We start from the raw sequence: 48,521 nt of genomic DNA on the forward strand, positions 1-48,521 counted from the left end.
AGCGGCCGGGCGCTTGGCGGCCGTCGCCTGGCGCGGCGCGGCGGGGGCGGGGGCCTTGATGGCGGCGACGGCCTGCGCGACCTCGGGCGTGGCGGCGGATGCGCAGCCGGTTTCCGTCTTGCCCGACACGGTCAGGCGCGCGGTGAAGGGGAAGGTCTGGTCCGCCATCGTGTCCTGGCATTCCGCCGCGCGGACGTTCAGCACGAAGGGACGGCCCGCATGGACGCCCACGTATTCCACACCCTGCGCGAAGGCCAGGCGGTTCACGCGGATCGGGCGGCCCTTCTGGTTGTCGGGCGTCTTCCAGATCGCGGTGCTGCCCGCCACATCGACGGCCCAGAAGGGCTCGTTCCCGCGCGCGCTGAAGGCGGCGGTGTTGTAGGTCGCGGGTTCGGCGGTGGACACGGGGCGAATCTCGGCCCCCGTCTCGATCGGCTGTTCCAGGGGCGAGACGCCCGGCGGGCCCTTGTGGCCCTGGACCTGCGGTTCGGCATCGCCAAGCTGGGGAAGGTTCACGCCTTCGCAGGCAGCCAGGGGCAAGGTCATCAGCGCGATGAGAGCAAGACGCGGTGTCATCGGTCAGCCTTCTATGGGGATCACTGTCGCGCCAGCGTTAGCAACCGCCGCGCGGCGGCACAAGCGCGTGAGGGCGGCGATGGCAACAGCCCGCCGCATCGCCCATCAACAATTCGGCACGTTGACCGCCAGCCCGCCCAGCGAGGTTTCCTTGTATTTGTCGCTCATGTCGCGGCCGGTCTGGCGCATGGTCTCGATGGCGGCGTCCAGCGGCACGAAATGCGTGCCGTCGCCGCGCAGCGACAGGCTGGCCGCGCTGACCGCCTTGATCGCGCCAAGGCCGTTCCTTTCGATGCAGGGCACCTGCACCAGGCCGCGCACGGGGTCGCAGGTCATGCCCAGGTGATGTTCCAGCGCGATTTCCGCCGCGTTTTCCACCTGTTCCGGCGTGCCGCCCAGGACCGCCGCCAGACCCGCCGCAGCCATGGCGGACGCGCTGCCCACCTCGGCCTGGCACCCGGCCTCGGCCCCCGAGATCGAGGCGTTGTGCTTGACCAGCCCGCCGATGGCCGAGGCCGTCAGCAGGAACTCGGGGATGTCGCGTTCGGACGCGCCGGGGACGTGGTCCAGCCAGTATCGGATCACGGCGGGCACGGTGCCCGCCGCGCCGTTGGTGGGGGCGGTGACGACCTGGCCGCCTGCCGCGTTCTCCTCGTTCACGGCCATGGCATAGGTGGACATCCAGTCGTTGATGACATGGGGCGCGGTCAGGTTCATGCCGCGTTCGGCCAGCAGCTTTTCGTGGATCGCCTTGGCGCGGCGCTTGACCGACAGCCCGCCGGGCAGGATGCCGTCGGTCGTCAGCCCCCGGTCCATGCAGTCGCGCATCACCTGCCAGATCCGCATCAGCCCGTCGCGGATCTCGGCATCGCTGCGGAACACGCGTTCGTTGTCGTGCTTCATCCGGGCGATGCTTTTGCCCGAGGCCCTGGCCATCGCCAGCATCTCGGCCGCGCTGGAGAACGGATAGGGGACGGCGGGCGCATCGTCGCTGCGTTTTTCGTCGCCCTTGCGGGCCAGTTCCTCGTCGGTCAGCACGAAGCCGCCGCCGATGGAGTAATAGATGCGGTGGAAGATCACGTCGCCCTGTGCGTCCGTGGCCGACAGGGTCATGCCGTTGGCGTGCCCCGGCAGCGCATGGTCGAAATCGAAGCGCAGGTCGCGGTCGGGGTCGAAGACCAGATCGCCCAAACCATCCGGCGACAGGAGGCGCGTCTGGCGGTTCGCAGCCAGCGCGGCCTCGGCGGCATCCGCGTCCAGCGTGGCGGGGACAAACCCTGCAAGGCCCAGGATCGTGGCGCGGTCGGTCGCGTGGCCCTTGCCGGTAAAGGCAAGGCTGCCGTGCAGGCTGGCGCGCAGCCCGTGCGCGCGGAACGGCTGCTGGCGCAATTCGTCCAGGAACCGCGCACCGGCCACCATCGGACCCATGGTATGCGAGGATGACGGGCCGACGCCCACCTTGAACAGGTCGAAAACCGACAGGAACATCTGTCCCCCTTGTATTTTGGCATTCATCTAAGCATCTGCCTGGCCAAAGACCATTCCGATTGCGACAGTCGGACGGGATCTTAGCGACATGCGCCCGACCAGGAACTGCTTTGAAATTGGGCTATGTGCATCAAATATAGGCAGTTGGCCGGATGGTTAAACAGGCGGCAGGATGGCCGCGGCGGGCAATCTTGCGGCTGCCGCAGGCAGGGTGAAGGAACAGGTTATGCAATTCGGCGATCCGATCATTCTTGGCGACACGCGGCTTGGGCCGCCGGTGTTCCTGGCGCCCATGGCGGGAATCACCGACCTGCCGTTCCGCCGTGCGGTTGCGCGATACGGCGCGGGGCTGATGGTCAGCGAAATGGTCGCCTCGACCGAGATGGTGACGCCGCGCCCGTCCACCCGCGCCGCTGTCCGGGCCAAGGCGCTGACCGAAGGCGCGCTGCCCGTCAGCGTGCAGATCGCCGGGCGAGAAGCCGGTGCCATGGCCGAAACCGCCCGCATCGTCGAAGGCATGGGTGCGCGGATCATCGACATCAACATGGGCTGCCCGGCCAAGAAGGTCACGGGCGGGCTGTCGGGCGCGGCCTTGATGCGCGACCTCGACCACGCGCTGACGCTGATCGACGCGGTGGTGGGCGCGGTATCCGTGCCCGTCACGCTGAAGATGCGGCTTGGCTGGGATGATGACTGCCTGAACGCCGCCGACCTGGCGCGGCGCGCCACGGATGCGGGCGTGCGGATGCTGACCGTGCATGGCCGGACGCGGGCGCAGTTCTACAAGGGGCAGGCCGACTGGGGGCGCATCCGCGCGGTGGCGGACCTGTCGGGCCGCCCGCCTCTGGTCGCCAATGGCGACGTGGTGGACGCGGCATCCGCCCGCGCGGCGCTGGCGGCATCCGGGGCGGAGGCGGTGATGGTCGGGCGCGGCGCGCAGGGCGCGCCCTGGCGGCTGGCGCAAATCGCGCATGACCTGGTGGGCGCGTCCGCCCCCGACGTGCCGCAGGGGGACGCCCTGGCCGACGCGGTGGCCGAACATTACGAGGATATCCTGGATTTCTACGGCATCGACCTGGGCCTGCGCGTCGCGCGCAAGCACCTCGGCTGGTATGCGGATGCGCATGGCGCCCCTCTGCGCGACCGGATGCTGCGCGCCGACAGCCCCGCCGAAACGCTGGCCCTGATCGCCCGGGCTTTCGGCGACGTACGGGTGGCCGCATGACGCGCCGCAGCAGCCCCGCCGGTTTCCAGGAGGTCCATCCCGGTCCCGGCTGGGATGCCCTGCCGCTGCCTGCCCTGGTGCTGGACGACCAGGGCCGCGTCACCGCGATGAACGACGCGGCCGAGGTCTGGCTGAACCTGTCCCGCAACTCGACCCTGGGCCGCACGCTTGACGGGGACGAGATGGGCGCGCGGCTGCGCATCCATCCGTCCTTGTCGCCGCTGGTCTTCCGCGTCGTCCAGGGGGACGAACCCCTGTATCAGCCCAATGTCCGGTTCGAGATCGGCGACCGCGCGGGCGGCCATCAGGAACGCCGCGCCCTGGTCCATGCCGGGCCGGGGGGCCAGTTGGGAAGCGGCGTCACGCTGTTGCTGGTGCCCCAGGACGAGGCCGGGTTGCAATCGCAGAACCGCGCCGTGCGCACCGCCGCCCGCAGCGCCATCGGCATGGCCGAGATGCTGGCGCACGAGATCAAGAACCCCCTGGCCGGCATCCGCGGCGCGGCGCAGCTGATCGGCATGAACGCATCCCCCGAGGACCGCGAGATGGCCGAGATGATCGTCAGCGAATCCAGGCGCATCGTGTCGCTGCTGGAACAGGTGGAACGCTTCGGCGACACCTCGGCCCCGAACCTGCGGGCGGTCAATGTCCATGACGTGCTGGAAAAGGTCCGCCGGTCCGCCGCCGTGGGCTTTGCCAGGAAGATCGGCATCGTCGCGGAATACGACCCGTCCTTGCCCGATGCCCTGGCCGATGCGGACCAGTTGACCCAGGTCTGCCTGAACCTGGTCAAGAACGCGGCCGAGGCGCTGAAGGACACCGACCGCCCCGCGATCCGGCTGCGCAGCTTTTATGACCACGCCCTGCGCCTGCCGCCCGACGAATCCGACCCGACCGGCCGCCCCTTGCCCCTGCAGATCGAGATCGAGGACAACGGCCCCGGCCTGCCCCCCGCCATCGCCGACCAGGTCTTCGAGCCCTTCGTGTCGGGCCGGGAAAACGGCACCGGCCTGGGGCTGGCGCTTGTCAGCAAGATCATCACCGACCACGGCGCGCTGATCCGCGTGGACAGTCGCCCCGGCCGCACCGTTTTCCGCATCTCATTGCCCAAGGCATAAGGACCGACGCCATGGACGGAACCGTTCTGATCGCCGACGACGACCGCACCATCCGCACGGTGCTGACACAGGCGCTGACCCGCGCGGGCTGCCGCGTCCACGCCACGGGCAGCCTGGCGCAACTGTCGAAATGGGTCGAGGAAGGGCGCGGCGATCTGGTCATCACCGACGTGATGATGCCCGACGGCAACGGCATCGACCGCATCCCCGCCATCCGCGAGGCCCGGCCCGACCTGCCCGTCATCGTGATTTCCGCCCAGAACACCATCGTCACCGCCATCCGCGCGACCGAGGCCGAGGCCTTCGAATACCTGCCCAAGCCCTTCGACCTGCCCGACCTGATGACCAAGGCCAACCAGGCCCTGTCGCGCCGCCCGCGCAAGTCCGACCCGGTTCCCGACGCCGTGGCCCCGCGTCCCGCCGCCGATCCGGCCATGCCGTTGATCGGCCACGCGCCCGCCATGCAGGCGCTGTTCCGCATGGTGGCGCGTGTCCTGAACGCCGACCTGCCGGTCCTGATCGCGGGCGAACCGGGCGTCGGCAAGACCACCATCGCCCGGTCCTTCCACGACCTGTCCGACCGGCGCGACAACGGCCTGGCGATCCTGACCTCGGCCGATGCGACCGAGGAGGCGATCATCCGCGCCGCCGACAAGGCGCGCGGCGGCACGGTCGTGATCGAGAACCCGGCGGGCTTCGATCCCGCCGCGCAGGCCCGGCTGATCGGGCTGATCGAATCGCTGGAAAGCGGCCCCGACCGCGCGATGGCCCCCCGCATCGTGGCGACCACCGGGCCGGACCCCCAGGCCGACGTGGCGGCGGGGCGGCTGCGGTCGGATCTGTATTACCGGCTGGCAGGCGTCACTGTGACGGTGCCGCCCTTGCGGGCGCGGGTCGATGACATCCTGCCCCTGGCCAGCCACCTGCTGGCCCGCGCGGCAACGCAGGGCCTGCCCGACCGCACGCTGGGCGACGACGCGGCTAGCCTTTTGCGCGCCCATGCCTTTCCCGGAAACGTGCGCGAGCTGGAAAACATGATGCGCCGCCTGGCCCTGACCGCCAGCGGCGCCACCATCACCGCCCCCGAGATGCGCGAGGCGCTGAGCCAGGGGGGCGGCACCCGCGCCGCCCCCATCGCCGCGATGCCCATGCCGGTGACGGCGCCCGCCAGCGACAGCACGCTCTCCGCCCCCTATCAGCTGGGTGGCGGCAACGGCCCCCTGTCGGATTCGGTCGAGGCGCATCTGCAGCGATACTTCGACCTGCATGGCGACAGCCTGCCGCCTCCGGGCCTTTACGACCGCATCCTGCGGGAAATCGAGCGGCCTCTGCTTCAGGTTGCGCTGGACGCCACGGGCGGCAACCAGCTGAGATGCGCCGACCTGTTGGGAATAAACCGCAATACCCTGCGCAAGAAGCTGACCGAGCTGAATATCGAGGTGACACGGCGCCGCAAACTGATGTAAAACCGCCACAGGGGCAGCGCCAGCCGTATCGGCGCTGCAACAGAAAGCCGCGTCAGACGGCAGGCGGGGGCAATGGCAGGTGCCGCATCAGGGTTGAGCTGGGACAGGCTCGCAGGGATCAAGCTGCCGCGTCACTGGCGCGGCGCCATGGCCGTGGCCGTTATCGCGGTCGGCATCCTTCTGGCGATCGCCACGATGACCGTGCTTGGCCCGCTGGCCCAGGGCGCCGAAAGCCGGATGCTGCGGCTGATCCTGCTGCTGGATCTGGTTTACCTGATCCTTCTGATCGGCATCATCGTGCTGCGCATGGCCCGGCTGATCACCGCGCGCCGCAAGACCGCCGCCGGATCGCGGCTGCACGCGCGCCTTGTGCTGATCTTTGCGGGCCTGGCCCTGGTGCCCACGGTGCTGGTCGCGCTGTTCGCGGGATTCCTGGTCAATATCGGGCTTGAAGGCTGGTTCTCGGGCCGGGTGCAGCAGGTGGTCACGACCTCTCAGGCGGCGGCGGAGGCGTATCAAGAGGAACACCGCCGCGACCTGACCGCCGATGCGACCGCGCTTGCGGGCGTGCTGACCCAGGCCGGCCGCGCCAATCCCATGATCGACGACGGCGAACTGCGGCTGCTGCTGGGGCAGGGGCAGGCGATGATCCAGCGCGGCTTGCGCGAGGCCTATGTCATCAACGGCAATGCCGAGATCCGCGCGCGGGGCGAACGGTCCTATCTGTTCTGGTACGAGGCACCCTCCAGCAGCGACCTGGACCGTGCGCAAACCGAAGGCGTGGTGCTGATCGAGGATTGGCAGAACAACGAGTTCCGCGCCCTTGTCGCCCTGCCGCCCCTGGCCGACCGCTACCTGTATGTGACGCGCGACGTGGACGGCAGCCTGCTGGGCCTGGTGGACGATACGCGCGCGACCGTGGGCAGCTATCGCCAGCTGGAACAGACGCGCAGCCAGGTGCTGTTCGAGTTTTCCCTGGTCTATCTGGCCTTTGCGCTGCTGCTGGTGGCCGCCGCCGTGCTGCTGGGCCTGTGGTTCGCGTCCCGCCTGTCGCGGCCCATCGGCCTTCTGGCGCAGGCCAGCGAACAGGTCGGGCGCGGCAACCTGGACGTGCAGGTGCCCGAACCCGACACGGGCGACGAAATCCAGACCCTGGGCCAGTCCTTCAACCGCATGACCCGGCAGCTCAAGGCGCAGCGGGCGGAACTGATCGACAGCTATCGCATCAGCGACGAACAGCGGCGGCTGTTCGACAATGTGCTGTCGTCCGTCACCTCGGGGGTGATCGGCTTGGATGCAGCGGGGGAAATAGACTTCGTGAACCGATCGGCCAGCCGGTTGCTGGGGTTGGACGCCAAGCGCGACATCGACGCCCTGCTGTCCGAGGCGGTGCCCGAGTTCGCGCCGCTGTTCGACCGCCTGTCGGCATCCGTCGCGGAAACCGTGCAGGACGAGGTGCGCCTGATGCGCGAGGGCCGCGTCGAAAGCCTGCTGGTGCGCATGGCCGTCCGGCGCGGCACCGACGGCGACCTGGAGGGCTATGTCGTGGCCTTCGACGACGTGACCGAGCTTGTCACCGCGCAGCGCATGGCCGCCTGGGGCGATGTGGCCCGCCGCGTCGCGCACGAGATCAAGAACCCCCTGACGCCCATCCAGTTGTCCGCCGAACGCCTGCGCCGCAAGTTCGGCAAGCTGGCCAGTCCCGAGGACAAGGCGTCCCTTGACCAATACACCGACGTGATCATCCGCCAGACCGGAGACCTGCGCCGGATCGTGGACGAATTCAGCCGCTTTGCCCGGATGCCCGAGCCCGACCGGGCCGAGATCGACCTGGCCGCCCTGCTGCGCGAGGTCGCGCTGTTGCAGCACGACGCGCTGAAGGGGGCCTTGCAGGCGCAGATCCCGGACCAGCCGGTGATCGTCGATTGCGACGGGGGAATGCTGCGGCAGGCCTTCACGAACCTGATCAAGAACGCAGGCGAAGCCATTGAGGAAAAGCGCGAAAGCCCGCCGGACGGCTGGGTGCCGCAGATCACGGTCGCCATGCAGGCCGATCACGATGCCGTCACCATCCGCATAACCGACAACGGCCCCGGCCTGCCCGCCGACAGGTCGCGCCTGTTCGAGCCCTATGTGACGATGAAATCCGGCGGCACCGGCCTGGGCCTGCCCATCGTCAAGAAGATCGTCGAGGAACATGGCGGCAGCCTGTCGCTGTCCGACCGGCCCGACGGCCCCGGCGCCATCGCCGAAATCCGCCTGCCGCGGGAACGGCACCCCGTGCGCGGCGCGCAACGCAAGACAAAAACAAAAGAAGATGAGGCAGCACCGATATGAGCGATATCCTGATCGTTGACGACGAACGCGATATCCGCGAACTGGTCGCGGACATCCTGAAGGACGAGGGGTTCGAGACGCGCCTTGCCGCGAACTCGGACGAGGCGCTGGCGGCGCTGAACGACCGCCAGCCCGCGCTGATGGTCTTGGACATCTGGCTGAAGGACAGCCGGATGGACGGGATCGACATCCTGAAACAGGTCAAGCGCAACAACCCCGACGTGCCCGTGATCATCATCTCGGGGCACGGCAACATCGAGATCGCGGTGGCGGCGATCAAGCAGGGCGCCTATGACTTCATCGAAAAGCCCTTCAACATCGACCAGCTGATGGTGGTGGTGAACCGCGCGATGGAGGCCAGCCGGTTGCGGCGGGAAAACAGCACCCTGCGCCGCGGCGGCGACCGCGCGGCCGAGATGCTGGGCCATTCCGTCGCCTTCAAGCGGCTGCGCGACGCGCTGGACAAGGTGGCGAAATCCAACGGCCGCGTGATGCTGTCGGGCGAGCCGGGCACCGGCAAGGAAATGGCCGCCCGCTATATCCACGCCCACAGCCCGCGCAGCAATGCCCCCTTCATCACCGTCCCCTGCGCCACCATCGAGCCCGAGCGGATGGAGGAGGTTCTGTTCGGCCGCGAAACCCCCGAACGCGGCGTCGAGCCCGGCCTTCTGGAACAGGCCCATGGCGGCGTCATCTATTTCGACGAAGTGGGCGACATGCCGCTGGGCACGCAGCCGAAGATCCTGCGCGTGCTGACCGAACAGCAGTTCGTGCGGGCAGGGGGCGCGGACCGGGTGCGGGTGGATCTGCGGGTGATTTCCTCGACCAACCGCGACCTGCCTGCGGAAATCGCGGCGGGCCGGTTCCGACAGGAACTCTATGACCGGCTGAACGTGGTGCCGGTGGCGGTCCCCTCGCTGGCGGAACGGCGCGACGACATCGCCCTTCTGGCGCGGCATTTCATCGACGGATTCCACAAGACGCAAGGCCTGACGCCCCGCGAATTGCCCGAGGAAACCGTGGCCGCGCTGCAATCCATGCGCTGGCCCGGCAACATCCGCCAGTTGCGCAACGTGATCGAACGCGTGCTGATCCTGGCCGAGGAAAGCGGCCCGATCCAGCCCACTGAACTGGAACCCCAGGGCGCCACGCCCGACAACAGCGATGCCCTGTCGCTTGGGCCCCAGATCACCGCCATGGCCCTGCGCGAGGCGCGCGAGATGTTCGAACGCGAATACCTGGTGGCCCAGATCAACCGTTTCGGCGGCAACATCAGCCGCACCGCGCAATTCGTCGGCATGGAGCGCAGCGCCCTGCACCGCAAGCTGAAATCGCTGGGCGTCGTCGGCGGGATGCGCCCCGAGGACGAATTGCTGATGGGCAAGTAGCCAGGCGTGGCCGGCAGCGCGCCTTGGCGATGCCGCCGGCCCCGTTCCGGATCCCGGACCCGGGGCATCAACCCCTTTTTTCAGCACGTTCGTTTCAGATGCAGCCTTGGGTTGAGGCCGGGTTTCCCCGTGGCGGATACCTGCCCTTGCAGGACAGTTGCGCCATGCGGCCGGGCGGCATAGGCAAGGATGACGGACAAGACCTGCGGGAAAAGGGGCGGCCATGAAGATCATCATCTGCGGCGCGGGTCAGGTGGGCTGGCAGATCGCCCGGCACCTGGCGGGCGAACGCAACGATGTCACGGTCATCGACAACAACGCCGAACTGATCCGCCGCGCCACGGATGCGCTGGATGTCCAAGGCGTGACCGGGTTCGCCAGCCATCCCGACGTGCTGGACCAAGCGGGCGCGCGCGATGCCGACCTGATCATCGCCGCCACCCATTCGGACGAGGTGAACATGGTCACCTGCCAGGTCGCCCATACCGTCTTCCAGGTGCCCCGCAAGATCGCGCGCCTGCGCTCCAGCGCCTATCTGGAAGCGATCTATTCGGACCTTTACACCACCTCGAACCTGCCCATCGACGTGGTGATCAGCCCGGAACGCGAGGTCGCGAACGCCGCCCTGCAACGCCTGTCCGCGCCGTCCACATTCGACGTGGAAACCTTCATGAACGGCAGGGTCCAGCTTCTGGGCATCCTGCTGGAGGACGACTGTCCCGCGCTGAACACGCCCCTGCGGCAATTGAGCGACCTGTTTTCCACCCTGCGCGCCATTGTCGTGGGCGTGCGCCGCCAGGGGCGGCTGTTTGCGCCGGAACCGGGCGACCAGCTTTTCGCCCGCGACCAGATCTATGTCTTCAGCCACCGCGAGGATGTGGGCCGCACGCTGGAAATCTTCGGCAAGCCGCCCTTGAAGCAGGAACGCATCGCCATCATCGGGGCGGGCAATGTGGGCCTTGCCGTGGCGCAGGCACTGGAAACACGTCCCGACCGCATCCGCGCCAAGCTGATCGAACGCGACCGGGGCCGGGCCGAATATGCCGCCGACCGGCTGGAACGGACCATCGTGCTGAACGGCGACGGCCTTTCCGCCGAACTGCTGGAGGAAGCCGCCGTGCCCACCGCCGACGCCGTTCTGGCCGTGACCGACGACGACAAGACCAACATCCTGGCGTCCGTCCGGGCCAAGCAGGCGGGGGCCAAGCTGGCGATCGCGCTGATCAACGATCCCACGCTGGTGTCGCTGATGGATGTGCTGGACATCGACGCCTATATCAGCCCGCGCTCGACGACCGTGTCCACCATCCTGCGCCATGTCCGCCACGGCCGGGTGCGCGACATCTATTCCATCGGCGATGCCGAGGCCGAGGTGATCGAGGCGCAGGCGCTGTCCACATCGCCCATATCCGGCCGGGCGATCCGGGACATCGAATTTCCCGAAGGCGTGCTGATCGGCGCCGTGCAAAAGGGCGACCGCATCGTCAAGCCCGCGCCGGATACGCGGATCGAGGAAGGCGACATCATCCTGATCTTCGCCCTGACCAAGGACGTGCCAGAGGTCGAGCGCCTGTTGCAGGTCTCGATCGACTTCTTCTGAACCGCCATGACCATGCTGCTGCGCCTGCCCCTGTTCGTCATCCTGGCCGCCATGACCGGGCTGGCGATGATGGTGCCCGCGGGCTACGCCTCGGTCAGCGACCACGAGGATCTGGCGCGCAACTTCTTCTATTCCGGGCTTCTGGTGCTGGTCGGGGCGGGGCTGGTGGGTCTTGCGACGGCGGCCAATCCCCATCAGGTGCGGGCGCGCGACACGCTGCTGGCGATGCTGGCGGTCTTCGGGGGGATGCCGCTGGTCATGGCGCTGCCCTTTGCCGAGTCGATGCCCGACACGGGCCTGTTCAACGCCTGGTGGGAAATGACATCGGCGCTGACGACCACCGGGGCCTCGCTTTATTCCGCCGACCTTCTGCCCCTGCCGCTGCACCTGTGGCGGGCCATGGCGGGCTGGATGGGCGGCTTCTTCATCCTGGCGGCCGCCACCGCCATCCTGGCCCCCCTGCATATCGGCGGGTTCGAGATCATGGCCCGCCCCCATGGCCGCCCCGAATACATCGACCGGCTTCCCCGGTCCGCCGATCCCCTGGACCGCAACCCGCATCTGTCCTCGCCGGTGTTCCACACCCGGCTGGCCCATCCGCATTTCCGGCTGATGCGGTCGGCGGCGCAGGTCTTTCCGGTCTATGCCGGGCTGACGCTGGCCTTGTGGCTGGTTTTGCTGCTGCTGGGCGACCCGGCGCTGATCGGGCTGTGCCGGGCCATGGGCACGCTGTCCACCAGCGGGATTTCCCCGGTGCTGGGGCCGCCCGGCGCCGCCTCGGGCCTAGCCGGAGAGGTGGCGGTCTTCCTGTTCCTGATCCCCGCCCTGTCGCGCCGCTTCTGGCCTGGCGGCGGGCAGTTGCGCGCCAGCGACAAGCTGCGGGACGACCCGGAACTGCAGATGGCGGGCGGGCTGGTCGCGCTGGTGGCGCTGTCGCTGTTCGCGCGCCATTTCCTGGGCGCGATCGAGGCCGAGCAGGCCCCCGAAGGATCGCTGGAACTGCTGCACGACCTGCGCAACGGGCTTGCCGCCTTCTGGGGCGGGCTGTTCAACGCGCTCAGCTATCTGACGACGACCGGCTGGACCTCGATCGACTGGCAGGGGGCGCGGGCCTGGTCGGGCCTGGCCTCTCCGGGCCTGATCCTGGCGGGGCTGGCGATGATGGGCGGCGGGGTGGCGACCACGGCGGGGGGCGTCAAGCTGTTGCGCGTCTATGCCCTGGCCCGCCACGGGCAACGGGAGATGGAACGGATCGTGCATCCGAACTCCATCGCGGGCGGGGGGCAGATCGCCCGCCGCCTGCGGCGCGAGGGGGCATACCTGGCCTTCATCTTCTTCATGCTGTTTGCCACATCCATCGCCGTGGTGGTGGCCCTTGTCTCGATCCAGCGCATCGAGATCGAGACGGCCACGATCCTGTCCGTCGCCGCGCTGACGAATACCGGCCCCCTGGCCGCCGCCATCCCCCTGACCCCGGCCTTCCAGGCCAGCGCCGGCATCGCCTCGGCCCCGTGGGAGGGGTGGTCGGGCCTGCCCGTCTTCACCAAGACGGTCCTGGCGGGGGCGATGATCGTCGGCCGGATCGAGACGCTGGCCGTTCTTGCGCTGTTTTCGCCACAGTTCTGGCGCCGCTGAGACCTGCGTTCCTTCAGGGCGCGACATGCTTGCAAGGGCTTCATCAAGCGCATAAACGTGAAGTCCGACCGGGACAGTAAAAACGGAAAAACAATGGCTGGCGACAAGCAGAACCTGCAGGACGCGTTCCTCAATCACGTCCGCAAGGCGAAGGTGCCTGTCACGATCTTCCTGATCAACGGCGTCAAGTTGCAGGGCGTCATCACCTGGTTCGACAATTTCTGCGTGCTGTTGCGCCGCGATGGTCAGTCGCAACTGGTCTACAAGCACGCCATCAGCACCATCATGCCGGGCCAGCCCATTTCGCTTTACGAAGGCGAGGACTGATTGGCAGAACCCACCGCGACCGAGGCGAAACCGACCCGCGCCTATGTGATCCACCCGGATCTGGCCAGCCGGACCCAACGGCGCGAACCCGAACACGCCCTGGCCGAGGCCGTGGCCCTGGCCCATGCCCTGCCGGGCATCGAGATCGTGGGCGAGGAGGTCGCGCGCCTGCGCAAGCCCGATCCCGGCCGTCTGTTCGGCAAGGGCAAGCTGGCCGAGATCGGCGAACGGCTGAGCGCGGCCGAGGTCGATCTGGTTCTGGTCGATGGCCCGGTGTCCCCGGTGCAGCAGCGCAACCTGGAAAAGGACTGGGGCGTCAAGCTGCTGGACCGGACCGGGCTGATCCTGGAAATCTTCGCCGACCGCGCCCGCACCCGCGAGGGCGTGTTGCAGGTGGAACTGGCGGCGCTGTCCTATCAGCGCACGCGGCTGGTCCGCGCCTGGACCCACCTGGAACGCCAGCGCGGGGGCCTTGGCTTCGTGGGCGGTCCCGGCGAAACCCAGATCGAGGCCGACCGCCGCGCCATCGACGAACAGATGACCCGGCTGCGCCGCCAGCTGGACCGCGTGGTCAAGACCCGCACCCTGCACCGCGCCGCCCGCGCCAAAGTGCCCTATCCCATCGTGGCGCTTGTCGGCTATACCAACGCCGGCAAATCCACGCTGTTCAACCGCCTGACCGGGGCCGAGGTTCTGGCCAAGGACATGCTGTTCGCCACGCTGGACCCGACCATGCGCGGCGTCCGCCTGCCGGGTGCCAATGGCGGGCAGGGGCGCAAGATCATCCTGTCCGACACCGTGGGCTTCATCAGCGACCTGCCCACCGAACTGGTCGCCGCCTTCCGCGCCACGCTGGAGGAGGTGCTGGAGGCCGACCTGATCCTGCATGTCCGCGACATCAGCCACCCCGAAACCGAGGAACAAGCCGCCGACGTGGCCGAGATCCTGGAATCGCTGGGCGTGGATGAGAACGTGGCCCTGATCGAAGTCTGGAACAAGATCGACGCCCTGTCCGCCGACACCCGCGCCGCCCTGCGCCGCACGGATGCGCGGACCCAGGGCATCCAGGCCGTCAGCGCCCTGACGGGCGAGGGTCTGGACGACCTGATCGCCGCCATCGACGCCCATCTGACCGAGGCGCTGGACGAGCCGAAGGTTGAGGCGACCGTGACGCTGCCCTTCTCGGACGGCCGACGCCGGGCCTGGCTGCACGAGGCGGGGGTGGTGCAGCGCGAGGAAAGCGGTGAAGCGGGCCTGACGCTGCATCTTCTATGGACGGCCCGGCAGAAGGCAGGCTTCGAGGCCCAGTAGGGTGCGTGCTTGCACGCACCGGATTGCGCCCGGCCATGGTGCGTGTGAACACGCACCCTACGCCCGATCCGAAGCGACCCGTAAGGGTGGGGTTTCACCCCACCATCACGCTGCCCAATCCACCGGTTGCCGCCCCTGCGCCTCCAGCCAGGCATTGATCCGCGAGAACGGCTTGCTGCCGAAGAACCCCCGCCGCGCCGACAGGGGCGAGGGATGCGCCGTCGCGATCACCAGATCCTGCGGTCGCGGCAGCCCCGCCATGGCCTTCTGCGCGTGCGCGCCCCACAGCAGGAAGGCCAGCGGCCCGTGCTTCTGCGCCTCTGCCACCGCATCCCGGGCCAGCCGGTCCCATCCCCAGGACGCGTGACGCCCGGCATCGCCCGGCGGCACCGACAGCGAGGTGTTGAGCAGCAGCACCCCCTGATGCGCCCAGCCTGACAGGTCGCCCGTGGCGGGGGCCGCGCCCACATCGTCGCGCAGTTCCGTGAAGATGTTCTTCAGCGACCGGGGCAGGGCCACCTCGGGCGCGACGGAAAAGGCCAGCCCGTTCGCGTGTCCCGGCGTGGGGTAGGGATCCTGGCCCAGGATGACGACGCGCACCTGTCCGGGCGGGGTGGCCTCCAGCGCGGCGAAGACCAGGGCGGGGCCGGGCAGCCAGTCGTCCAGGCCCTCCAGCCGGTCGCGGATCGCGGGCCAGTCCTGCCGGAAGAAGGGCAGGTGGTCCCAGGCCGCAGGGGGCTTCATGCCTCGGGCGCCCCGGTGACCTGCGACAGGCGGGTCAGGCGGTCCAGGGCCGCGCCGCTGTCGATGGATTCGGCGGCCATGACAGCGCCTTCCCGCAGGTCGCCCACCTTGCCCGCGATCATCAGCGCGGCGGCGGCGTTCAGCAGAACGGCATCGCGATAGGCCCCCCGCTCGCCGGTCAGAAGGGCGCGGAAGGCGGCGGCGTTTTCGTGCGGCTCGCCGCCGATGATCGCCTCGAAGGGGTGGCGGGGCAGGCCCGCATCCTCGGGCGTCACCACAAATTCGCTGATCTCGCCGTCCTTCAGCGCGGCGACATGGGTTTCGCCCGCGATGCTGATCTCGTCCGTGCCGTCCGCGCCATGGACCAGCCAGGCGGCGTCGCTGCCGAGATCCCGCAGGACCTCGGCCATGGGGCGGATCCATTGGGTGCTGAAGGCGCCGGTCAACTGGCACCGGACCGAGGCCGGATTTGTCAAAGGCCCCAGCAGGTTGAAGACGGTTCTTGTTCCCAGTTCCGCGCGCGGGGGCCCCACATGGCGCATGGCGGGGTGGTGCATCGTGGCCATCATGAAGCAGATGCCCGCCTCGCGCACCGCCTGCTGCGCGACCGCAGGACCGCCCATCACGTTGATGCCCATGGCCGTCAGCGCATCCGCCGCGCCCGATTTCGACGACAGGTTGCGGTTGCCGTGCTTGGCGACCGGCACCCCCGCGCCCGCCACCACAAAGGCCGTCGCGGTCGAGATGTTCAGCGTCCCCTTGCCATCCCCGCCGGTGCCCACGATGTCGATGGCGCCTTCAGGTGCGGTGATGCGGTTCATCCGCTTGCGCATGGCGCGGGCGGCGGCGGCGATCTCGTCCACCGTCTCGCCCCGCACGCGCAGCGCCATCAGCAGCCCGCCGATCTGGGCGGGGGTGGCCGCGCCGTCGAACAGGGCGGAAAAGGCGGCCTCGGCCTCGGTCCCCGTCAGGGGGCGGGTGGCGGCGATGCCGATCAGCGGGCGGATGTCGGTCCCGCTCATGCGGCGGCCTTGCGGGGCGCGCAGCGGGACAGGAAGGTGCGGATCATCTCGTGCCCGTGTTCGGAGGCGATGGATTCGGGGTGGAACTGCACGCCCTCGATGGGCAGGGCCTCGTGGATCAGGCCCATGATGGTGCCGTCGTCCGATGTCGCGGTGACGCGCAGGCAGTTGGGCAGGTCATCCGGGCGCACCGTCAGCGAATGATACCGCGTCGCCGTCACGGGCGAAGGCAGGCCGGCAAAGACCCCCGTGCCGTCATGGCTGATGGCGTCGGTCTTGCCGTGCATGATGCGGTTGGCGCGCACGACGGTGCCGCCGAAAGCCTCTCCGATCGCCTGATGACCCAGGCAGACGCCGAACAGCGGGATGGCCCGGTCGGCGGCGGCGCGGATCAGGTCCAGGCAGATGCCCGCCTGGGCCGGATCGCAGGGACCGGGAGAGATCACGATTCCGTCAGGCTGCATCGCCAGCGCCTCCTCCACGGTCAGGGCGTCGTTGCGGCGCACGACGACCTCGGCCCCCGCCTCGGCCAGGTAATGCACGAGGTTCCAGGTGAAGCTGTCGTAGTTGTCGATCAAAAGGATCATGCTGGTGCGCCCTGATATGGTGGCGGTTTCCCCGCCTGAACGGGTCCGCTATAGATGGGCCAAAGCGCGCCGGGGGGTCAAGACCGGCACGGGCATGAAGGGGCACATGGCACGCGGTTTCTGGACAGGTTTCTTGCACGGCGGCGCCGTCAGCATCGCCGCCGTGGCCGCTTTGTCGCTGGCCGCGCCGGTGCCGCAGGGGGAAACGGACCCCGTGGCCGAGGCCGTGGACCTGCCCGTCGGATCCGAGTTCGGCCGGGGCGGCGACGTGGTTCCCTCGGCCCCCGCGCCGCTTGCGCCCGGACGCCCCGATCAGCCCGAGGCGCCTGCGGTCATGGCGCCCACCTCGGAGCCCGTGCCGGTCGCCATCACCGCCGCCGAGCCGCGCCCCCAGCCTGCGGGCCAGGGGGACGGCCCGGTCCAGGGCATCCCGGCTGCGGGCGAGGATGCGCCGGACCTCGACCGCCCCGCCGCCCTGCCGCAGCCTGCAATCCTTGCCGCGCCGGGCAGGACCGTCGCCGATGCGCCCGATGCCGCGCCCGCCATCCCCGGGGACCAGCCGGCATCGCCCGCGGCACCTGGCCTGCCCGCGCCCGCGCTGGATCTGTCGCTGCCGCCCGACCTCTCTGACCTGCAAGGCCTGTCCCGTGATTGACCTCTTGCCGCTGAACCCCGCCCTTGCCGCCACCTTCGCGCCCCCGGTGATGGAGGCGCGGCGCTGGCTGGCGGGCGTGACCTTCCCGCCGGACCGCCCGCTGATCAATGTCAGCCAGGCCGCCCCGGTGGATCCCCCGCCCTTGGCGCTGCGTCAGGCGATGGCGGATGCGGCGCTGCACCGCCCCGAGGCGCATCTTTACGGCCCCGTGCTGGGCAACCCCGACCTGCGCGCCGCCGTGGCGGCGGAATTTTCCCGCAGCTATGGCGGCGCGGTCGTGCCTGGGCAGGTGGCGATCACGCAGGGCTGCAACCAGGCTTTTTGCGCCGCCGTCACGACCCTGGCCCAGGCGGGGGATGAGGTGATCCTACCGACGCCCTGGTATTTCAACCATAAGATGTGGCTGGACATGCAGGGCATCCGCGCGCTGCCCTTGCCCTGCGACGAGGGCCTGCTTCCCGATCCCGACCGCGCCGCCGCCCTGATCGGGCCGCGCTGCCGGGCCATCGTGCTGGTGACGCCCAACAATCCGTCAGGCGCGGAATATCCGGTGGATCTGGTGGCGCGGTTCTTCGATCTGGCGCAAGCCCGGGGGATCGCGCTGATCCTGGACGAGACCTATCGCGACTTCGACAGCCGGGATGGCGCGCCCCATGACCTGCTGTCCCGCCCGGGCTGGGACCGCACCCTTGTCCAGCTTTACAGCTTTTCCAAGGCCTATCGCCTGACCGGCCACCGGGTCGGCGCGCTGATCGCGTCCGAGCCGCGCATGGCGCAGGTCGAGAAGGTCTTGGACACGGTGGCGATCTGCCCTTCGCAACTGGGGCAGATCGGGGCCTTGTGGGGGATGGAGAACCTTGGCGGCTGGCTGGCGCAGCAGCGGGCGGAAATCCTGGCGCGGCGCACGGCCACGGTGGCGGCGCTGTCGGCCCTGCCGGGCTGGCGGGTGAAAAGCGCGGGCGCCTATTTCGCCTGGGTGGAACATCCCTTCGCCGCATCCTCGGCCGATCTGGCCCGCCGCATGGTGGCCGATATCGGCGTCCTGGCGCTACCCGGCACCATGTTCGTGCCCCCGGACGATCCCGCTGGCCCCCGCCACCTGCGCATCGCATTCGCCAATATCGACGCGGCGCGGATCACCGGGCTTGCCGCACGGCTGCGTGTGTTCGGGGGCTGACAGGCTTGTCGCGGGGCCGCGCGCGCCCTAAAGAAACCCGACACGACCACGAGGGAAGGCCGGGCCATGAAGAACCTGCGGACACACGGGAAATCCACCATCGTCTGGATCCTGATGGGCCTGATGATCCTGGGGCTTGGCGGCTTCGGCGTGACCAGCTTCTCGGGCGGGTCCAGCGCCATCGGCTCGGTCGGCGGCACCACCATCACCGCCGAGGATTACGCCCGCGCGCTGCGTCAGCAGATGAACGGGTATCAGCAGCAGACCGGCCAGCCCCTGACCATGGCCCAGGCCCAGGCCATCGGGCTGCCGCAGGCCGTGCAGTCGCAACTGATCACCGCCGTCGCGCTGGAGGAACAGGCCCGCCGCATCGGCGTGTCGGTGGGCGACGACAAGGTGCGCCAGACCATCGTGGAAGCGCCCGCCTTCCAGGGCCCGACCGGCAGCTTCGACCGCGCCGCCTATGCCGACGTGCTGCGCCGCGAGAACCTGACCGAGGCCGAGTTCGAGCGCGAGGTCCGCACCGACGAGGCCCGCCTGCTGATCCAGCGCGCCGTGGCGGGCGGGATCGCCGCGCCGAAACCCGCCGTCGAGACCACGGCCAGGTGGATCCTGGAACGCCGCGACGTGGCCTGGCGCGAACTGACCCCCGAGATGCTGCCCGCCCCCGTCGCGGAACCCGACGAGGCCGCGCTGAAGGCCTGGCACAGCGCCAATGCCGACCGCTTCACCGCGCCCGAGTTGCGCAAGATCACCTATGCCTGGCTGACGCCCGAGATGCTGGCCCCGACGGTCCAACTGGACGAGGCCGCCCTGCGCGCCGCCTATGAGGCCAATCTCGACGAATACCAGCGGCCCGAACACCGGCTGGTCAGCCGCCTGGTCTTCCCCTCGGCCGAGGAGGCGCAGGCCGCCAAGGCGCAGATCGACGCGGGCACCGCGCCCTTCGAGACCTTCGTGGTCCAGCGCGGCTTGCAGCCCGAGGATGCCGAACTGGGCGAGGTGTCCCAGGCCGACCTGGGCCCCGCGGGCGAGGCGGTCTTTGCCCTGGACCAGCCCGGCACCGTCGGCCCGATCCAGACCGACCTGGGCCCCGCGCTGTTTTCCGTCCACGCCATCCTGGAGCCGGTGGACATCCCCTTCGAGCAGGCGCAACAGGATCTGCGCGCCGAGGCCGCCCTGGACCGCGCCGCCCGCACCATCGAGGAGCGGTCGGCCGAATACGAGGATCTGCTGGCCGGCGGCGCCACGCTGGAGCAGGTGGCCGAGGAAACCGAGCTGGAACTGGGCACCATCGACTGGTCGGCCGACGCCCCGCCCGCAGAAGGCAGCATCGCCGGTTACCAGGCCTTCCGCGACCGGGCGGCTGAAATCTCGGAAGCCGATTTCCCGGAACTGGCCAACCTGGACGACGGCGGCGTCTTTGCGCTGCGGCTGGACCAGGTCGTGCCACCGACGCTGAAGCCCTTCGAGGAGGTCCGCGAGGAAGTCGAGGCCGACTGGCGCCGGGCGGAGGCGCATCGCCAGCTTCTGGCCCTGGCCGAGGAACAGCGCCTGTCCCCCGCCACGCCCGAGGGCCAGCCCGCCCCGCAATGGACCGAAGTCAAGGACATCACCCGCGACGGCTGGATCGAGGGCGCGCCCTCTGCTGCCGTCGCCCGCGCCTTCGCCATGGCCGAGCCGGGCGAGGTCGAGGTCGTCGATGCCGAAAACCGGGTGATCTTGCTGCGCCTTGACGCCATCGACGAGGCCGACCTGGCGGACGAGGACGCGCTGCGCGTCACTGACGCCGTGCGCGGCCGCCTGGGCCAGTCGCTGCAATCGGACATCTTCGATTACTACGCCCGCGCGGTGCAGCGCGATGCGGGCATCCAGTTGGACCAGCAGGCGATCAACGCCATCAACGCGCAGGTCCAGTGATGGAACTGGCACCCGACTTCGCCGCCTTCGAGGCCGCGTGGAACGCAGGCCAGAACCAGCTTGTAACCATCCGCCTGGCCGCCGACCTGGACACGCCGGTCAGCCTGATGCTGAAGCTGGCGGAAGCCGCGCCCATGTCCTTCATGCTGGAATCGGTCACGGGGGGCGAGGTCCGGGGCCGTTATTCCATCGTCGGCATGAAACCCGACCTGATCTGGGACTGCCGCGACGGCAAGGCGCGCATCAACCGGCAGGCGCGGTTTTCCGACGACTTCCAGCCGGACGACCGTCCCGCGCTGGACAGCCTGCGCGCGCTGATCGCGGAAAGCCGGATCGAGGCGATGCCCGAGGGCGTGCCCCCCGTCGCGGCGGGCCTGTTCGGCTATCTGGGCTATGACATGATCCGGCTGGTGGAACACCTGCCGCATGTGAACCCCGACCCGCTGGACCTGCCCGACGCCATGCTGATGCGCCCGTCCGTCGTGGCCGTGCTGGACGGCGTGAAGGGAGAGGTCACGCTGTGCGCCCCCGCCTGGCGCAACGGCGGCGACAATGCGCGCGCGGCCTATGCCCAGGCGGCCGAGCGGGTGATGGACGCGCTGCGGTCGCTGGACCGCCAGCCGTCCGAACCCCGCGCCCTGGGCCATGACGCCCGGATCGGCGAGCCGGTGTCGAACTTTTCCAAGGCCGATTATCTGGCGGCGGTGGAAAAGGCCAAGGATTACATCCGCGCAGGCGACATCTTCCAGGTCGTGCCGTCGCAACGCTGGCGGATGGATTTCCCGCTGCCGCCCTTTGCGCTGTATCGCAGCCTGCGCCGCACCAACCCTTCGCCCTTCATGTTCTTCCTGAACCTGGGCAGCTTCCAGATCGTCGGCGCGTCCCCCGAAATCCTTGTGCGCCTGCGCGACGGAGAGGTGACGATCCGCCCCATCGCGGGCACCCGTCCCCGTGGCGCGGACGAGGCCCAGGACCGCGCGCTGGAGGCCGACCTGCTGGCCGACCGGAAGGAACTGGCCGAACACCTGATGCTGCTGGATCTGGGCCGCAACGATGTGGGCCGCGTGGCGAAGCCCGGCACCGTCCGCCCGACCGAGCAATTCGTGATCGAACGATACAGCCACGTCATGCATATCGTCAGCAACGTGGTGGGCGAGTTGCGGGATGGCGAGGATGCGCTGTCCGCCCTGCTGGCGGGCCTGCCCGCGGGCACCGTGTCCGGCGCGCCCAAGGTCCGCGCGATGGAGATCATCGACGAGCTGGAACCCGAAAAGCGCGGTGTCTATGGCGGGGCGGTGGGTTACTTCGCCGCCAATGGAGAGATGGACATGTGCATCGCCCTGCGCACGGGCGTGCTGAAGGACGGCGCGCTGTATATCCAGGCGGGCGGCGGCGTCGTTTATGACAGCGACCCGGAATCCGAGTTCACCGAAACCGTGAACAAGAGCCGCGCCCTGCAACGGGCCGCCGAAGGTGCCGCGCGCTTCGTGCGCGGCAACTGAACGACAAACGGCCCCCGCGCAAGGGGGCCGTCCGTGTCGTGGTGCGACAAGGGATCAGTTGGCCGGGGGGGTCGTGGTGCCATCCGCCGCCGGGGCGGCCGCGTCGGACCCCATCGGCGGGGTCGCGGGCGTTTCCGCCGTATCCGCCGGGGCAGGGGCGCCCGTTGCCGCGGCGTCGGTCGAGGCCGCAGGGGCCGTGGTCGTGGACGCCGCCGAATCAGGGGTCGCGACCGGCGCGCCCGGCATCGGCGCCGTGGTCATGGTGCCTTCGGCTGCGGTGCCGCCGGCGGTCATGCCGCTGTTGTCCGCGCCCGTGGCGCCCGCCGCATCCGGGGCCTGTTCCTGTTCGCGGAAGACATATTCCGGCGCGGCCTCGGCCTCTTCCTGGGTCAGGTCGCTGGTGATCTGCTGGGCGTCATAGTTGATCGTCAGCTGGTCCCACGGCACCGCGATCTGCTTTTCGCCGATCCCCAGGAAGCCGCCCACGCCGATCACGGCGGCCTTCATGGTGCCCGCCTCGGCATCGACGATCACGTCGTTGATCTCGCCGATGGCATTGCCGTCAGGAGAGTTGACGGTCGCATCGGTGATCCAGTCGATGCGCAATTCGTTTTCGGCCTGCTGCTGTTCGACCTTGCCGCTGGCCGCGACCGCAGCCTGGTCGGCGGCATCCGCCGCGTCAGCCGCTTCCTCGGTGTTCTCGGAGGCCGGAACCTCGGCGGCGGGGGCGGCCTCGGTTCCCATGGTGGTCGTGTCGGTGGCCGGGTCGGCGGGGGCAGGGGTGGTGGCGGTGTCCTGGGCCATCGCCGGTCCCATCACCAACGGCAGGACCAGGGCGGTGCTCAACATCAACTGGCGCATGTCTTTCCTCCTAATGTGGCGCGCGATGCGCGATTGAGGAAACAATGCCTGACCTGCCTGCCGGTTCCGCAGGCAATCCCGAATCCGGGATCAGTCCTCGCCGCGATAGGGCTGGACGTATTGCAGCGCCATGTCCCAGGGAAAGAAGATCCAGGTGTCCTGGCTGACCTCGGTCACATAGGTCTGGACCATCGGCTTGCCCTTGGGCTTGGCATAGACGGTGCCGAAATGGGCGCGGGGATACATCTCGCGGATCAGTTCCAGGGTGCGGCCCGAATCGACCAGGTCGTCGATGACCAGGATGCCCTCGCCATCGCCCATCAGCGCGGGATCGGGCTTGTTCAGCACCTCAAGCTGGCCCTGGCCCGCATCGGATCCCACGCCCTTGTAGGACCGGATCGAGATCGTGTCGATCACGCGGATGTCCAGTTCGCGCGCGACGATCATGGCGGGCACCAGCCCGCCGCGCGTGACGGCCACGACCGCGCGCCAGTCGGTGCCGTCCAGCCGCCAGGCAAGCGCCCGGGCGTCGCGGTGCAACTGGTCCCAGCTGACGTGGAAACCCTTTTCGTGCGGCAGGCGGTCGATCATTGAAGTCCCTTTCAGTGGCGCAGGATCAGCGACAGGCCCAGCAACCCGATGGCCAGCCCCGCTGTGCGGTCGATCCAGAATTTGGCGGCATAATAGCGCCGCCGCAGCCAAGGCAAAGCCATCAAGGATGCCAACGCGCTATAAAATGCCAGTTCCACGCCCGCTGCCGTGACGTAAATCGCCAGCTTGTCGCCCGCCGTCAGCAGAACGGGAAAGACCGACAGCAGTACCGCCGAGTAGAACAGCGCGGGCTTGGGGTTCGACAGGTTCAGCATCATGCCGCCCGTGAAACCCATCCCCCGGCTGCCGTCCGCCGGATCGGGCAGAGGGTCGGGGGCATGGCGCCACATCTTCCCCGCCACCCAGACCAGATAGGCCCCGCCCAGCACCTTCAGCGCGACATAGGTCCAGGGCAGCAGGCGAAAGACCACCGTGAGGCCCAAGAGCGCGAACAGGCACCAGACCGAGGCGCCGAGCGCCAGCCCCCAGGCATAGGGCAGCGCGCGCCTGCGCCCCAGGGCGAAGGCCCCCTGGCTGACCGCGATCACCCCGGGCCCGGGCGACAGGATCGCCACGGCCAGCGTGCCCACGAACAGCAAAAGCTGGTCGGCGGTGATGGTCATGGCCGCCGGTCAGTCCTTCTTGACCGTCGCGATATCCGGTGCATCGACCGCCTTCATGCCGACCACGTGATAGCCCGCATCGACGTGATGCGTCTCGCCCGTGACACCCGCGCCAAGCCGCGACAGCAGGTACAGCGCGGAATTGCCCACATCCTCTTGCGTGACATTGCGCCGCAGCGGAGAGTTCAGTTCGTTCCACTTCATGATATAGCGGAAATCGCCGATGCCGCTGGCCGCCAGCGTCTTGATAGGGCCGGCGCTGATCGCGTTCACGCGGATGCGGTCCTTGCCCAGATCCTCGGCCAGATAGCGGACCGAGGCCTCCAGCGCGGCCTTGGCCACGCCCATGACGTTGTAATGCGGCATCACCCGTTCCGCCCCGTAATAGGTCAGCGTCAGCAGGCTGCCCCCGTCGGGCATCATCGCCGACGCGTGCCGCGCCACGGCCGTGAAGGAATAGACCGAGATGTCCATCGTCATCAGGAAGTTATCGCGCGTCGTGTCGGCATAGCGGCCGCGCAGCTGGTCCTTGTCGGAAAAGCCGATGGCATGGACCACGAAATCCAGCGAACCCCATTCCCCCCGCAGCGTCTGGAACAGCGCGTCGATCGAGGATTCGTCGCTGACATCGCAGGGCAGCACCAGCGACGATCCCAGCTGCGCGGCCAGCGGATCGACGCGCTTTTTCAGCGCCTCGCCCTGATAGGAAAAGGCAAGCTCGGCCCCTTCGGCCGCGACGGCGCGGGCGATGCCCCAGGCAATCGACTTGTCATTCGCCAATCCCATGATGAGGCCGCGTTTTCCGGCCATCAGGCCCTGCTTCTGCTCGCTTGACATGTGCTGCCTTCCGCGCTTTCAACCCTTTGTGAAAGGTGCTTAGGCCAAAGGGGTGCAAGCATCAAGCGCAAGGACAAGCACCATGGCTGATCGAGACGGACTGTTCGCGGGCGACGACCCCTTCGACATCGCCCGCCGCTGGCTGGCCGAGGCCGAGGCGACCGAGCCGAACGACCCCAACGCCATCGCCCTGGCGACCGTGGACGCCGAAGGGATGCCCGACGCGCGCATGGTCCTGCTGAAGGAGATCGAGGGGCAGGGCGCGGACGGCAGCTTCGTCTTCTACACCAACTACGACAGCGCCAAGGGCCGCCAGATCGCGGCGACCGGCAAGGCCGCCTTCGTGATGCACTGGAAGTCCCTGCGCCGCCAGATCCGCGTGCGCGGCGATGTCACCCGTGTCGAGGGCGAACAGGCCGACGCCTATTACAACAGCCGCGCGCTGCAAAGCCGGCTGGGGGCCTGGGCCTCGCGCCAGTCGCAGCCGCTGGACAGCCGCGCCACGCTGGTCGCCGAAGTGGCAAAGCTAAGTTTACGCTACGGAACCCGTCCTCCGCGCCCGGCGTTCTGGGGAGGATTTCGCATTGTTCCGATCCAGATCGAGTTTTGGGCCGATGGCGCTTTCCGGTTGCATGACCGCTTCCGGTGGGACAAAGAGGCGAGTGGCAGTTGGTTTGTTCAGCGGCTGTCACCCTAGGGCTTGACGAGAGGTTTCCTGTGGCCGACGATGGAGAATGGCATCGAGCAGTTTTGCTTGCCATCCTTTTTCCGTAATTGACCGCCGCTCGTCTGGCACTATTTAACGGTTTTGTGGTTGATCCGAGGATAAAACAAAGACGCGTAGTGCGCATGTGGTGGTGAGATGACGGAAGAGAAAGGATTGAAGCTGGTATCAGGGCTGGTCAAGTGGTTTGACCCGGCCAAGGGCTATGGCTTCATCCTGAACGAGGAAGGCGGCGCGGATATCCTGTTGCACGCCAATGTCCTGCGGAATTTCGGCCGCAGTTCGGTGGCCGACCAGTCGCGCGTGACCGTCTGGATGCAGCCGACTCAGCGCGGCCTGCAGGCGACCGAGGTCGTGTCGATCGAGCCTCCGCTGTCCGAAGGCGCGCCGATCGCCGATCTGGACAACGGCGTGATCGAGCATCTGGAAACGCTTCCCCTTCACCCTGCCCGCGTCAAGTGGTTCGACAAGGCCAAGGGATTCGGTTTCGCCAATATCTTCGGCCATCCCGACGATGTCTTCCTGCATGTCGAGGTGCTGCGCCATTCCGGCTTTGCCGACCTGACCATCGGCGAGGCCATCGGCATCCGTGTCGTGGAAGGCCCGCGCGGCCTGATGGCGGCGCAGGTCACAAGCTGGGACCGGGGAACCGAGCAGGGCGCCCGGTCGCTCGACGCTCCGGGCCTTGGCGACCAGGCGCAAGAGATCAAGGACTTCATCACGCATGTCGCCGAATAAGGCGGCGCTTGCGGCCTTGGTCCTGTGGCTGGGCGCCGGGGGCGCATCGGCCGCGCCGGTGGCCTGTTCGCCCGGCAGCGTCACCTTCCAGACCCGTGGCGATCCCGTGGTGGTTCGGGTCGAGGTTTCGGACGACGAGGCCGAGCGTGCCCGCGGGTTGATGTTCCGGCGCAAGCTGGATCCGGGAACCGGGATGCTGTTCATCTATGACAACCCGCGCCCGGTCAGCTTCTGGATGCGCAACACCTATATCCCGCTGGATCTGGTCTTTCTGGACCAGACCGGCACGATCCGCCACATCCACCGCAATGCCGTGCCCCTGGACGAAACCCCGATCCCGGGCGCCGCGCCGGGTGATCCAAGGCCCGAGCGCCGGATGATCCTGGAAATCGGCGGGGGCGAGGCGGACCGGCTGGGCCTGGCCGTGGGCCAGCCCATGGCCCATCCCCGTCTGCCCCAGGATTTGGCCGCGCTGCCCTGCGGCTAGGGCTTTCCCCCGGCGGCATGTTGCGCTAAGCGTAGCCCGTCGGGGCGTAGCGCAGCCTGGTAGCGCGACGGTTTTGGGTACCGTAGGCCGGAAGTTCGAATCTTCTCGCCCCGACCATCGCCCAGGCCTTTCCCGATCATGGACCAATCACCGTTGCTGATGGCTTGTGCCCCCGGCACATGCAAAGCTGAATTTTACCCGCGCATGAACCTTTCCTAAGGAAAAATCGACAGTCCAAGCAACCAAGCTTGCTGTGGACAGGTCTGCCAATCCAACCCAGCTTGCAGAACCATGTTTGGAGAGGGTGTTCAGCCAACGACACGGCGCCGGAAGGTGCCACGCTGACGATCACCCAGATCAACGGGCAGGACGGGGTGGCAGGCGACGGCGTGACGCTGGTGTCGGGAACCGTGGTGACGGTCAATGGCGACGGGACACTGACTTTTGATACGTCGGGCAGTCTTGGGATCTCACCGGGCCGCTTTCGCACGACATCAGCCGGGGGTTTTCCTGACCGAAGGGCAGGGTTTCCATCGCCGCTGGTTGTTCGGGCCTGCTTGTCCCCGCCCTTCCTGTCAGGCGGCCTCGACGCCGCCTTCGGTCAGGGCCATGAGAAAGGCGATGCGGGCCGTGTCGTCGGGAAGGCTGCCTTGCAGGGCGCCGATGCAGGTGTTGATGGCTTCCCTATAGGCGGGGCCGTCGAATTTCTGCCACCAGCTATCCAGCACCATCAGCGCGTCCAGCGTGCTGTCGATCGCGATCAAGCCGTCAGTCTCGTGAACGAAATGCACTGGCTGGGACCACATGCCTTTGCCTCCGCGCATGATAATCCCGGGATAACCGGCGCTTGCAGCATTGGTTCCGGCGTTTTGCGCGATTTGTTCAAACCCGCTGCCGCGGGATCCTGCCTGCCGCCTACTCCGCCGCCTTGACCGCCATCGGGTTGTTCGGATGGGTCGTCCAGTTGGCATAGGGGCCGCGCCGGATTCCGGTGCGCAGGTCCATTTCGCCCACGGCCAGTTCGCGCATGTCGATGCAGTTTTCCACCGGGCAGACATCCAGGCACAGGTTGCAGGCCACGCATTCCTCCTCGATCACCTCGAAGACGCGGCCGGGCTTCATGGCGATGGCCTGGTGGCTGGTATCCTCGCAGGCGGCATAGCAGCGGCCGCACTTGATGCACAGATCCTGGTCGATGCGGGCCTTGGTGACATAGTTCAGGTTCAACTGGTTCCAGTCGGTGACGTTGGGCACCGCGCGGCCGATCAGGTCCGACATGGCCATATCGTGGCTGTCAAGGTAATCGCGCAGGCCCGAGATCATTTCCTGCACGACCTTGAAGCCATAGGTCATGGCCGCCGTGCAGACCTGCACCGTGCCCGCGCCAAGCGCCATGAATTCCGCCGCGTCGCGCCAGGTCGTGACCCCGCCGATGCCGCTGATGGGCAGGCCGTAGGTTGCGGGATTGCGCGCGATCTCGGCCACCATGTTCAGCGCGATGGGCTTGACGGCGGGGCCGCAGTATCCGCCATGCGCGCCCTTGCCGTCGATGGTGGGCTGCGGCGCGAACAGGTCCAGATCGACGCTGGTGATGGAATTGATCGTGTTGATCAGGCTGACGGCATCGGCCCCGCCGCGCATCGCGGCCTCGGCCGGTTTGCGCACATCGGTGATGTTGGGCGTCAGCTTCACGATGCAGGGCATCCGCGAATACTGCTTGACCCAGCGGGTCACCATCTCGATGTATTCGGGCACCTGGCCCACGGCGCTGCCCATGCCGCGTTCGGACATGCCGTGGGGGCAGCCGAAGTTCAGTTCGACCCCGTCGGCGCCGGTATCCTCGATCCGCGCCAGGATGTCGCGCCAGGATTGTTCGTCGCAGGGGACCATCAGCGAAATGACCAGGGCGCGGTCGGGATAGTCGCGCTTGACCGACTTGATTTCCCGCAGGTTCACCTCGAGCGGGCGGTCGGTGATCAGTTCGATGTTGTTGATCCCCAGCACGCGGCGGTCGGGACCGTGGATCACGCCGTATCGGGGGCCGTTCACGTTGACGACGGGCGGGCCTTCGGACCCCAGGGTCTTCCACACCACGCCGCCCCATCCGGCCTGGAAGGCGCGGCGGACGTTGTATTCCTTGTCCGTGGGCGGGGCGGATGCCAGCCAGAACGGGTTGGGGGACTTGATCCCGACGAAATTGCTGCGCAGGTCGGCCATGATGATGTCTCCTCAACCGGGAAGCTCGACCGGGCGGCCGGTCAGATGGGCGTCGATGTCTTCGGCGGCGTCGCGGCCCTCGGCCACGGCGGTGACGGTCAGGTCGTCGCCGCCTGCGGCGCAGTCGCCGCCCGCCCAGACACCGGGGATGCTGGTGCGGCCGGGGCCGGCGATGCCGATCTTGCCGCCGTCCAGCGCCAGGGTTTCGGGCACGCCATCCAGCCGCTGGCCGATGGCGCGGAAGACCTGGTCGGCCTTCAGGCGGAAGCGGTCGCCGGTCAGGCGCAGGCCGCCGTCGGGGTCGATGGCGGTATAGGCGAACTCGACCTCGACCACGGCGCCGTTGCCGTGGATCTTCACGGGGGCGGCGTTGCAGATGATGCGGACCCCGCTGCCGGTGGCATGGTCCTGTTCGTGGCGGCTGGCGCCCATCTGCGCCTGGTCGCGGCGATAGACGATGGTGACGTTTTCCGCCCCCAGCAGTTTTGCCTGCACGGCGGCGTCAACGGCGGTCATGCCGCCGCCGATCACCACCACGTCGCGGCCCACGGGCAGGGTGGCCAGGTCGCTGGCCTGCCGCAGGTCGCGGATGAAGCTGACCGCGTCCAGCACGTTGCGCCGTTCCTCGCCCTCGGCGCGCAGGGCGTTGACGCCGCCAAGGCCCATGCCCAGGAACACGGCGTCGTATTCCGTCCGCAGCGATTCAAGGGTTATGTCGCGGCCAAGCCGCTGGTCGTGGCGCAGGGTGATGCCGCCGATGCCCAGCAGCCATTCGACCTCGGCCTGGGCGAAACCGTCCACCGCCTTGTAGCTGGCGATGCCGTATTCGTTCAGACCACCGGGCTTGGGGCGTGCCTCGTAGATCGTGACATCGTGGCCCTTGGCGGCCAGCCGATGCGCGGCGGACAGGCCCGCCGGTCCCGCGCCGACCACGGCGATGCGCTTGCCGGTGGGGACGGCGCGGCGGAACGGATGCGCGCCCTGCGCCATCAGCCCGTCGGTGGCATAGCGTTGCAGGGCGCCGATGGCGACCGGCTTGCCCTCGGCCTCCATGCGGACGCAGGCGCCTTCGCACAGGGTCTCGGTCGGGCAGACGCGGCCGCACATGCCGCCCAGGATATTGGCGTGAAAGATCGTCATTGCCGCCGCGTCCGGCGTGCCGGTGGCGATCTGGCGGATGAACAGCGGAATGTCGATGCTGGTCGGGCAGGCCGTGATGCAGGGCGCATCGTGGCAGAAATAACAGCGGTCCGCGGCGACGCGCGCCTCGTGGTCGGTCAAGGGCGGGGCGACATCGGCGAAATTCGCCGCCAGCTCATGGGGCGTGAGGCGGCCGGGAACGACTCCGGGCGCCAGTCTTGCTTGGGACATTTACGTCTCCTGGCTCACCTGTTGGCAGGAATCAGGCTGGCACAGGGCCGATTTTTTATCAAATGGTAAAACTTCGCCGCGATACGTTTTGCGAAAATTTCAGGCAGGCAGGTCCAGGATGGCCGCCAGCCCGCCAAGGCGCGACCGTTCCAGCCGCAGGCCGCCGCCATGCAGCGCCGCCAGATCGGCCACGATGGCCAGCCCCAGGCCGGACCCGGACGCGCCGTGTTCGTCCAGGCGGCCGCCGCGAATCAGGGCCCGGGGGGCGTCGGTCTCGGCCATGCCGGGGCCGTCATCCTCGATGCGGATACACAGGCCACCGGCCTGCGCGACGGTGATCGCCAGGCGCGCGCGGCCCCATTTGACCGCGTTGTCGCACAGGTTGCCGATCATCTCCTCCAAATCCTGACGCTCGCCCGCGAAGGCAATATCGGCGGGGCAGTCGATGTCGGCAGTCATGCCCTTGTCCTGCATGGGCCAGCGCAGCACCATCAGGATGTCGTCGATCACCGGGCGCACCGGGGTGCGCTGGCCCAGGGCGCGCGGCCCGGCGGATCTGGCCCGGCGCAAGTGCCAGCCGATCAGCCGGTCCATGCGGGTGATCAGCGCCTGGCCCTTGTGACCGGCGGGCAGTTCGTTCGCCAGCGCGGCCAGCGGCGTCTTCAGCGAATGGGCAAGGTTGCCCAGATGCTGGCGCGACCGGGCCAGCAGGGCGGCGTTCCCGTCCAGCGCCGCGTTGATCTCGGCCACCAGGGGGCGCAGTTCGGTGACGGGGGGCGGGGTCAGGCGGTCCTTCCCGCCCGCGCGCACACGGCCCAGGTCGCGGCGCACCTGGTCCAGGCTGTGCAGCCCGGCGGTGACCTGGACAACGCTGGCAAGGGCCGTGACCACGCCCAGGACGGCCAGAGCGATCCCCAGGGGGCGGCTGATCTGGCGCAGGCTGTCGTCGATCTGCCCCTGCGGCGCGGTCACGATGGCGGCGACGGGCGCATCGCTGCCGGGCAGGCTGACCTGCCGCCGCAGCACGCGCAGGGCCGCGCCGTCCGCGCCGACGCCCTTGCCGCCCGCGAAATCGCCCGGGGGCGCCTGCAAGCGCCCGTCCAGCAGCGACCCCGACCGGGCGATCACCGCGTCCCCGGCCTGGACCTGCCAATACCAGCCCGTCAGCGGCAGGTCGAAGCGCGGATCGGCGGGGGGGTCGTCCAGTTCGACCTGGCCATCCTCGCCCGACTCGACAGCGGCCAGCAGGGCGTCGGCAAAACCGGCGGCTTCGGCATCGAAGCGGCCGGTGACGAAATCCTCCAGCAGGGCCGAGATGAACAGGAAGGCCGCCAGCAGCGCAGCCCCCAGCCAGACGGCGGCCAGCAGCAGCAGCCGCCCCCGGATGGACCGGATCATGCGGGGGCCCGCAGCAGATAGCCTTCGCCCCGCCGCGTCTCGATCACGCCATCGCCGACCTTGCGGCGCAGGCGGCCGATCACGACCTCGATCGACTTGAAGTCGCGGTCGGCGCCTGCGTCATACAGGTGGTCGGACAGCTCCGAGCGGCTGACGATGCGGTTCTGGTGGTGGATCAGATAGGCCAGGATGCGCTGCTCGAACGCGGTGAGCTTCAGCGCCACCCCGTCGCGGGTGATGACGCCAAGCTGGCCGTCCAGCACCAGCGAACCCGCGCGGATCACGGGCCGGGCATGGCCCGCCGCGCGGCGGATCAGGGTCTGGCAGCGCAAGACGACCTCGTCCAGGCGAAAGGGTTTCACGGCGTAATCGTCGGCCCCGGCCCGGAAGCCCGCCACCTTGTCGGTCCAGTCGCCCCGCGCGGTCAGGATCAGGACCGGCATGGTCAGGCCCGCGTCGCGCCAGCGGGTCAGCACCTCGATCCCCGGCATCCCGGGCAGGCCCAGATCCAGGATCGCCACGTCATAAGCCTCGGTCGCGCCCAGGTATTCGCCCTGCGTGCCATCCGCCGCGCAATCGGTGACAAAGCCCGCATCTGCCATGGCGGCGGCAAGCTGGGCCGACAGGACGGGGTCGTCTTCTACGATCAAGGCGCGCATCGGTCGGTCCTTATTCCTGCGCCGCACGGCGCGCGGCAAGCTGGCCCCGGCCCGACACGGACAGGAACCGCCCGGTCCGCGCGTCGATGCGGATGTCCAGCAGGTCGCGCTGCGGGGTCACAAGGCGGAACTGATAGACCAGTTCCGCGCCCAGGTCGCGTTCCTCGGGGCGCGGGGGGCGGGTGTCGGCGGCCAGCAGCCGCCCGGCATAGCGTTCCGCGACTTGGGCCGCGACCTGGTGCAGGGGCAGGGGGCTGAACTGGTCGATCACCTCGGGCGCGAGTTCCTGCGCCTGCGCGGGGGCGCAGAACAGCAGGCACAGGGCAAGGGCGCGGATCGGGATCATGGGGCCATCATAGCGGCGCGATCCCAAATGGAAACCAAACGGGTCATTGGCGATTGGTTCGGCAACAGGTTGGTAAACCATGATTCGTCAGGGCGTTCTTGCCGCCCGATGAAATGAAAGGGATTATGATCATGCGCAAATTCACCACTTCGGCCGCCATGCTGGCCTTGATCGCCGGGATCGGCACGGGCGCCATGGCGCAAACCGCCCCCGCTGCGGGCGACCTGCCCGCGCCGCTGGCGGGGCTGAACCTGAACAACCTGCGGGTCGAGACCAAGCGCGACGGCATCCGCGAGGTCGATGGCCGCACCGCCGACGGCGTCGATATCGAGGCCAAGATCGACATGGCCGGCAACCTGGTCGAGGTCGAGGCCGACGGCGGCGTCCTGCCGCAGGCGCTGCTGGATGCCATGGTCCCGGCGGATCTGCGCGGGCAACAGGTGATGACGCTGTTCGGGTCGATCACCGAGATCAAGCAGCGCCCCGAGCATGTCGAGGTCACCGGCCGCCAGCCCACGGGGTCCGAGATCGAGGCCCGGTTCGACCGGCAGAACACCCTGGTCGGGGTCGAGGTGGACGACGCCGCGATCCCCGCCGATCTGGTCGCCACGCTGCTACCCCAGGCGGTGCGCGACAACGAGGTGATCGGCCAGTTCGACCGCATCGAGCAGATCATGACCCGCGACGGCCGGGTGATGGTCGAGGGCGAGGATGCGAATGGCGAGAACATGCGCGCCGAGTTCGATGCCGACGGCCGCGTGCTGCGCTTTGGCCGCGAGGAGGGCAGGGGTCCGAAAGGCGACCGCCCGGGCGAGGAACGCCGCGGCGATCGCGGCCCCGGCAAGCACGGCGACCGCGGCCCTCGGGCGGCCGAGCATGGCCCCGGCGATCATGGCCCGCGCGGCGAGGGTCCGCGTGGCGAAGGTCCGCGTGGCCCCGCGCCGATCCCGGCCGATTTCGACGCCGTGGCCGTCAACCGGGCGCTGACGCAGGCGGGCTACAAGGATTTCGGCTTTCTGCGCACGGAAGGCCCGCGCCTGATGCTGGAGGCGACCAACCCGCAGGGCGAGGCGGTGACGCTGGAACTGGACCCGCGCGGCGAGGTGATCCGCGAGACCGCGCGATAAGCAAGGCAAAGGGGGCGGGCGACCGCCCCCTTTCGCCATCAGGCGATATAGCGGTCCTTGCGGTGGTTCACCGCGATGGTCAGGTTCAGGATCAGCGCGCCCAGGAAGCTCCACCCCACCGTCACGGGGTCGCGCAGGGTCAGGGCCACCAGGAACAGGACCGCGTCGAAGGCAAGCTGCACCCACCCGGCCCGGAAGCCGGTGGCGTCCTGGACATAAAGCCCCACGATCCCGATGCCGCCCAGGGATGACCCATGCCGGAACAGCGCGATCAGCCCCACGCCCGTCAGGCAGCCCACCAGCACCGCGCCGACCGCCGGGTGGACCGCGCCGAATTGCAGGTGGCGGGGCAGGATCATCGTCAGCGCGGACAGGATCGCCACCGCCATGAAGCTTTTGGCGACAAAGGTCGGGCCAAAGCGTTTCCAGCCCAGCCAGTAGAAGGGCAGGTTGACGGCAAAGAACACCGGCCCGAAGGACCAGCCGGTGCCGTAGCAGATCAGGATCGCCAGACCCGCCGTCTGCCCCGTCACAAAGCCCAGATGCGTCAGCAGGACCACGCTGACGGCGGCCATGAAGCTGCCGAAGGCGATGCCCTGGGCGTCGTCGGCAAAGCTGTGTCTGGGGGGCGGCAGGCTCATGGGCGCTGCTATGGCGCGCGGCGTTTCGGCTTGCAAGGGAAGAAGGGGGGCTGTCTGCCCCCCATCTCCTTCGGAGATTCCCCCCGAGGATATTTCCGTGAAGAAGAAGCCTAGTCGAAGGCGCGGTCGGTGATCATGTGGGTGAACGCGCCTTCCGGTGCTTTCGAGATCACCGGATCCGACCCGCCCGCCATCAGCGTGTCCACGGTGCGCTGATAATCGGCCTCGTCCAGGACGCCGGTGCTGCCTGCGGTCAGCTTGCCGATTTCCTTGACCATGCGGACCTGGTGGTCCAGCGTCTGCGCGCCGGTTTCATCATTGTCCAGCACGATCTGGGCGGCTTCCTCGGGGTTTTCCTCGGCGTATTTCCAGCCTTTCATGCTGGCGCGGACGAAGCGGACCAGATCGGTGACCTTGGCCTTGTCCTCCAGCGTGCTTTCCAGGACGTAAAGGCCGTCTTCAAGGGTGGCGACGCCCTGGTCCTCGTATTTGAAGGTCACCAGATCCTCGGGGGCGATGCCCGCGTCCAGCACCTGGCCGTATTCGTTATAGGTCATGGTGCTGATGCAGGCCGCCTGCTTTTGCAGCAGCGGATCGACGTTGAAGCCCTGCTTCAGGACCGTGACGCCGTCCGGCCCGCCCTCGGTGGACAGGCCAAGCTGGCTCATCCAGGACAGGAAGGGGTATTCGTTGCCCGAAAACCAGACGCCCAGGGTCTTGCCCTTGAAGTCGGTCTTGGGGTCCGCGATGCCGCTTTCCTTGAGGCAGGTCAGCATCATCCCCGACGCCTTGAAGGGCTGCGCGATGTTGACCAGTGGCAGGCCCTTTTCGCGCGCGGCAAGCGCCGCGGGCATCCATTCGACGATCACGTCCGCCCCGCCGCCCGCCAGCACCTGCGTCGGCGCGATGTCCGGGCCGCCGGGCAGGATGGTCACGTCCAGCCCTTCCTCCTCGTAGAAGCCCTTGTCCTTGGCGACATAGTATCCGGCGAACTGCGCCTGCGTGACCCATTTCAGTTGCAGGGTCAGTTCCTGCGCCTGGACTGCGCCGCCTGCCAGCATCAGGGCGGTTCCCAGCATCAGTGTCTTCATCTTCCCTCTCCTGTGTTGGGGCTTACCCCCGTTGACGGCGCTGCGACGGGTGCCAGAACGTCACCTTCTTTTCGATCAGCGCCACGATGCCATAGAACAGCGACCCGGCGATGGCCGCCACAAGGATTTCCGCCCAGACCAGCGGCAGATCCAGGCGTCCCACGGCGGTCGAGATCCGGAACCCCATGCCCCTGGTCGGGCTGCCGAAGAATTCCGCCACGATGGCGCCGATCAGGGCCAGCGTGGTGGTGATCTTCAGCCCGTTGAACAGAAAGGGCATGGCGGCGGGCAGGCGCAGCTTCCACAGGCTGGCCCCATAGGGCGCGGCCCAGGTCGCCATCAGGTCGCGCTGCATGGGGTCCGTTGCGGCAAGGCCCGCCACCATGTTGACCAGGATCGGGAAGAACACCATGACCACGACCACGGCGGCCTTGGACTGCCAGTCGAAGCCGAACCACATCACCAGGATCGGCGCGATGCCGACGATGGGCAGGGCGGCGACGAAATTGCCGATGGGCAGCAGGCCCCGTTGCAGAAAGGGGCTGCGGTCGATGGCGATGGCGGTCAGCACGGCGGCAAGCGCGCCGATCAGCCAGCCGGTCAGCGCGCCTTTCAGGATCGTCTGCACGAAGTCTGTCCACAGGATCGCCGTGTTTGCCGCGAAGCTGGCGCCGATCTGGCTGGGCGCGGGCAGGATCACCGGCGGGACGGCATAGATGCGCACCGCCATTTCCCACAGGACCAAGGCGGTGGCGCCGAAGATCAGCGCAACCGCCAGCCGGGTCGCACGGGTGTCGAAGCGCGCCAGCCAGGTGTTCAGCGCCATGGCCCCCAGCCAGACCGCGATGATGGGCAGGGCGCTTGTCATGCCAACCCCATGCGGCGCAGGGTCAGCCGTTCCAGCGCGCCGATCAGCATCACCAGCACGGCGGCGAGGATCGCGGCGGCGAACAGCGCCGACCAGATCTGCACCGTCTGCCCGTAATAGCTGCCCGACAGCAGCCGCGCGCCAAGGCCAGTGGTTGCACCTGCCGGAAGCTCTCCGACAATCGTGCCGACCAGGGCGGCGGCAATGGCGACCTTGAGGCTGGCGAACAGATAGGGCAGCGAGCTTGGCAGCCGCAGCCGCCAGAAAACCTGCGCGCGGCTGGCGTTCCAGCTGTGCATCAGGTCCAGCTGCATCGCGTCGGGCGTGCGCAACCCCTTGACCATGCCGACCAGCACCGGAAAGAAGGACAGCCAGGCCGCGATGATCGCCTTGGGCAGCAGGCCGGTCAGCCCCATGCTGGCAAAGACCACGATCACCATCGGCGCGATGGCCAGGATCGGCACCGTCTGGCTGGCCACCGCCCAGGGCATCACCGACTGGTCCATGGCGCGGTTGTGGACGATCCCCACGGCCAAGGCAATTCCCGCCACGGTCCCGATGGCAAAGCCCGCCAGGGTCGCCGACAGCGTGACCCAGCCATGCCAGACCAGGCTGCGCTTCGAGGTGATCTTCTGCCCCGCGATCCCTTCCCACAACCCTGCGGCGACCTGATGCGGAGCGGGCAGCACGGGGCGTTCCAGCGTCAATGTCTGGCGGATCAGGTCGGCGGTGGTCAGCACGGTATCGGCTCGTGCTGCCTGATCGCGAACCCAGGGCGCGTTCATCCAGACCGCCGCCCCATACCAGATCGCGACGATTGCCAGCAGCACGGTCAGGATGGGCAAGCCGCCCCGTAGGGTAGGGTTCACCCCACCACCCGCAGACGCGTCAGTCATAGCTGTGCCCCTCGCGCAGCCCTTCCCGGACCTGCTGGGCGAGCGCAATGAACTCGGGCGTGTCGCGGATCTCCAGCGGGCGGTCGCGGGGCAGGGGGCTGTCGATCACCCGCGTGATCCGCCCCGGACGCGGCGACATGACCACGATCTTCGTGGACAGATACACCGCCTCGGGGATGGAATGGGTGACAAAGCCGATGGTCTTGCCGGTCTTCTTCCACAGGTCCAGCAGCGCCTCGTTCAGGCGGTCGCGCACGATTTCGTCCAGCGCGCCGAAGGGCTCGTCCATCAGCAGGATGTCGGCGTCGAAGGCCAGCGCGCGCGCGATCGAGGCCCGCTGCTGCATCCCGCCCGAAAGCTGCCAGGGATACTTGCCCCCAAAGCCGGTCAGGTCCACCAGATCCAGAACCCGCTGGGTCCGCTGCGTGCGGTCGGCGCGGGAAAAACCCATGATCTCCAGCGGCAGGCTGATGTTCCCGGCAATCGTCCGCCAGGGATAAAGCCCCGGCGCCTGGAAGACATAGCCATAGGCCCGCTTGCGCCGCGCCTGATCGGGGGTCATTCCCGCCACCGCCAGCGTCCCGGCGGTGGGCGTTTCCAGCGCCGCGATGGTGCGCAGGAAGGTGGTCTTGCCGCAGCCCGAAGGCCCGATGAAGCTGACGAAGTCGCCCTGGTTGATGGTGAGGGATACGTCTTTCAGCGCATGGACGGGGCCGTCGGCGGTGGGGAAGGTCAAGGAAACGTCGCGGGCCTCGATGGCGCTCAAGTCACACCCCGCTCGCCGGAATGCCCGACCGCTCCACCGGCCTTGGCGCGGTCAGTTCCTTCCAGGCCGAGAGCGCCCGGTTTACCGTCCCGCGCGGTTCACGCGCGACGAACTCCCCATGCCCCTCACGCGAATCCAGCGTGCCGTCGTCCACCGCCACATGCCCGCGCGTCAGCACATAACGCGGCAGGCCCTTGACCCGCTGCCCCTCGAAGACGTTGTAATCAATGGCCGATTGCTGGCTGCCTGCCGTAATCACTTTCTCCGCCTCCGGATCCCAGACCACCAGATCGGCATCCGAACCCACCAGCACCGCGCCCTTCCGGGGATACATCCCCAGGATCTTGGCGATGTTGGTCGAGGTGACGGCCACGAATTCATTGGGCGTCAGCCGACCGGTCGCCACGCCATGCGTCCACAGCATCGGCATCCGGTCCTCCAGCCCCCCGGTGCCATTGGGGATCTTGGTGAAATCGCCCACCCCATAGCGTTTCTGGTCCGTGGTAAAGGCGCAATGATCCGTCGCCACCACCGACAGCGACCCCGATTGCAGCCCGGCCCACAGGCTGTCCTGGTGCAGCTTGTTGCGGAAGGGCGGCGACATCACCCGCCGCGCCGCATGGTCCCAGTCGGGGTTGAAATACTCGCTTTCGTCCAGCGTCAGGTGCTGGATCAGCGGTTCCCCCCAGACCCGCTTGCCCTGTGCGCGGGCGCGGCGGATCGCCTCGTGGCTGTCCTCGCAGGACACATGCACCACATACAGCGGCACGCCCGCCATGTCGGCCACCATGATGGCGCGGTTGGTCGCCTCGCCCTCGACCTGCGGGGGACGGGAATAGGCGTGCGCCTCAGGGCCGGTATTGCCTTCGGCCAGCAGGCGGGCCGAGAGTTCCGCCACCACGTCGCCGTTCTCGGCATGGACCAGGGCCACGCCGCCCAGGTCGCCCACCCGGCGGAAGCTGGCGAACAACTCGTCGTCGTTCACCATCAGCGCGCCCTTGTAGGCCAGGAAATGCTTGAAGCTGGTGATGCCGCGATCCACCACCGCCTGCATTTCATCGAAGACCTGCTGGTCCCACCAGGTCACCGCCATGTGGAAGCTGTAGTCGCAATGCGCCCGCCCCGACTTGTTGTCCCACATCTGCAACGCGTCCAGCAGCCCCTGCCCGGGCGAGGGCAGGGCGAAGTCCACCACCATCGTCGTCCCGCCTGCCAGCGCCGCCCGCGTGCCGCTGTCGAAATCGTCGGCGGAATAGGTGCCCATGAAGGGCATCTCCAGATGCGTATGCGGGTCGATCCCGCCGGGCATGACCAGGCAGCCTGTGGCGTCCAGCACCTTGCCGCCGGTCAGCCCCTGGCCGATGGCCGCGATCCGCCCGCCCTCGACCAGCACGTCGGCCTTGTAGCTCAGATCGGCGGTGACGACCGTTCCGCCGCGAATAACCGTGCTCATCGTCGTCCCTTTCACTTTGGTCCAAATATCCCGGGGGTCCGGGGGCTGGCCCCCGGCCTTCGCTCTCAGCGCAGCACCTCGGCCGCATCCAGCACGGCGTGCAGCAGCACATCCGCCCCCGCGCTTGCCCATTCCGGGCTGATCTCCTCGGCCTCGTTATGCGACAGCCCGTCCACGCAAGGGCACATGATCATCACCGTGGGCGCCACGCGGTTGATCCAGCAGGCGTCATGCCCCGCGCCCGACACGATGTCCCTGTGGCTGTAGCCCAGCCGTTCCGCCGCATTGCGGACCTTTTCCACCAGCCCCGGATCGAAGGCCACCGGGTCGAAATGCCCGACCGGCTCGATGGCGATCCCAAGGCCCAAGTCGGCGGCGATCCTTGGCGCTTCCTCCTCCAGCCGCGCGCGCATGGCGTTCAGCTTGGCGAGATCCGGCGAGCGGAAATCGACGGTGAAGACCGCGCGGCCGGGGATCACGTTGCGGCTGTTGGGATACACATTCGCCTGGCCCACCGCGCCCACGGCGTCGGGCTGGTGGTCCATGGCGATGCGATGCACCAGTTCAATGATCCGCGCCATGCCAAGACCCGCGTTCACGCGCATGGACATCGGCGTCGATCCGGTATGGGCATCCTTGCCGGTCAGCGTCACCTGCAGCCACCACAAGCCCTGGCCGTGGGTCACGACGCCGATCTGCTTGTTCTCGGCCTCCAGGATCGGGCCTTGCTCGATATGGTATTCAAACATCGCGTGGATGCGGCGGTCGCCCGGCGCCTCGGTCCCGCGCCAGCCGATGCGGTCCAACTCGTCCCCGAACCGCTTGCCATCCGCATCCTCGCGGCTGCTGGCGTAATCCTCGGTCAGCACGCCCGCGAAGACGCCCGAAGCCAGCATGGCCGGGGCAAAGCGCGTGCCTTCCTCGTTCGTCCAGTTCACCACGACAATGGGACGGCGCGTGGTGATTCCCATGTCGCGGATGGACCGGATCACCTCCAGCCCCGCCAGCACGCCCAGCACGCCGTCGAACTTGCCCCCGGTCGGCTGGGTGTCTAGGTGACTGCCGATATAGACAGGGTCGAGGTCCGGCTCGGCCCCCTCGTGGCGCATGAACATGTTGCCCATCCGGTCAAGGCCCATGGTCATGCCCGCGTCCTCGGCCCACTGGCGGAACAGGGCGCGCCCTTCCGCATCGGCGTCGGTCAGGGTCTGGCGGTTGTTGCCGCCCGCCACGCCGGGGCCGACCCTCGCCATCTGCATCAGGCTGTCCCACAGCCTTTCGCCATCGACCTTCATGTTGGCAGCCGGAACCAGCCCACTGGCGTCGGTCATCTGTCGTCCTTCCTGTCTGGCCGCCCCGTTCTGGCGCGGGGTCGGCTTGATCGGTGCATGGCGGGGCGTCTGGCGGCGAGGCGGCCCTGAACCCCTTCCTTTATTGACCAAATGGTCAGGAACACGCTAGCACGGGGCGGGTTTCAGTCAAGCATCCAGAAGAACGCGGCAGGATCCGATGCCCAAAATCGCGCCATCTGCCAGGACAAGGCCCCAGACATGACGGACCAGCCCGACGCCCCCCTGACCCGCATCCAGCAGAAGAACCGCGACCTGATCCTGGAAGGCGCGCTGACCGCCTTTTCCACCAACGGCTTTCGCGGCGCCACCGTGGACCAGATCGCCGAGGCCGCGGGCCTGTCCAAGCCCAACGTGCTGTATTACTTCGCCTCCAAGGACGACATCCACAAGACGCTGCTGACGACGCTGCTGGACATGTGGCTGGCGCCGATGATCCGCATCGACCCGCAGGGCGATCCGCTGGCCGAGGTTCTGGGCTATGTCCGCGCCAAGCTGGAACTGTCGCGCCGCTTTCCCCGCGAAAGCCGGCTGTTCGCCTATGAGATCCTGCAAGGCGCGCCGCACCTGACCGAGATCCTGGGCGGCAGCCTGCGCCAGATCGTCGATACCGCCGCCGCCATCCTGGGGGCCTGGATGGACCAGGGGCGGCTGGCGCGGGTGGATCCGCATCACCTGATCTTTTCCATCTGGGCGCTGACCCAGCACTACGCCGATTTCGACGTGCAGGTGCGGGCCGTGCTTGGCCCCGGGCACGATCCTTTTGTCGAGGCCGAGCCCTTCATCGAAAGCCTGTATCGCAAGATGCTGGCGGTCTAGCCCGGCTGCTGGCCCAGCATCGCGGCCGCGGACTGGATCAGGGACAGGTTCTCGCGCGCGGTGGCGATGAAGTCGTCGACCTCGCCGCTGGCCCAGGCCTTGGTGGCGGCGTTGGTCGCGGCGACGATGGCGGCGGCCAGGATCTCGATCTGGGCGGGGCGGGCGTCGGGGCAGCGGCGGCGCAGCAACTCTCGCATCTGGGCGCGGCGCGACAGCATGGTGGAATTGCGCAGCGCGTCCAGCTTGGGGTCGGTGTCCGACAGCGCCAGGATATGGACCAGCAACTCGCGTTCGTCCAGGAAGCGGGACAGATGCGCGGTGATCAGGCGGTCCAGATCCTCGATCAGCGTGGCCGTGCCCGCGACGAACTGCTGGGATGCCTCGGCGGGATAATCGGGCGGCGGGCCCATCATCGCCGCTTCCTTGTAGGGATAGTAGTTGAAGAAGGTGCGGGTGCTGATCCCCGCTTCCCGGGCAATCGCCTCGGTCGTGACGTTGGCCAAGCCGTCGCGCACTGCCAGCTGGACCGCCGTCGCCTGGATCTTCTTGGCGGTTCGGTAGCGGCGCGTCGTATGCGGCATCATGCGGCCTTTTGTCTTGTGCTGGTCGCCGGATCTTTCTGCACCGACCCGTCTTCGTCAAGACGCATCCCGCGTTGCGGATCCCACGTCACCCACGCAAAAGGCGCCGCGCGCACGGGGGCGAGCGGCGCAGGGTCAAGCGAACCGGGTCTGGGGCTGTTCAGGCGCCCCAGCTGCGAACCGGACCGCAGTCCATGTGGACGAAGTTCGAGCGCGAATACTTGCCCACGCCCCCGGCGCGGCAGGACGCGGCGGCATTGTACATCTGCCCGACCGAGCGCGACTTCAGCCGCAGGTCGGCGGCCTTGCCCACCATGTGCAGCGAATTGCGCGCCACGCCCGAGGACGACCGGCGCAGCATCGCGTTCGTTCGCGGCGAGCGATAGCCCGACAGCATCATGTAGGGTTCATTGGTCTGCAGCAGCCGGTGAGAGGCCGCGGCCACATCGACCGTGCGCGGGTCGATCCCGATCACCTCGCCCGTGCGCCAGTCGCGCATGAAGATGTTGATCTCGTTCAGGGCTTCGCGGACGTATTTGCCATCGACCCAATACACGGTGTCGAGGCTTTCGCCGGTCCTGCCCGAATACATGCGGATGCGGCGCATGTCGCCCGCGCCGCGAAGGAAACCGAAGGCGTTGGCCATCACGGGCGCTGCCGCCACGGTTGTCGCCGCAAACACACCCAGGATGCCGCGACGCGAAAGAAGGTCGAGTGTCATGTCAGATCGCCTGTCCCATTTCGTCTTTTGTCCGCCACATCCCCTGCGGCGCCACCAAGGTTATCCCCGGCTGCTTAACAATATGTCAAAAGACCGGGCGCTCAGAAACAGATTCCTGCCGTCGAAAGATGTATATCCAGAAGGTTAGGCAAAATCCTGCCGATGCAAGCCCGGTGTTGCGAATGCGTCCCGCTGCTGTGGCTTGGCTGCAACCATCCGCCCTTCGCGGCCGTCCGGCAGACTGCATCTTCTGGCGAATGCCCTGTTCGGATGGCAGATTTGGGTCAAGACCGGGCGGGGTGATCATGAACGGCTTGAGGCTGCTTGCTGCTATTCTTCTGATTTCAGGAGCTCAATCGGCGGTTGCGCAGCCGCAGGCTGGGCTTGCGCCGTCCGTTGGTGTTGCCGCCGCACCACGCCTGCATTTCACCGCGCCCGAGATGGCGCTGGCCCGGGCGGCGGCGGACAACCCCGATCTTGCCGCCTATTACGGCACCCACGGGCTGCAACCCGTGTTCATGGGGCCGCAGGCCGCACTGCGCCGTGATGCGCTGGTCCGGGCCATCGCGACCGCCCCGGCGCATGGCATTCCGGCGGGCCGTTATGCCCATACGGCGCTGTCCGGCGAGGCCAGGGACGTTGCGACCGAAGTGGGGCAGGCGCGAATCCTGGCGCGATACCTGCGCGACATGACGGGGGGCGTGGTCCGCCCCGCCCGCGTCGATCCCCTGATCAAGCGAGAGGTCAGGCGCCCGCCCATCGACCGGCTGATCCACGACTTTGCCCGGGCCCCGGACCCCGCGCGCTTCCTGCTGGACCTCCAGCCGCGCCACCCGGCCTATCTGGCGCTGCAACGCGCGCTGCCGGGCGGCGAGGCGCTGGCCGTTCCCCCAAGCCTTCCCCGCATTCCCGAGGGGATGTGGCGGACCGGCGCGCGGGGCGAAGGCGTGGCGGCCCTGCGCGCCCGCCTGGACAGCATCGGCTTTGCCGCCCCCGCCCCCGACCCGCAGGCCTTTGACGCGGCCCTGGCCGATGCGGTCGCGCGCTATCAGAAGGCTGTGGGCCTGCCCCCGGACGGGGTTGCGGGGCCCAAGACCATCCGCCACCTGAACGGCGACATGCCCGACGATGCCCGCAGCCGCGCCATCGTCGTGGCGCTGGAGCGGATGCGCTGGATGGCGGGCGAGGATCTGGACGCCCGCCATGTCTGGGTCAACATCCCCGAATACACCGCCCGCATCATGGAAAACGGGGCCGAGGTGTTCAAGACCCGCGTCGTCGTGGGCAGCACCGAACATGACCGGCAGACGCCCGAATTCTCGGACCAGATCGAATATGTCGTGGCGAACCCGCGCTGGAACGTGCCGCGGTCCATCACGGTCAAGGAATACCTGCCAAAGCTTCAGGCGAACCGCAACGCCGTGTCCCATATCGACGTGGTGGACGGGAACGGCAACGTGATCGCGCGCGACCGGATCGACTTTGGCCGCTATACGGCGGCGAATTTCCCCTATCGGATGCGGCAGAAACCCAGCGACGACAATGCGCTGGGGTTGGTCAAGTTCATCTTTCCGAACCCCTGGAACATCTATCTGCACGACACGCCGACCAAGCACCTGTTCGGCAACGCCATGCGCGCCCGTTCGCATGGCTGCATCCGCATCGGCGATCCGTTCGACCTGGCCCATGCGCTGCTGTCGAAGCAGACGGACGACCCGCAGGCGATGTTCCAACGGGCGCTGGATCGCGGCAAGGAAAGCTGGCTGAAGCTGACGCCGCCGGTCCCGGTGCATCTGGTCTATTTCACCGCCTTCCCCGACGCCGACGGCACCATCCGCCGGTTCGAGGATGTCTATGGCCGCGATGCGTTGCTGTATGACGCGATCCAGAAGGCCGGGCTGGATTCATAGGCCCGGAAGGTCTAAGTCGCTTTCCGACAAAGGGGGCGACCATGGCAATCACCATCCGCGAATTGGCGCAGGCGCTGGACGCCCAAGGCTGGGGCGACCTGGATCTGCGGGTCACGGGCGCGTCCGAGCCTGCCGCGACAGGGCCGGTGGGGCCAGAGGGAGGCGTGATCGCCCTGGCGATGTCGCCCAAATACGCCGAGACGCTGAAGCCCGGCAGCATCGCCATCCTGGCCCAGGGCATGGACCCCGAGGCCCTTGGCCTGAAGGCCGCGATCTTTGCGCCGCGCCCGCGCCTGCTGATGGCGGGGCTGACGCGGGCCTTCGATCCCGGTCCCGGCATCGCGCCGGGCATCCATCCGACGGCGGTGATCGACCCCTCGGCCCAGGTGGGGCAGGGCGCGGCCATCGGCCCCTTCGTGGTGATCGGCGCGGATGTGCGGATCGGGTCGGGCGCGCGGATCGGGCCGCATGTCTCGATCGGGCGCGGCACGCGGCTTGGCGATGACGCGCTGATCCACGCGGGCGCGCGGATCGCCCATGGCGTGACGGCGGGCCACCGGCTGATCGTGCAATCGGGCGCGGTGATCGGCGGCGACGGCTTTTCCTTCGTCACGCCCGAGGAGTCGGGGATCGAGGAAATCCGCCGCACCCTGGGCACGCGCAAGGGCATCAAGCAGCAGCACTGGACGCGCATCCATTCGCTGGGCGGGGTGGAAATCGGCGACGATGTGGAAATCGGCGCCAATGCCACCATCGACCGGGGCACGATCCGCGCGACCCGCGTCGGCAACGGCACCAAGATCGACAACCTGGTGATGCTGGGCCACAACGTCGTGGTGGGCGACGACTGCCTTTTGTGTTCGCAGGTGGGCATCGCCGGGTCTTCCAGGATCGGCAACCGCGTTGTGCTGGCGGGCAAGGTCGGCGTCAGCGACAACATCGAGGTGGGCGACGACGTGATCGCGGGCGGGGCCAGCAAGATCTTCACCCGCGTTCCGGCGGGCCGCGTCATCCTGGGCAGCCCGGCCGTGAAGATGGAAACCCAGATGGAGATCCAGAAGGCCATGCGCCGCCTGCCGCGTTTCGCGCAGCAACTGGCAAAGCTTCAGGAAACTGTTACACGACTGTTGGAAAAGGGCTGAGCAGGAGGCTTCATGACCGACCAGATCAGAGACCGCATCACCGCCATCATCGCCGAACAGGCCATGCTTGAACCCGACCAGATCAGCGACGATTCGACCCCCCAGGATCTGGGCATCGACAGCCTGGGGCTGGTCGAATCGATCTTCGCGCTGGAGGAGGAGTTCGACATCTCGATCCCCTTCAACGCAAACGAGCCCGACAAGTCGGATTTCGACATCTCGACCATGGGCACCATCATCGCGGCCGTGGAACGGCTGGTGGCGCAGAAGGCTGCATGAGTCCGAAGACATCTGGCAAGACGGCCGAAACAGCGCCTGCGCCCCCCGCAAACGGGCTGCGGCGCGTGGTCATCACCGGCGCGGGCACGATCAACGCCCTGGGCCATGACGTGCCGACGACGCTGGCCGCCTTTCGTGAAGGGCGCTGCGGCATCGGTCCGCTGGAGTTCCGCGACGTGGACCGGCTGTCGATCCAGATCGGCGCGCAGGTCCATCCCTGGCGGGCCGAGGATTACTTCAACCGCCAGCAAATCCTGCTTTACGACAAGTTTACGCAATTCGCGCTGCTGTCGGCCAAGCAGGCGGTGGCGCAGTCGGGGCTGGATTTCCAGGGCGCGCTTGGTTTGCGGTCGGGCGTGGTGCTGGGCACCGCCGGGGGCGGGCTGAACACCTGGGATGAAAATTACCGCACCGTCTATGAGGAAGGGAAGAACCGCGTCCATCCCTTCGTCGTGCCGAAGCTGATGAACAACGCCGCCGCCAGCCATGTCAGCATGGAATTCGGGTTGCGCGGCCCGGCCTTTACCGTGGCGACCGCCTGCGCCAGTTCCAATCACGCGATGGGCCTTGCGTTCCAGATGGTGCGGTCGGGCGGGGCGCAGGTCATGCTGACCGGGGGGTCCGAGGCGATGCTGTGCTTTGGCGGCGTCAAGGCCTGGGAAGGCCTGCGCGTCATGTCCAAGGACGCCTGCCGTCCCTTCAGCGCCAACCGCAACGGCATGGTCCAGGGCGAGGGCGCGGGCGTCTTCGTCTTCGAGGATTACGACCATGCCCGCGCGCGCGGCGCCGACATCCTGGCCGAGGTGGTGGGATTCGCCATGTCGTCCGACGCGCAGGACATCGTCATGCCCTCGGCCCAGGGGGCGGAACGCGCGATCACGGCGGCCTTGCAGGACGGGGGCCTGAACCCCGAGGACGTGGGTTACATCAACGCCCATGGCACCGGCACGGCGGCCAATGACAAGACCGAATGCGCGGCGGTGGCCCATGCCTTCGGGCACCATGCGGACCGGCTGATGATGTCGTCTACCAAGGCGATGCACGGCCATGTCATCGGCGGCACCGGCGCGGTGGAGCTGCTGGCCTGCATCATGGCGCTGCGCGACGGCGTGATCGCGCCCACCATCGGCTATCAGGAGGCCGACCCCGAATGCGCGCTGGACGTGGTTCCGAACGAGGCGCGCGAGGCCCGCGTCGATGCCGTGCTGTCCAACGCTTTCGCCTTTGGCGGGCTGAACGCGGTGATCGCGCTGCGCCGGGTCTGATGCCAGGTCCGATGAGGGCATGAAAAAACCGCGCCCGGGTGGGGCGCGGTCCCGTATCCTGCCGCCTTGAATCAGTTGGCGGGGGCAGCCTGCGGCGCGGGGACGGCCTGGGCCGCCACCTCGTCGGCATAGGCCGACAGCGCGTCAAAGGCCGCGGTAAAGCCCGACAGCGACAGCTTCAGCCGGACCGGGTTCTCGCGGTTGCCGCCGAAGGGCAGCAGGGTCAGCGTCGCCTCGCTTCCGCGCTTCAGGGCGTCAAGCTCGGCCTGGGTGAAGCCCAGGCGGGACACGCAGCCGACCGGGGCGCAGAAGCTGAAGGGATAGCCCCGCGCCTCGCCCTGGCCTACGGCAAAGCCCAGACCCTGGATCAGGTCGGTTTCCAGGGGCGCCACCAGCGTCGCGCCCGCCGCCACGTCCTTGTTGTTCTTCAGCGGGATCAAGGTCATCTCGGCGACCGAGTTGCCTTCGCCGTCCTTCAGCAGCTGATACAGCTCGCAGGGATCCTTGCCCTGTTCGGCCTTCAGGCAGCGGGTGGTCCAGTCCTGGGTGGTGGACTTGACGTAATACTGGCCGACCTGCGGTTCCGCATTGGCGGGCGCTGCGGCAGGGGCGGCGGCGCCGTCTGTGGCGGGGGCGGCGGCAGGCGCGTCAGCCGCGGGGGCCTCGGCGGCGGGGGCCGGTGC

The 48,521-nt window shown here is 68.2% G+C and carries 47 protein-coding genes and 1 tRNA gene; 23 read left to right on the forward strand and 25 right to left on the reverse strand.

From position 1 onward, the window contains the following. Positions 1-576, reverse strand: a 576-nt coding sequence (locus JX613_RS14370; protein WP_207102157.1) for a COG3650 family protein, incomplete at its 3' end; no start/stop codon positions are given. Positions 577-681: 105 nt separating this feature from the next. After that, positions 682-2,064 carry an L-serine ammonia-lyase gene (locus tag JX613_RS14375; RefSeq protein ID WP_207102158.1) on the reverse strand — a complete coding sequence of 461 codons (1,383 nt, stop codon included), beginning with the start codon at positions 2,062-2,064 and terminating at the stop codon, positions 682-684. A gap of 226 nt (positions 2,065-2,290) precedes the next feature. Between JX613_RS14375 and dusB the strand changes: the two genes are divergently transcribed. The 9 genes from dusB (at position 2,291) to hflX (ending at position 14,471) form a co-directional block, all read left to right on the forward strand. Next, complete coding sequence (gene dusB, locus JX613_RS14380) at positions 2,291-3,289, forward strand: tRNA dihydrouridine synthase DusB (RefSeq protein ID WP_207102159.1); 999 nt, start codon at positions 2,291-2,293, stop codon at positions 3,287-3,289. Beyond that, the gene (locus JX613_RS14385) at positions 3,286-4,407 is read left to right on the forward strand and encodes a two-component system sensor histidine kinase NtrB (RefSeq protein ID WP_207102160.1); all 1,122 of its coding nucleotides are present in this window, start codon (positions 3,286-3,288) and stop codon (positions 4,405-4,407) included. The genes dusB and JX613_RS14385 overlap by 4 nt, the downstream gene beginning before the upstream one ends. 11 nt (positions 4,408-4,418) lie before the next feature. Beyond that, complete coding sequence (locus JX613_RS14390; protein WP_207102161.1) at positions 4,419-5,873, forward strand: response regulator; 1,455 nt, start codon at positions 4,419-4,421, stop codon at positions 5,871-5,873. A 72-nt stretch (positions 5,874-5,945) separates the two neighbouring features. Next, a complete protein-coding gene (locus tag JX613_RS14395) occupies positions 5,946-8,210 on the forward strand; it encodes a sensor histidine kinase NtrY-like (protein ID WP_207102162.1) in 2,265 nt (754 codons plus the stop codon). Continuing rightward, positions 8,207-9,598: a nitrogen assimilation response regulator NtrX gene (gene ntrX, locus JX613_RS14400; protein ID WP_207102163.1), complete on the forward strand. Its 1,392-nt coding sequence runs from the start codon at positions 8,207-8,209 to the stop codon at positions 9,596-9,598. Before JX613_RS14395 ends, ntrX begins: the two co-directional genes overlap by 4 nt. Before the next feature lie 223 nt (positions 9,599-9,821). Beyond that, a complete protein-coding gene (trkA, locus tag JX613_RS14405) occupies positions 9,822-11,198 on the forward strand; it encodes a Trk system potassium transporter TrkA (protein WP_207102164.1) in 1,377 nt (458 codons plus the stop codon). 6 nt (positions 11,199-11,204) lie between these two features. Continuing rightward, entirely contained in the window at positions 11,205-12,833 is a 1,629-nt protein-coding gene (locus tag JX613_RS14410) for a TrkH family potassium uptake protein (RefSeq protein WP_207102165.1), read from the forward strand. A 93-nt stretch (positions 12,834-12,926) separates the two neighbouring features. Continuing rightward, complete coding sequence (gene hfq, locus JX613_RS14415) at positions 12,927-13,160, forward strand: RNA chaperone Hfq (RefSeq protein WP_020949330.1); 234 nt, start codon at positions 12,927-12,929, stop codon at positions 13,158-13,160. Next, positions 13,161-14,471 carry a GTPase HflX gene (gene hflX, locus JX613_RS14420; RefSeq protein WP_207102166.1) on the forward strand — a complete coding sequence of 437 codons (1,311 nt, stop codon included), beginning with the start codon at positions 13,161-13,163 and terminating at the stop codon, positions 14,469-14,471. A gap of 105 nt (positions 14,472-14,576) precedes the next feature. On the opposite strand, the gene JX613_RS14425 is transcribed toward hflX, so the two are convergent. Genes JX613_RS14425 through JX613_RS14435 form a run of 3 tightly spaced genes read right to left on the reverse strand, consistent with a single transcriptional unit; the run spans position 14,577 to position 16,824 of the window. Beyond that, the gene (locus JX613_RS14425; RefSeq protein ID WP_207102167.1) at positions 14,577-15,215 is read right to left on the reverse strand and encodes a uracil-DNA glycosylase; all 639 of its coding nucleotides are present in this window, start codon (positions 15,213-15,215) and stop codon (positions 14,577-14,579) included. Continuing rightward, the gene (gene trpD / locus JX613_RS14430; protein ID WP_207102168.1) at positions 15,212-16,237 is read right to left on the reverse strand and encodes an anthranilate phosphoribosyltransferase; all 1,026 of its coding nucleotides are present in this window, start codon (positions 16,235-16,237) and stop codon (positions 15,212-15,214) included. The genes JX613_RS14425 and trpD overlap by 4 nt, the downstream gene beginning before the upstream one ends. After that, the gene (locus tag JX613_RS14435; protein ID WP_207102169.1) at positions 16,234-16,824 is read right to left on the reverse strand and encodes an anthranilate synthase component II; all 591 of its coding nucleotides are present in this window, start codon (positions 16,822-16,824) and stop codon (positions 16,234-16,236) included. The genes trpD and JX613_RS14435 overlap by 4 nt, the downstream gene beginning before the upstream one ends. A gap of 106 nt (positions 16,825-16,930) precedes the next feature. Here JX613_RS14435 and JX613_RS19970 point away from each other — a divergent pair, with 106 nt between their 5' ends. The 4 genes from JX613_RS19970 to trpE all read left to right on the forward strand — a co-directional run bounded on the left by JX613_RS19970 (position 16,931) and on the right by trpE (position 22,078). Beyond that, positions 16,931-17,479 (forward strand): hypothetical protein, encoded by a 549-nt coding sequence (locus JX613_RS19970; RefSeq protein WP_237168584.1) that lies wholly within the window; start codon positions 16,931-16,933, stop codon positions 17,477-17,479. Continuing rightward, entirely contained in the window at positions 17,472-18,656 is a 1,185-nt protein-coding gene (locus tag JX613_RS14440) for an aminotransferase (protein WP_336512310.1), read from the forward strand. The genes JX613_RS19970 and JX613_RS14440 overlap by 8 nt, the downstream gene beginning before the upstream one ends. 66 nt (positions 18,657-18,722) lie before the next feature. Continuing rightward, positions 18,723-20,576 (forward strand): peptidylprolyl isomerase, encoded by a 1,854-nt coding sequence (locus JX613_RS14445; protein ID WP_237168585.1) that lies wholly within the window; start codon positions 18,723-18,725, stop codon positions 20,574-20,576. Beyond that, entirely contained in the window at positions 20,576-22,078 is a 1,503-nt protein-coding gene (gene trpE, locus JX613_RS14450) for an anthranilate synthase component I (RefSeq protein ID WP_207102171.1), read from the forward strand. The genes JX613_RS14445 and trpE overlap by 1 nt, the downstream gene beginning before the upstream one ends. Before the next feature lie 54 nt (positions 22,079-22,132). Here the strand turns inward: trpE and JX613_RS14455 are convergent, their stop codons facing one another. The 4 genes from JX613_RS14455 to fabI form a co-directional block, all read right to left on the reverse strand. Further along, the gene (locus JX613_RS14455) at positions 22,133-22,939 is read right to left on the reverse strand and encodes a PRC-barrel domain-containing protein (protein WP_207102172.1); all 807 of its coding nucleotides are present in this window, start codon (positions 22,937-22,939) and stop codon (positions 22,133-22,135) included. A gap of 90 nt (positions 22,940-23,029) precedes the next feature. Beyond that, the gene (gpt, locus tag JX613_RS14460; RefSeq protein ID WP_207102173.1) at positions 23,030-23,530 is read right to left on the reverse strand and encodes a xanthine phosphoribosyltransferase; all 501 of its coding nucleotides are present in this window, start codon (positions 23,528-23,530) and stop codon (positions 23,030-23,032) included. 11 nt (positions 23,531-23,541) lie between these two features. Beyond that, positions 23,542-24,153: a LysE family translocator gene (locus tag JX613_RS14465; RefSeq protein WP_237168586.1), complete on the reverse strand. Its 612-nt coding sequence runs from the start codon at positions 24,151-24,153 to the stop codon at positions 23,542-23,544. 9 nt (positions 24,154-24,162) lie between these two features. After that, positions 24,163-24,990: an enoyl-ACP reductase FabI gene (gene fabI, locus JX613_RS14470; RefSeq protein WP_207102174.1), complete on the reverse strand. Its 828-nt coding sequence runs from the start codon at positions 24,988-24,990 to the stop codon at positions 24,163-24,165. A gap of 82 nt (positions 24,991-25,072) precedes the next feature. Between fabI and pdxH the strand changes: the two genes are divergently transcribed. From pdxH to JX613_RS14490, 4 genes are all read left to right on the forward strand, one after another. Then, complete coding sequence (pdxH, locus tag JX613_RS14475; RefSeq protein ID WP_207102175.1) at positions 25,073-25,687, forward strand: pyridoxamine 5'-phosphate oxidase; 615 nt, start codon at positions 25,073-25,075, stop codon at positions 25,685-25,687. A gap of 165 nt (positions 25,688-25,852) precedes the next feature. Then, positions 25,853-26,452 (forward strand): cold-shock protein, encoded by a 600-nt coding sequence (locus tag JX613_RS14480; RefSeq protein ID WP_207102176.1) that lies wholly within the window; start codon positions 25,853-25,855, stop codon positions 26,450-26,452. Next, positions 26,439-26,939: a DUF192 domain-containing protein gene (locus tag JX613_RS14485; RefSeq protein WP_207102177.1), complete on the forward strand. Its 501-nt coding sequence runs from the start codon at positions 26,439-26,441 to the stop codon at positions 26,937-26,939. The genes JX613_RS14480 and JX613_RS14485 overlap by 14 nt, the downstream gene beginning before the upstream one ends. A 40-nt stretch (positions 26,940-26,979) precedes the next feature. After that, positions 26,980-27,056: transfer RNA gene (locus JX613_RS14490), tRNA-Pro, on the forward strand. A 458-nt stretch (positions 27,057-27,514) separates the two neighbouring features. Here JX613_RS14490 and JX613_RS14495 read toward each other — a convergent pair. The 6 genes from JX613_RS14495 to JX613_RS14520 form a co-directional block, all read right to left on the reverse strand. After that, positions 27,515-27,745, reverse strand: coding sequence for a DUF982 domain-containing protein (locus JX613_RS14495; protein WP_207102178.1), 231 nt, complete (start codon positions 27,743-27,745; stop codon positions 27,515-27,517). Between the two features lie 109 nt (positions 27,746-27,854). Further along, entirely contained in the window at positions 27,855-29,156 is a 1,302-nt protein-coding gene (gene preA / locus JX613_RS14500) for an NAD-dependent dihydropyrimidine dehydrogenase subunit PreA (RefSeq protein WP_207102179.1), read from the reverse strand. Between the two features lie 12 nt (positions 29,157-29,168). Beyond that, complete coding sequence (locus JX613_RS14505; RefSeq protein ID WP_207102180.1) at positions 29,169-30,527, reverse strand: NAD(P)-dependent oxidoreductase; 1,359 nt, start codon at positions 30,525-30,527, stop codon at positions 29,169-29,171. 99 nt (positions 30,528-30,626) lie between these two features. Further along, entirely contained in the window at positions 30,627-31,925 is a 1,299-nt protein-coding gene (locus JX613_RS14510; protein WP_207102181.1) for an ATP-binding protein, read from the reverse strand. Next, the gene (locus JX613_RS14515) at positions 31,922-32,584 is read right to left on the reverse strand and encodes a response regulator transcription factor (RefSeq protein ID WP_207102182.1); all 663 of its coding nucleotides are present in this window, start codon (positions 32,582-32,584) and stop codon (positions 31,922-31,924) included. The genes JX613_RS14510 and JX613_RS14515 overlap by 4 nt, the downstream gene beginning before the upstream one ends. 10 nt (positions 32,585-32,594) lie before the next feature. Next, on the reverse strand, positions 32,595-32,930 hold the full coding sequence (locus JX613_RS14520; RefSeq protein WP_207102183.1) for a PepSY domain-containing protein: 336 nt from the start codon (positions 32,928-32,930) through the stop codon (positions 32,595-32,597). A 131-nt stretch (positions 32,931-33,061) separates the two neighbouring features. Here JX613_RS14520 and JX613_RS14525 point away from each other — a divergent pair, with 131 nt between their 5' ends. Beyond that, positions 33,062-34,057: a DEAD/DEAH box helicase family protein gene (locus JX613_RS14525; protein WP_207102184.1), complete on the forward strand. Its 996-nt coding sequence runs from the start codon at positions 33,062-33,064 to the stop codon at positions 34,055-34,057. Between the two features lie 38 nt (positions 34,058-34,095). On the opposite strand, the gene JX613_RS14530 is transcribed toward JX613_RS14525, so the two are convergent. The 7 genes from JX613_RS14530 to JX613_RS14560 all read right to left on the reverse strand — a co-directional run bounded on the left by JX613_RS14530 (position 34,096) and on the right by JX613_RS14560 (position 41,103). Next, positions 34,096-34,698 (reverse strand): YitT family protein, encoded by a 603-nt coding sequence (locus tag JX613_RS14530; RefSeq protein ID WP_207102185.1) that lies wholly within the window; start codon positions 34,696-34,698, stop codon positions 34,096-34,098. A 110-nt stretch (positions 34,699-34,808) separates the two neighbouring features. Beyond that, positions 34,809-35,789 (reverse strand): ABC transporter substrate-binding protein, encoded by a 981-nt coding sequence (locus JX613_RS14535; RefSeq protein ID WP_207102186.1) that lies wholly within the window; start codon positions 35,787-35,789, stop codon positions 34,809-34,811. A gap of 22 nt (positions 35,790-35,811) precedes the next feature. Beyond that, positions 35,812-36,615 (reverse strand): ABC transporter permease, encoded by an 804-nt coding sequence (locus JX613_RS14540; RefSeq protein WP_237168590.1) that lies wholly within the window; start codon positions 36,613-36,615, stop codon positions 35,812-35,814. Positions 36,616-36,653: 38 nt separating this feature from the next. After that, on the reverse strand, positions 36,654-37,553 hold the full coding sequence (locus tag JX613_RS14545) for an ABC transporter permease (protein WP_207102188.1): 900 nt from the start codon (positions 37,551-37,553) through the stop codon (positions 36,654-36,656). Further along, a complete protein-coding gene (locus tag JX613_RS14550) occupies positions 37,546-38,319 on the reverse strand; it encodes an ABC transporter ATP-binding protein (protein WP_207102189.1) in 774 nt (257 codons plus the stop codon). Before JX613_RS14550 ends, JX613_RS14545 begins: the two co-directional genes overlap by 8 nt. Position 38,320: 1 nt before the next feature. Beyond that, positions 38,321-39,772: a dihydropyrimidinase gene (gene hydA, locus JX613_RS14555; RefSeq protein WP_207102190.1), complete on the reverse strand. Its 1,452-nt coding sequence runs from the start codon at positions 39,770-39,772 to the stop codon at positions 38,321-38,323. Positions 39,773-39,837: 65 nt separating this feature from the next. Continuing rightward, positions 39,838-41,103 (reverse strand): Zn-dependent hydrolase, encoded by a 1,266-nt coding sequence (locus tag JX613_RS14560; protein ID WP_207102191.1) that lies wholly within the window; start codon positions 41,101-41,103, stop codon positions 39,838-39,840. Positions 41,104-41,322: 219 nt separating this feature from the next. Between JX613_RS14560 and JX613_RS14565 the strand changes: the two genes are divergently transcribed. Next, complete coding sequence (locus JX613_RS14565) at positions 41,323-41,940, forward strand: TetR family transcriptional regulator C-terminal domain-containing protein (protein WP_207102192.1); 618 nt, start codon at positions 41,323-41,325, stop codon at positions 41,938-41,940. Here the strand turns inward: JX613_RS14565 and JX613_RS14570 are convergent. Both JX613_RS14570 and mepK read right to left on the reverse strand, forming a co-directional pair. Then, positions 41,937-42,521 (reverse strand): TetR/AcrR family transcriptional regulator, encoded by a 585-nt coding sequence (locus JX613_RS14570; protein ID WP_237168587.1) that lies wholly within the window; start codon positions 42,519-42,521, stop codon positions 41,937-41,939. The genes JX613_RS14565 and JX613_RS14570 overlap by 4 nt on opposite strands. 160 nt (positions 42,522-42,681) lie before the next feature. After that, entirely contained in the window at positions 42,682-43,242 is a 561-nt protein-coding gene (mepK, locus tag JX613_RS14575; RefSeq protein WP_207102194.1) for a peptidoglycan L,D-endopeptidase MepK, read from the reverse strand. A 440-nt stretch (positions 43,243-43,682) separates the two neighbouring features. On the opposite strand from mepK, the gene JX613_RS14580 reads away from it, so the two are divergent. From JX613_RS14580 to JX613_RS14595, 4 genes are read left to right on the forward strand one after another with little or no spacing between them, the layout of a single operon-like run. Further along, a complete protein-coding gene (locus JX613_RS14580; RefSeq protein ID WP_237168588.1) occupies positions 43,683-45,152 on the forward strand; it encodes a L,D-transpeptidase family protein in 1,470 nt (489 codons plus the stop codon). 41 nt (positions 45,153-45,193) lie between these two features. Next, positions 45,194-46,294, forward strand: a complete 1,101-nt coding sequence (lpxD, locus tag JX613_RS14585) for a UDP-3-O-(3-hydroxymyristoyl)glucosamine N-acyltransferase (RefSeq protein ID WP_207102196.1) — start codon at positions 45,194-45,196, stop codon at positions 46,292-46,294. Between the two features lie 12 nt (positions 46,295-46,306). Beyond that, positions 46,307-46,573, forward strand: coding sequence for an acyl carrier protein (locus JX613_RS14590; protein WP_207102197.1), 267 nt, complete (start codon positions 46,307-46,309; stop codon positions 46,571-46,573). 56 nt (positions 46,574-46,629) lie between these two features. Further along, positions 46,630-47,838, forward strand: coding sequence for a beta-ketoacyl-[acyl-carrier-protein] synthase family protein (locus JX613_RS14595; RefSeq protein WP_207102201.1), 1,209 nt, complete (start codon positions 46,630-46,632; stop codon positions 47,836-47,838). Positions 47,839-47,909: 71 nt separating this feature from the next. On the opposite strand, the gene JX613_RS14600 is transcribed toward JX613_RS14595, so the two are convergent. Continuing rightward, positions 47,910-48,521: invasion associated locus B family protein (locus tag JX613_RS14600; protein WP_207102198.1), on the reverse strand; the 612-nt coding region annotated here is incomplete at its 5' end.

The organism is Paracoccus shandongensis (genome assembly GCF_017315735.1).
Classification (GTDB): Bacteria; Pseudomonadota; Alphaproteobacteria; order Rhodobacterales; family Rhodobacteraceae; genus Paracoccus; species Paracoccus shandongensis.

Excerpts from the sequence above, each read along its gene's own strand:
- mepK (WP_207102194.1), bottom strand. The coding sequence starts at position 43,242 with ATGACACTCGACCTTCTTTCGCGTCGCGGCATCCTGGGTGTGTTTGCG.
- JX613_RS14480 (WP_207102176.1), top strand. The coding sequence starts at position 25,853 with ATGACGGAAGAGAAAGGATTGAAGCTGGTATCAGGGCTGGTCAAGTGG.
- preA (WP_207102179.1), bottom strand. The coding sequence starts at position 29,156 with ATGGCCGACCTGCGCAGCAATTTCGTCGGGATCAAGTCCCCCAACCCG.
- JX613_RS14545 (WP_207102188.1), bottom strand. The coding sequence starts at position 37,553 with ATGACTGACGCGTCTGCGGGTGGTGGGGTGAACCCTACCCTACGGGGC.
- JX613_RS14425 (WP_207102167.1), bottom strand. The coding sequence starts at position 15,215 with ATGAAGCCCCCTGCGGCCTGGGACCACCTGCCCTTCTTCCGGCAGGAC.
- JX613_RS14375 (WP_207102158.1), bottom strand. The coding sequence starts at position 2,064 with ATGTTCCTGTCGGTTTTCGACCTGTTCAAGGTGGGCGTCGGCCCGTCA.
- JX613_RS14535 (WP_207102186.1), bottom strand. The coding sequence starts at position 35,789 with ATGAAGACACTGATGCTGGGAACCGCCCTGATGCTGGCAGGCGGCGCA.
- JX613_RS14485 (WP_207102177.1), top strand. The coding sequence starts at position 26,439 with ATGTCGCCGAATAAGGCGGCGCTTGCGGCCTTGGTCCTGTGGCTGGGC.
- JX613_RS14465 (WP_237168586.1), bottom strand. The coding sequence starts at position 24,153 with ATGACCATCACCGCCGACCAGCTTTTGCTGTTCGTGGGCACGCTGGCC.
- trpD (WP_207102168.1), bottom strand. The coding sequence starts at position 16,237 with ATGAGCGGGACCGACATCCGCCCGCTGATCGGCATCGCCGCCACCCGC.
- JX613_RS14525 (WP_207102184.1), top strand. The coding sequence starts at position 33,062 with ATGCGCAAATTCACCACTTCGGCCGCCATGCTGGCCTTGATCGCCGGG.
- JX613_RS14520 (WP_207102183.1), bottom strand. The coding sequence starts at position 32,930 with ATGATCCCGATCCGCGCCCTTGCCCTGTGCCTGCTGTTCTGCGCCCCC.
- JX613_RS14540 (WP_237168590.1), bottom strand. The coding sequence starts at position 36,615 with ATGGCGCTGAACACCTGGCTGGCGCGCTTCGACACCCGTGCGACCCGG.
- JX613_RS14455 (WP_207102172.1), bottom strand. The coding sequence starts at position 22,939 with ATGCGCCAGTTGATGTTGAGCACCGCCCTGGTCCTGCCGTTGGTGATG.
- JX613_RS14515 (WP_207102182.1), bottom strand. The coding sequence starts at position 32,584 with ATGCGCGCCTTGATCGTAGAAGACGACCCCGTCCTGTCGGCCCAGCTT.
- gpt (WP_207102173.1), bottom strand. The coding sequence starts at position 23,530 with ATGATCGACCGCCTGCCGCACGAAAAGGGTTTCCACGTCAGCTGGGAC.
- JX613_RS14435 (WP_207102169.1), bottom strand. The coding sequence starts at position 16,824 with ATGATCCTTTTGATCGACAACTACGACAGCTTCACCTGGAACCTCGTG.
- JX613_RS14590 (WP_207102197.1), top strand. The coding sequence starts at position 46,307 with ATGACCGACCAGATCAGAGACCGCATCACCGCCATCATCGCCGAACAG.
- JX613_RS14505 (WP_207102180.1), bottom strand. The coding sequence starts at position 30,527 with ATGTCCCAAGCAAGACTGGCGCCCGGAGTCGTTCCCGGCCGCCTCACG.
- trkA (WP_207102164.1), top strand. The coding sequence starts at position 9,822 with ATGAAGATCATCATCTGCGGCGCGGGTCAGGTGGGCTGGCAGATCGCC.
- dusB (WP_207102159.1), top strand. The coding sequence starts at position 2,291 with ATGCAATTCGGCGATCCGATCATTCTTGGCGACACGCGGCTTGGGCCG.
- JX613_RS14560 (WP_207102191.1), bottom strand. The coding sequence starts at position 41,103 with ATGACCGACGCCAGTGGGCTGGTTCCGGCTGCCAACATGAAGGTCGAT.
- fabI (WP_207102174.1), bottom strand. The coding sequence starts at position 24,990 with ATGTCAAGCGAGCAGAAGCAGGGCCTGATGGCCGGAAAACGCGGCCTC.
- JX613_RS14395 (WP_207102162.1), top strand. The coding sequence starts at position 5,946 with ATGGCAGGTGCCGCATCAGGGTTGAGCTGGGACAGGCTCGCAGGGATC.
- JX613_RS14410 (WP_207102165.1), top strand. The coding sequence starts at position 11,205 with ATGACCATGCTGCTGCGCCTGCCCCTGTTCGTCATCCTGGCCGCCATG.
- JX613_RS14445 (WP_237168585.1), top strand. The coding sequence starts at position 18,723 with ATGAAGAACCTGCGGACACACGGGAAATCCACCATCGTCTGGATCCTG.
- JX613_RS14495 (WP_207102178.1), bottom strand. The coding sequence starts at position 27,745 with ATGTGGTCCCAGCCAGTGCATTTCGTTCACGAGACTGACGGCTTGATC.
- JX613_RS14530 (WP_207102185.1), bottom strand. The coding sequence starts at position 34,698 with ATGAGCCTGCCGCCCCCCAGACACAGCTTTGCCGACGACGCCCAGGGC.
- lpxD (WP_207102196.1), top strand. The coding sequence starts at position 45,194 with ATGGCAATCACCATCCGCGAATTGGCGCAGGCGCTGGACGCCCAAGGC.
- JX613_RS14565 (WP_207102192.1), top strand. The coding sequence starts at position 41,323 with ATGACGGACCAGCCCGACGCCCCCCTGACCCGCATCCAGCAGAAGAAC.
- trpE (WP_207102171.1), top strand. The coding sequence starts at position 20,576 with ATGGAACTGGCACCCGACTTCGCCGCCTTCGAGGCCGCGTGGAACGCA.
- hfq (WP_020949330.1), top strand. The coding sequence starts at position 12,927 with ATGGCTGGCGACAAGCAGAACCTGCAGGACGCGTTCCTCAATCACGTC.
- ntrX (WP_207102163.1), top strand. The coding sequence starts at position 8,207 with ATGAGCGATATCCTGATCGTTGACGACGAACGCGATATCCGCGAACTG.
- pdxH (WP_207102175.1), top strand. The coding sequence starts at position 25,073 with ATGGCTGATCGAGACGGACTGTTCGCGGGCGACGACCCCTTCGACATC.
- JX613_RS19970 (WP_237168584.1), top strand. The coding sequence starts at position 16,931 with ATGGCACGCGGTTTCTGGACAGGTTTCTTGCACGGCGGCGCCGTCAGC.
- hydA (WP_207102190.1), bottom strand. The coding sequence starts at position 39,772 with ATGAGCACGGTTATTCGCGGCGGAACGGTCGTCACCGCCGATCTGAGC.
- JX613_RS14510 (WP_207102181.1), bottom strand. The coding sequence starts at position 31,925 with ATGATCCGGTCCATCCGGGGGCGGCTGCTGCTGCTGGCCGCCGTCTGG.
- JX613_RS14580 (WP_237168588.1), top strand. The coding sequence starts at position 43,683 with ATGGCGCTGGCCCGGGCGGCGGCGGACAACCCCGATCTTGCCGCCTAT.
- JX613_RS14385 (WP_207102160.1), top strand. The coding sequence starts at position 3,286 with ATGACGCGCCGCAGCAGCCCCGCCGGTTTCCAGGAGGTCCATCCCGGT.
- JX613_RS14570 (WP_237168587.1), bottom strand. The coding sequence starts at position 42,521 with ATGCCGCATACGACGCGCCGCTACCGAACCGCCAAGAAGATCCAGGCG.
- JX613_RS14390 (WP_207102161.1), top strand. The coding sequence starts at position 4,419 with ATGGACGGAACCGTTCTGATCGCCGACGACGACCGCACCATCCGCACG.